Raw genomic sequence first — 57,671 nt, 5'->3', positions numbered from 1 at the left:
CTGTGATAAGCGCGCGGTGTAGAAAAACCAGAGTGTGCTACTAAGAAGGCTAATAATGAGAATGGCAGCGATGGTTGCGAAGAGGCGCGTGGTGTGTATCTGCTTACGTTTGGTTGATTGTGTCTGAATGGGCAATACAGACGTTGTACTTGGTGTTAGGGTGGTTGATGGTGAAGGCTGAAATGAGCCAGTCTGGCGAAATTCGTTAGGAGATATGGTCCTGATATATCCATTATTTGGGGAAGAGTTGGCTTGCTTTTCGGTTGTGTTGGGTAAAGTGGCTTGGTTCTTCATATAGAGTGAGAGGCGATCTCCAACACGCTGATAGGACTCAATATATTGATGGCTCAGATGCTCAAGGTCGCGCACAAGGCGGGCCTCTGGTATCAGGGGTGAACTGGTCTCCAAGTGGGCGATTTGATCTAATTCTTCTTCTATATTGTTTGGTTCAAATTGCTTATTGCTATGCATCATGTCCCCTCCCTACGTGCTGCTGATTGGATTGAGAGTAGATATTACGCAAGAGATTGAGTGTGCGCGAGAGGAGAGTGCGGATTGCGCCTTCACTTTTACGCATACGTTGGGCAATTTCAGTACAACGCATGCCTGCTCCAAAACGGAGCAAGATCAGCTCTTGCTGATGTTCGGGTAAAGTGGCGATATGAGCACGAAGTTGCGCTAACTCTTCGCTACGCAAGGCGAAATTCTCAGGTTGCTGCCTCTCATCCTCATATAACGTGACATGGCCCTGTTCCAGCGACGTAATCTGGCTGCGAGCGGAGCGGTGGTAAAAATCCATGCATTTATTGTGCGCGACACGACGGAGCCAGGCCACCTGGCGTGGCTCTTCAAGATCCATAAGCGCTGGTGTTTCTAGCGCGACAACAAAGACGCTGAGTAGAATATCCTCAGCGTCTTCTTTGTTGTCGATGCGCTGATGAATAGCCGCCAGAATAAGCAGGCCGTAGCGCTGGTATAGTTGCGCTACACGTGCCTGGTCAGCTGTTGGCGGGTGCTGTGGCAATTGCATCATAGAGTGGCACCTTTGCGAAATTGTTTTTGAGTATTCGCACAATAGTCGCTTTCCGTTTTTAAACGTTACAGAGAGAATGATAATGTAGCGTTTAGTCCGGAGAAAAGTGGTTGATATGGGGCATTTGCCCCATGCGCGTGGCGCGGAATGCCGGTATAGTTGTCAGTGTAACAAATATGTGATTGCGAGCGAATATACTGGTGTCGGCGAGGGAGGTTAACGATGAAAGTTTGGCGAACAAGCGTCTTGAAACAGGTGTGGCAGGATAGCGAGCTTGTGTCTGCTATGGGTGCGGCTTCTCTGGCATTTGGAGCACTGATTGTGCTGGTCACGCTAATAGCGGATATCTTGCGCCCGGCGATGTATTCCGGTTTGGGTCTTGCGCGGCTTGGGGTTCTCTGCCTGGGTGGCGGCTTGATTGCGGGAGGAATTGTCTTGATGCGGAGAGCAAGGCGAGCACTGATCGAGATCGAAGCATAGAGTAAAAGATAGAAATAGGGCCCGGAACGAAAGCCGTTCCGGGCCGTTTTTTATGATTAATCCCAGTTGAGATTGGATGCTGCTTGATACTCGGTGACGCGGGTCTCGAAGAAATTCTTCTCCTTGCTCAAATCCATTGTCTCGCTCATCCAGGGAAAAGGGTGTGAGGAGTGATAGAGGGGGGCAATTCCAATGCGCTCAAGGCGGCGGTCCGCAATGTGCTGCACGTAGTTGCGGAAAGCCTCAGCATTCAAGCCCAGAATGCCATTGGGTAGGCAGTCGTGAGCATAGGCAATCTCCAACTCTACGGCCTGCTTGATCAGATCAATAATATGGGCCTGGAATTCTGGTGTCCAGAGCTGAGGATTCTCAGCCTTGATGCCGTTGATCAGATCGATACCGAAGTTGAGGTGGATGGTCTCGTCACGGAGAATATACTGGAACTGCTCACCAACGCCAGTCATCAGATTGCGGCGGTGGAATGAGAGCATCATCACGAAACCGCTATAGAAGAAGATGCCCTCCATGATGATATAGTAGCCGATCAGATTCTTCAAGAACTGCTGCATGCCTTCAAAGCTCTCGGTCGAGAAGTCAGGATCGAGGACCGCAGAGGTCAACTGCATCTCAAAATCGTCCTTCTTCTGAATGGAAGGGATTTCGTGATACATGTTGAAGACTTCACGCTCATTGAGGCCCAGACTTTCGACGATGTAGAGGAAGGTATGGGTGTGAATGGCCTCTTCAAATGCCTGGCGTAGCAGATACTGGCGGCATTCGGCATTAGTGATGTGCTTGAAGATAGCGAGCACAAGATTATTGCCGACAAGGCTCTCGGCGGTCGCGAAGAAGCCGAGGTTACGCATGATGACCAGACGCTCGTCGGCGGTCAGTTTGTTGGAGCGCCATGTCTCGATGTCTTTGGTCATAGGAACCTCGGTAGGCATCCAGTGGTTGGCACAGCCATTGAGATAATGTTCCCAGGCCCAGCGATACTTGAGCGGCATCAACTGGTTGACATCGACATGCCAGCCATTAATCAGGCGCTTCTTCTGTGCCTGCTGCGCGCTGGTAGTGTTAGAGTCAGTAGTAGCGGTATCTTCAAAGGATAAGCTCATAAATAGCGAGACTCCTTGGCAGTAATGAGATGATAATGTTTTTGCAAAATTTAACGTTGCATTGACACATTTGGGGTTTTGTGGAAGGTGTAAGTCAGAACATAATGAGGGCAGGAGGCGCTATACCCCTGCCGCGTATGTTTTACTGGCAAGCCTCACAATCCTCGCCGAGATTGCAGACCGCGCCATCGCCGCTGATCTCTAGCGGAGTGATGCTAATAGTCTGTTCCTGTTTCTCGCGCTCAACCTGGATCGCGCTTGATGGGCTGCTATTCTTCATCCAGCGTGGCTGAATGCCGAAGCGGTTGATATCAACAGTCGACTTCTCAACCTGGGTCGCAGCGAGCGTACGCAGATAGTAGGTCGTCTTCAAACCCTGCCGCCACGCGAGCGAGTACATGTCGCTAAGCTTCTTACCGCTGGGGTTGAAGAGGTAGAGGTTGAGCGACTGGCCCATATCCAGCCATTTCTGGCGACGGCTAGCGCACTCAATAAGCCAGTGTGGCTCGATGTCGAAGGCCGTCACGTAGCGCTGGCGAATCTCCTCGGGCAGGAAGGTCATCTCTTGTAAAGAACCATCATAGTATTTGAGCGCCTCAAGTGTGTTGCGGTCCCAGATCTCCAGGCGCTTGAGGTCGTCAACCAGGAAGGAGTTGATGGTTGTGAACTCGCCTGAGAGATTGCTCTTGACATATAGATTCTTGTAGCTAGGCTCGATGGACTGACTGACGCCCACTATGGATGAGATGGTCGCTGTAGGCGCGATAGCCATGACGTTGCTATTGCGCATTCCATGCTGCTTGATCGAGGCGCGAACCACATCCCAGTTCATGCTTGCGCTACGGTCCATCTCGACGGGCTCGCCGCGCTCGGCCTCTAGAAGATCGATACTATCAATGGGCAGGATGCCGCGGTCCCACTTGGAGCCCTGGTAGCTGCCATAGGCACCACGCTCGGCGGCAAGTTCGGACGAAGCGCTGATGGCGTAGTATGAGATGGCTTCCATGCTGTGGTCGGCGAACTCTACCGCCTCCTGGCTGGCATAGCTGATGCCCATCTTGTAGAGGGCATCCTGGAAGGCCATCAGACCCAGGCCGACGGGGCGATGGCGCAGATTGGCATTGCGTGCCTCGGTGGTTGGATAGTAGTTAATGTCGATGACATTATCCAGCATGCGCACGGCGGTACGAATGGTCTTCTGCAAACGCTCATGATCTAGATTGCCGTCAATGATATGAGCCGCGAGATTGATGGAGCCCAGGTTACAGACAGCAGTCTCATCGTTCGAAGTATTGAGCAGGATTTCAGTACAGAGATTGCTGCTATGTACCACGCCTGCATGGTCCTGTGGTGAGCGCACGTTCGAGGGGTCCTTGAAGGTAATCCAGGGATGTCCAGTCTCGAAGAGACGTGTTAAGGTCTTACGCCACAGATCCAGCGCGGAGACACGGCGGAAGAGGGTGATTTCGCCCGCATCGGCCATGCGCTCATATTCCAGGTAGCGCTTCTCGAAGGCTTTGCCATAGAGGTCATGCAGGTCGGGTACGATATCGGGGCTGAAGAGTGTCCACTGCTCATTGCGTGCTACACGCTGCATGAAGAGATCTGAGATCCAGCAGGCGGTATGCATATCGTGAGTGCGACGGCGATCATCGCCCGTATTCTTACGGAGATCAAGGAATTCCTCGATATCCAGATGCCAGTTCTCGATGTAGGCGCAGACAGCGCCCTTGCGCTTGCCACCCTGGTTAACTGCCACAGCCGTATCATTGACGACCTTGAGGAAGGGGATGATACCCTGGCTGGTGCCATTGGTGCCCTTGATATGGGCTCCGAGTGCGCGCACGCGTGACCAATCATTACCCAGTCCACCAGCCCATTTGGAGAGCAGGGCATTGTCCTGGATGCACTTGAAGATATGGAACAGATCGTCATCGACTGTTGTCAGGTAGCAAGATGACAACTGTGGGTGAGTGGTTCCGGCGTTGAAGAGCGTTGGGGTCGCGGACGTGAAGTAGAACTGTGAGAGCAGTTCGTAGAACTCAATAGCCCGCGCCTCTTTCTGATCTTCATTATAGGCCAAGCCCATTGCTACGCGCATCCATAGCAACTGTGGAAGCTCAAAGCGGCGTCCAGAATCTTGCAAGAAATAGCGATCATAGAGGATCTGTAAGCCGGGGTAGGAGAAGAGCAGGTCACGTTCGGGATGGATAGCATTGGCAAGCAGATCAAGATCATATTCCTGGAAGCGGGTATCCAGGTGACCCTTGCTAACACCCATATGTATATAGTTTGCGAGGTAGTCTTTATAGATAGTGGCTGCATCATTGAGTCCAACACGTGTCTCTTGGGTCGTTGAGAGAGCTTCATTGTAAAGTGTTATCAGCAGAATGCGAGCTGCGACATAGGTGTAGGCTGGCTCAAACTCGATGCTGGTACGCGTAGCCATGATCAGTGCCTGCCACAGCTCGGCATCTGAAATTCCAGCGTAGATAGTCGCATTGACTGATTGGAACAGCTGCGCCACGTCGACTTCTGGTCCAAAGCCCTGACAGACTTCTTCAAGGATCTGCCTGAGAGTCTGTGAATCGGAGGAGCTGCTCTGGGCAAGGCTGGACGCAGTTTTTACTTCAAATGTGTCTGAAACTTGAGACATGGCCTATTACCTCTTGTAAAAATACAATCAAAAAAGCCTGTCCAAAGCCGGATCAGGCTTGAGTAAAGGGTACAACAAATTGCTTCTTATGCGAAAAACCTGAGCATGTGCGTGTTCAGCAGCGCCAGGGCTCTGTACCCTCACATGAGAGTAGATTTTCGTCTAAGACCTCTATCAGCCAGGAGTGATGATCTATCTGCTTATGAGGGCCAGAAGCTATACTGTACACTCTTACCCATCAGGTAAACAATAAAGCTTTTATAAAGCATTGGGTTGCGTTTTAGGTCGCAAGATTATATCAAGCTGACCTGATATAAGTCATCAGCTTGATAGCATAAACCACAGGTTGTATATGTTTATTTGATTGGATAGTCTGGTAAAAATCAGGCTATTCTGTTCTGGTTGCGGTCGTCTTGCGGGTCACATTTGTGAGTGCCTTGTGTCCCCCGCGCGGTATTACACTAACATATGCTTTGAGAGAAGTCAAGGGCGTATGGGACCGATTTCTCAATATGTTGTGTCATCGGTTGTGCTGAAGAACAACATATAGTAGCAGTTTATGCATTAAGCCCAAGCATGTTGATAAAACATTGTTGTTCCTGGTTTGTTCTGAAAGGATTATTTGCCATCTGTGACGTTGTTGTTTGACTCTATGAGACCAGGAGGCGTGCCAAAGCGTCTGATGACTAAGGGGGAGTATTTGGGGACCAGGTACAACCTTTGGGCGAGACTACGGGCGTATCAGCGCGTTGGTTGGGTGATGGTGGCATAGGGTTCTCCCTTAAATAGCGATACTTTGTGCGCCACATGGATAGCCACCGTTTTGCTCCTGGGTATGATAAAAGTAGAAGCTATGTGGGCTGTTGCAAGAGGTAGGCTGATGATTGAAGAGCAGGACCTTCGAGGTTTGGATAGGAATAATTTTGAGAATGAGTCGCCAGTATCGCTAGCAGATGGATTGGAGCAACTCTATCGCTTATTGCTGGTGGGAGAGCGAAGAGTTGAGCGTGATGAATTATATGCACTCGCGCTTGAGCAGATGTGCGCTTTAGTAGAAGCCGAGCAAGCATGGCTCTATCGCTATCAGCCCGACGAGGGGCGCTTTGTGCTGGCAGCTACGCGAGGAGTTGCCGAGGGAACCGCAAGTATGCTGACATATTTACCTGAGGCGCGAATGCTTGAGGAACTGGCAGAGCGAGAGCCCGGAGAAACGTTAACCGCAATCCATGTAGAGGATGGTATACTCTGGCTACTGCCTCTGAGCTATGAACCTGGGCTTGCGGGTGTTGCCGCCTTCCTATTTCAACAACAAGAACGCCAGCGTCCTTTTCGGGCGGACATTCGCTTCTTGTTGAGCTATCTGGCGCGAGGAGCACTGCTACTGCTGCGCGAGAGTGAGACCCGAGAGACCTTGCAGGAAGAGAGCATTTTACGTGAGCGCGAGCGCTTAGAGCGTGATATCCATGATGGCCCGGCCCAAAAATTAACATTAGCATTGCTCAAGCTTGAATTCGCACAACGTCGGATGCAGAAAGCAGCCCAGAGTATCGAATCTCCTTTGCGAGATAAACTCGTCGAAGACCTGGAACAAGTACGCATGCTCTTACGCACTTGCATTGAGGACCTGCGTCATACTATTTCCTCGGAGCAACCTGTGCAGCTTGAACAAGAGAGTTTTACTAGCGCCATTAAGATGCTAGTTGACGAGTTCCGAGCACACAATCCAGAGATACACATTGAAATTTCGCACCTGCCCACGTATCTTGTTCAGCTTCCTCAAGAGGCAGAGACCACTGTCTTTCGTTTTGTGCAGGAGGCGCTGAGTAATGTACTCAAGCATGCCCGTGCCACTCAGGTCGTGGTTGAATCTCGTGTACAAGGCGAGTTCTTGCAGGTGAGCGTGCGTGACAATGGCGTAGGTTTTGAGACTGAAAGCGAGGAGAGCCTGGCTAAAGATTCGGGTGACAAGCACCTGGGTCTTAAGGCTATGCGTGAGCGTATTGTCAGTGTTGATGGCACCCTGGAGATACATAGTGGGTTAGAGTCAGGAACAATCGTTGTGGCTCACCTGCCCCTTACCATAGCTGCTCTGGGCCTGACAGAACGTGAGCGCGAGGTTGTACGGCTTATGAGTGAGGGGTTGACAAACCGTGCTATCGCCGAACGACTTCTTATCAGCATTGAGACCGTGAAGACCCATGTTCAGCATATCATGCGTAAGCTTCAAGCGAAGGACCGAATTCAAGTTGTCGCGCTGGCGCTACGATATGGCCTGAGCTGACTTTACTCTTTCTTAAGGGGGCGTGGCGTCATCTCTTCATCGGAGAGGAGTCCGTGGCGTAGGGCAAAGATAGCTACCTGCGTGCGGTCGCGTAAGTGAAGCTTCTGGAAGATGATCGAGAGGTAGTTTTTCACTGTCTTTTCGGAGTAGGAGAGACGTTCGGCGATTTCTCTATTGCTAAAGCCAGCGGCCACATAGCGTATGATCTCCAGTTCTTTCTCTGTGAGCAGGTCAATTGCCTGATTGCTACTGACCGTATCGGCGAGGCGGCGAAACTCCCCGACGATAGCACGAGTCATTTCGGGTTTGATGGCGAGCCCTTCGGTGTAGACGGTGCGAATAGTCTCGGCGACCTCATGGGCCGAGGCTGTCTTTGGGATGTAGCCCCGAGCCCCATTCTTCATAGCCTGAAGCATCTGCTGATTCTGGCGGTACATTGTGAGCATGATGACTGCAATATCGGGAAACTCCTGCACAACCTGTCTTGTTAGCGTTATACCATCCACAATCGGCATCATGATGTCCATAAGCACGACATTGGGATGGAGCTTGCGGATCTTCTGAAGCGCGTCAAGTCCATCAACTGCTTCGCCGACAACCTGAAGGTCATCTTCAAGCGAGAGAAGATGCCTTAGTCCCTCGCGTACCAGAGTATGGTCGTCTACTAACAGGACTGTTATCAGACCTGTCGTTTTGTGATCATGGGTCCCGTGCTGCCTTTGTGTATCAGGACCGTTCTCATGATCATCTGGAATTGGTGGGGGAAGCGACGAGGGATGCTCAGTCATGGCTATGTTATACTTCCTAGCGTCTAAGAAACATAGTACATGCTATGTCTCGCCTCTGAATGTGATGAAACTAGACTACACCTTATACGAAAACCTGAGTGCGCCGTGCCCTCACATGGGGGCGAGGGCCTAACTATGTCAGTGGCGTAGATTTTTGGCTCACTCATTGTTCATGCACGCTTTTGCATTGTTCTCTCTTGTAGTATAGCAAGCAAACGAAATGGCCCATCCTTCCACCGGAGAGGTTGGTGGTGGGATAAATCATATATTTTATGTTAACTCCTTGTGCGAAAAAAATGAGCACGAAGCGCTAGCGCGCCAATGGCATAGGCATTTGTAGAGGATCTGAGTGAAAGGCTGACTACTCCAATGACAATGGCTTTTGAAGAGCAGAGGACTATAGAAGCAATCTATAATGATGTCAAGGAGCGCTTTGCGCCTCTTAGGGACCTTGCTCATGGTTGGGATCACGTCGAGCGCGTCTATAAACTGGCGAATATGATTGGGCGTCGTGAGCAGGGAGACCTATTTATCATTGGTATGGCGGCCTTGATGCACGATTTAGGGCGTACAGCTCCCAGTGAAGCGGGGCGGCATCATGCGGATCTTTCGGTCACTCTCGCGCGTGAATTGATGTCACGTCATAACATCCCTTCCGAGCGGCAAGAGGCAATTGTGCATGCGATTGTAGCCCATAGTTTTAGTAAGGGGATTGAGCCGAGTACCCTGGAAGCGGGGGTTGTGCGCGACGCTGATAGGCTGGATGGTCTGGGAGCCATAGGCGTTATGCGTTGGGCGATCACGGGTGCGGTGCGCCAGGGACGGGGAAGTGAAACCACCGCTTATCATCCCGATGATCCCTTCGCGCGCCAGCACCCGCTCGATGATGAGCGCTATATGCTTGACCACTTTCCCAAGAAGCTCTTGAGGCTGGTGGAATCGATGCAAACCGAGACCGGGCGATCACTTGCCTGGCGTCGAACACGTTTTATGGAAGAGTATCTCGACGAGTTTCGTAAAGAGTTAGAGTTATCATAATTGTCTGTCCCCAGCTCGGCGTTCGCTCTACTCGTCTCGCGACCAGCGCTCCTCTGCCATACGCTCGAAAATGGTCATGGCCTCAGTCGCCGTTGGGATTTTGAGGATGTTCTCATCTGCGAATGCCTGGGCCTGGGGATACCCACTCGCGCGCACCTCTAAGGCTGCTGTCTCACCATCATAGGGAGTATATTGGAATTTATAGCCCTGGGAGTCTAATAGTAGCCAGTACGCGCCAGGTTGCTCAGCATAAGGCATTCCAACGCTTCCCGCATTAAGAATGCGTAGATTGCCAAGCTTTAGTTCGAACTGAATGTGTGTATGTCCACAAACGATAGTATCATGCCTTGCCTCGGAGAAAATGGTCTCCAGTCGGGCCTGAGGAGTGAGAGGCGTAAAGATCTCCTCGTCATTGCGTATGGTGGCATGGCAAAAATTAACTTCTCCCAATCCTTCAACCTGCATCTCAATTTGCTCTGGTAATGCTGCCAGGAAATCTCGCTGAGTGGATGTGAGTTGTCTGGCAACCCAGTGTGTTATTGCGCGTCCCTCATCTGACATCGCAGGGGCAAAGGGCTGACCATCAAAGGCCGCGACAACCTCGCGGTCTCCATTCCCGCGAATAAAGTGAGCACGTTCTCCAAGCTGTAAGAGGCGCTCCAGGGTTGCCCCGGCATTGGCCCGGAGACGATATCGCCACCAATAACAATCAGGTCTGGCTGTACCTCTTCGATCTCTGCCAGGAGCGCGTTTAGCGCTGGCAAATTTCCATGGATATCGTATAGCGCCGCAATTTTCATCGTTCACACCTCTGCCTTTCAGATATATGAGTGAGGTCAACCACTATGGAGTGGCGTGACTATTACTCTTCCTACCATAGCAGAGGGTGGCGGATGAAAGAAGAGGATATCTATGCTTGTAGCATAGATAAAGTAATTTTGTAAGCAAATAGCAATCAAAATGTCTGTCTGACTGCTTAGAGCTTGTAGAGTTTGAGATCGTTAAAGAGCCCATCGCCATTTTGTTGGGGCGCGAGGGTTCCTGCGGTCAGAGCTATCTGTCCGCTACTATAAAAGCTGTCGCTTGTTTCGCCAACGAAGATTCCATTGATATAGAGCTTAAAGTCCGCATTACGAGCGATGGCGAGCAGGGTATTGCGCTGCCCCAATTTGATGGCGGTGCTTATTGTTGGACGTATTAGATCAACATAGTTGACACCACTGCCGACGTCATGGCGACGGAAGAAGAACTGCCCTTGATCGTTGATTTCAAAGTCATAGAATTGCTCGCCATTGAGGCGTAACAGCATACCAGCGTTGTTGCCGTTCAGTAGTGTAACGTCCACCTGGAGCGCGCCATCGTTGAGAACCTGGTTTCGGAGCGGACATGGCTGCAAATAGTCACTCTGCTTTACCAACACATGATAGCCGTCATTCTGGAAGGAGCAGTGATTGGCAACCTCATTCAAGATTCCATCCTGGTTTGAGGTAAGCGGATTAGTCAGCATCGGTTCCTGGCTAGTAAGTGTCGCGACGGGTCCGGCTGTGGCTGTTGCCGCTATGTTAGAGTTTGATGTGTTCCGGGCGGTTGCGGTTATTGTTGGCATATCGTTTGTATGCTGGGCATTGCTATGAGTTACGAAAATATAGTAGATAAAAGCCATTGGTAACCCTACAATGAGGAGTAAGCCAATTAAAATAATGCTCAAGATCCTGATCTGGCGTTTGCGTAGCTGGCTCCGTTTGCGAGCGGCAAGCGCCGCACGTGAGGGTGGAATACTTCTTGCTCCCGATGAGTGTTCCGTATATACAGGCTGTGAACCATGATATGGGGTTATTTTCCCACTTCTGGGTGACGCTGTAGGTGGAGACAGAGTATTGGTTGGTAGTACCAGCCGTTCCCGACTCGTATGCTTTGGAGTTGGTCTGGAGGGATGGCTTGGGGCTTCTGGTTCCTCCCTATAGCTAGTTTCTTCCTCGCCTGGTTCTTCTTCGGGTTCAAAAGAAGTCCCCTCATAGAGTTCTTCTTCGTTATCCATTGTCAGTATCTCAGGAGAGATCAGCGCGATCTGAAAATCATCTGCCATCTCACCAACTGATTGATAGCGATGTGTAGGATGCTTCGCGAGGGCACGCATGACGACATAGTCGATAGCAGGCGAGAGATTAGGCTTCCAATGTGAAGGAGGGCGTGGGCGCTCACGAATTTGTTTCCAATAAACGGCGATTGGCGTCTCGGCGGTGAAGGGAAGACGCCCTGTGAGCATCTGGTAGAGCACAACACCCAACGCGTAAATGTCGCTACTGGTAGTTGCAGGCCCCTCTGCGAGATCCGGTGCCATGTACTCTGGCGTGCCAAGCAGAGTCCCGCTTTGAGTAAGCGTCATTTCCTGGGTTGCTTCCAGGGACTTCGCGAGACCGAAATCGGCGAGATAGGCATAATGGGGGTCGCGCATAAGTATGTTCGATGGCTTGATATCGCGGTGAATGATTCCCTGGTCGTGTGCCGTTTGTAATGCATCAGCCAGTTGATACAAGATCTCACCGGCATGGGCAGGTGAAAGCGCACTCTTTTTAATCAGGTGCCGAAGAGTACCCCCCTTAATGTGAGGCATGACGAGATAGTGCCAGTGGTCTTGTGTGTCATAGTCGTATGCAGGCAGAATATGTTCATGAGAGAGACTATCAATAGCTCCTATCTCGCGCCTGAAGCGCTCGATAAAATCTGTATTGTCTTCATGAACAACTTTGATGGCGACTTCTTGGTCCCGCTCATTATCGCGAGCCAGGTATACGCGTGCCATGCCGCCTTTGCCGAGCAGACGAATGATTGTATAAGGACCGAGTTGTGTTCCCTCTAATTCAGACATGCTTGTTGTATGCTTCCTCATCTACCGGGTCGTGGAGGGAGCCGGTGGGGTAGGGTGTTTAGCCTGAAGAGACTCTTTTATCGTTGGGCCTGGTCCACACGGGCATACCGCCAGGGAGGTCCAGGGGTAGGATCGTCAGCGGGTTCAAACGCTAAAGCGCGCATTATGCCAGTATAGAGCCTGAATGGACTTGTGTCAACTTTTCAATCTGCTGTCCATAACTCAAGCGCTTCGCGGGCCATAAGTAGTAAGGTTATGGCTTAGGCTTGCCCTTATCATGTGATGGGCCACCTTTCTTTTTGGGATTATCGCCTTTCTCCTCCTGATCTTTTCCTTTATGGATGGCTGGGGAGGCTGGCCCAGGCGGGGCGCTCTCCTCGCTTTTCTGAAAGTTGCTTCCGGCTGCACTCTGATGATTGTTAGATGTATCTTTTGAGGATGCATGAATTGATGCTCCAGGTATGGCTGTAGGTTGCACAATCGTCGCGTTTAGCGATTGCGCCGGCGTCATATTGGTACCTAGAAGCATATAAATGGAAAGACCCAGAAGCAGTGGAACCATCATCGTGATTGCTAGTGTGGATCGGCTGTGTTCTCGAAGTTTGGTTCCAGCAGATGTCAGGAATATGGGCACTTCTGTCTGGGGCATAGTTACTGTGGTAAGTGTCTGTTCGGTAGTGGCCTGACGTTCATTGAAGTTGGTAAGCGCCTGCCGATAGGCACTGGAGAACTCAATGGCCGACTGATAGCGTGAGTGTGGCTCTTTGGCCATGGCGCGCATGACCACACGCTCTATTTCTTTTGGGATAGCATGATTGCGTCGAGATGGGAGTTGGGCTCTCTCTGAAAGGTGCTTCATAAAGGTTCCAACTGGGCTGGTCCCTTTAAAAGGGACGTCACCTGTGAGCATCTGGTAGAGTAGGATGCCCAGTGAATAGAGGTCGCTGGCCGGGGTGGCCTCCTCTTCCGCCAGTTCTGGAGCCATGTATTCGGCTGTGCCGATTAAATAGCCACTCTCGGTGAGGCTTTCAGAGGTGTCTGTAAGATTCTTGACCAGACCGAAATCGGCGAGATAGGTATGTTGCCCATTGCGCATAAAGATGTTTGAAGCCTTGATATCGCGATGAATGATGCCGTTGTCATGTGCGTATTGAAGCGCTGAAGCAATCTGTTCAAGGTAGATGCCAGCCTTTTCCAATGAGAGCGGTTGGTGATGGATATAGTCCCGTAGCGTTCCATGGGCAACATAAGGCGTTACCAGGTAGCACCAGGGGCCAAATTCACCATAGTCTAGCGCGGGCAAGATATGTGGATGGTGTAACGAGGCTATGGCTTGTGCTTCTCTCTGAAAGCGCTGGCAGTATTCCTGATTACTACTATGTACGAGCTTAATCGCAACTTCTTGTTCTGTATGTAGGTCATGGGCGAGATAGATCTCCGACATCCCTCCCTTGGTGAGATACTGGCGGATGGCATAGTGAGCGATAATCGTGTTTTTTATATCATACATAATATTTCCCGCACTTCCTAGTTTGTGAGTAAAATTTACAGCGAAATGCTTGCTTGCCCCTCTTAAGAGCTAGTGAGAGCTAGTGAAAATATTTTATAAACACCTACCTACACGCATGAACACCAGATTTCGTGTCACTATTTTATGGTATACCGGAGGATGAAAACGTGGGTGTATAGGCTGGGTGAGGGCAATTACGCGTATAAAAGCGAAGTCGAAAATCTATATATGGTCATATAGCTGTGGGGGAGGATGAGGAGGTAATGTTGAAGAAAAAGAAATCGGGCATAGAGATAGACATGCCCGATTTCTGCTGATTAGATTGAGTATTAGGAAGCTGGCAAAGCGCGACTCAAGAAGCGCTTCCAGTTTCCGCCCATAATATTGAAGATATCATCCTCTTTATAGCCTGATGTTTTCAGTATGTCGGCAATCTTCACAAAGTCAAGCGCGGTATCGAGCTCTTCAGGAGTTTCATCACGACCGAAACCTCCATCAATGTCGCTGCCAAGGCCAACATGAAGCGCGTCGCCACTGATCTGACAGACGTGATCTATGTGACGTACAACCTGCTCCAGGTGAACGGGGAAGCGATGATTCCGTTTCCACTCACCATTGAGGAAAAAGTTTCCGGGAACCATACCAATAACCGCGTCTCGCTCGATGAGCGCACGAATCATATCATCAGTTAAATGGCGGTCAGTTGGCGTGTATACGCGACAGTTGCTATGACTTGCCATAACAGGGCCAGAGTAGAGATCAAGCGCCTGCCAGAAGCTCTCCTCGGCACTATGAGACATGTCGAGGATGAGGCCAACCCGCTCCATAACCTTAAGTAAGTCTCGTCCAGCACTCGTAAGTGGCCCTGGCTGGCTGGTGCCCCCTGAGTAGCGTGTTCCATGCCATGCCAGTCCGACGATACGGAGACCCTGTTCGTACCATGCTTCGGCCTCCTCTGGCGTGCGAATAGGGTCCGCACCTTCCATAAGTGGAACAATGCCGAAGGGGCGTTGGGGGTCGTCGGGCGAACTGACCTGCCAGCTCGTCAGGTGTGAATGCAGGTCTTGCTGATTGAGCACAAGCGAGACACCGGGTTCGTTGGCAAGTTCCTGATAGTAGGCGAATTGCGCCTGTCCAATCCGGTAAGCTTCCTCGGCAGTGGTATATGCCTGCGTGAGTGGTTGGGTGCAGGCTGGTATATGTACCTCTGAGAGAGGCTCGCAAAAAATAGTGGCGAAGACCAGGCTGAAGCCTCCACGGCGTAACTCTGGCAAGCCTGACATCGCGATTCCGCCTGCTCCCAGCGTAGGATGGGCCGCTGGGTGTCCCGTGTAACCCTCTTCCCGCTTGCGGGTCTCGTAGACTGAGCGGCGGATATCACGATCCCATTCAAGCGCGTTATAAGCAATATCTTGATGTGCGTCAATGATAAGCAAGATACATGATCCTTTCCACAAAAAAATAGGTGTATTGCCCAACATCTATATGATAACTGATCTGACCAGGGCCTGAAACATGTATTCAGGCTGAGAGACCTCTATGATAAGATAAGAGCGGCGCCAAACACGAAAGGAAGGTCTCATGTATGCCAGATCGAATCGTCTACACGACCGATAGTGGTCGTGTCTCCACCTGCCCTCGCTGTGGGCAACCCTACAAGAAGTGCCGCTGTAACGAGGCTCCGAGTTCCGCGCCAGCAAAGAAGAGCGATGGCTTTATACGTATTATGCGCGACCGGAAGCAACGTGGCGGAAAGACCGTCACAGTCATTAGTGGATTGCCTGGTGAGAGTCTGGGTGAACTTGCCCAGCAGTTTAAGAAACTTTGTGGCTCGGGAGGCACCATCAAAGAGGGAAATATTGAGGTTCAGGGTGACCATTTAGAGAAGGTTGAGGGGAAGCTGATCGCGCTTGGCTATAAAGTAAAGCGTGTTGGTGGTTGAACGCTATATAAAAGCGCGATGTACTTGATTTGAGTCGGTGCGAAGTTGGACTTCGCACCGACTCTTGCATAGAGGGCAACATTGCATTTCCGCCTTTCCGCTTCTGGGATGTATAGGAAGAATAGCAAAATGAGAGGTGAATATCATTCTATATCTGTACTATCGGGTAAGCGGGAGAAATGTGTGATGAACATTCATGAGCAGTTTGAGGAATTTCTAGCAAAACTAGGAGTCGAGATGGAACGACCAGAAGATGGACAGAGAGAGCGCGTTGAGCCCACGTATGACGCAGATGACGCTCGCCCTGAAGTCTCTATCTTTCAGGCATCTCGCGACCATTATGGCGTTTTTTATCGCCTGGATGTAGTGGAGCAGCGACCTGAATTGCGTGTGATTGTGCCTGCTGAGCGCGGCAAGACAAAAATGCACATTTACCTTGTGCGATTAAGTGAACATATGCCACTTAGCGCTACTTTTGTCGATATGGCGGTATACGAGGGAAGTGAGACTTTTGAACGTGGTCGTGAAGCTGCCTGGCAGCATTTACTCTATGCGACTGCTGAGATTATGAAGCAGCTCTTCTGGGCTGGAGACCTGGAATATATGACCTTTCCTGAAGAGATCGAGGTCTATCCTCTGTTGCGTTAGCAACAAACAAACCTCCTGCTTCCATAGCCATAGTAGGGCATGTCTCAGTATGTCCTACTATACATGCTCATAGTTGTGAATACCTATATCTACTCAGTTTGTGGTGTGCGCCTTCTTGCTATGGTACACTATCAGTATCACAGAAAGGATGCAAGGGCATGCCCGACAATCTTGATCGTATAGGACAACAGGCTATAGAGCATCTCTCACTCAAACATGCAGCACGTGAGGAAGCGCTTCCCAAATCACGCCGAGTCATTCGCTGTTGTGCCAATAGTATTCGCGCTACGCATCGTCATGAACGCGCGAGTGCCACGGAACTGATAGCTCAGGCCCATCAGCTACTCCGTGAAATCGAGTCAAGTCTACAGAATCACCAGGATATTTATTATGCTGGCTTTGTGCATGATGCGCAAAAAGAATACGCGGAGGCGGTGTGTTTTGCTGCCTTGACGCAATATCAGGCCCTTCCCGACGCGGGAGAACTGGGTATTGGCTGGGCCGCGTACCTTAATGGGTTAGCTGAAGCGGCAGGCGAACTACGACGCTATCTCCTCGACCAGTTACGACGGGGCAACCTCAACGATTGCGAGAATTATCTTCAGTACATGGATGATATCTATGCTTTGCTCATCTCTGTTGATTTCCCCGATGCCATTACATCAGGTCTGCGCCGTACAACAGATGTCACACGCGGCATTCTTGAGAAGACTCGTGGAGATCTAACAACTGCTATGAGGCAGGCCCAACTTCAGCAATCGATTCATGAACTCTATCAGACCTTACAACAGACCAGTTCCGCTAAGCAATCTTCTGAGCAGTAGGAGGCGAAGCACACGTTTAGGGCCATCCTTTAAGCTCACATAAATGAACGTATTGATGGTTCTGCGCGCCTCCCATTTATGCCTATCTTTGCTACATAATAGCATGTATATACTTGCAAAGAATGCTTTCCTGGTTCTGTATACTAAGAACAGTATTAAGAATTCTAGGCTTATAGGACGTGCTTGGTCTCTTCATAAGATCGCCAGAGAAAGGTTCTACAGAAACGAACCCGTTTGGGTATGCCAGGCATGATAGTGGCTAGTGCTAACGCACTCGAGTCTCAGATAAGGCGCGAGTAGTAGGGAGCAGTGCCTCTATTCCCTATGGAGGCCCGCACGTCTCATTTTTTTTGTCAAATGTTGTATTGTAGGTATCCACAACGTCCTTCTTAATTGAGAACGAAATCATTTATTCTATTCATTGATCTATGCCGAGAGGGAAGCGTATGGAAAAAGAAGAGCAGAAGAAACAGAACATGGGAGCCACAAGTAATGAGAGCAAGAGCTCTAAGTCTGGCGCGGCTGCTCCCATTGTTGATGCGGTAGACGAAAAGGCTGAGCGCCTACCGACAGTCCCCCTGGAATCTTTAAAAGCTATAGGCGAGCTTGAGCCGCCTGCTATTTCTGTGCATTCGATCGAGTCGACACGCGATTTTAGCGTGCCAACTCCCCTTGTTGTGCAGCCCGCAGAATATCACCGTACATTGGGTGAATGGCTACGCATTTTTTTGGATGGAGTACGTCCTACGTATCTGGCAATGTCGCTCTTTCCCTTCCTCTTCGGCTCGGTGCTGGCGTGGAGTGAGCGTGCTGGTAAGGAGACGTTGCTAGGTTTGTTCAAACCTGCTTTTGTGTTAGGTCTGGTGGCTGTTCTACTTATCCACCTGGGGGCAAACCTCATTAACGATTACTATGACTACATTCGTGGTGTAGATACCAGCAATCCGTTAGGACCTGGCGGACTTATTCAGCAAGGTTTGCTCAAGCCAACACGTATCCTGGCTATAGGTCTCCTTTTTCTAGTTCTGGGGGCGATAGCTGGGGCTAGCATGGCTATTGTGTGTGGCGCCTGGCTTCTGGCCTTGTTTGGTCTGGTTGGTCTGGCATGTGCTTATTTCTATAGCGCGAGCAGCAAATCAATTTCGTCTCTCTGTCTGGGGCCGGTAGCTGCATTGGTTATCTTTGGGCCTCTGGTGACGATGAGCGCATATATCGCGGAAGGTGGCAGTGACCTTCGCAAAGTGTTTATCTATAGCCTTCCCTTTGGATTGCTGGCTGCTGCATCCCTGCTAGCAAACGATATGCGCGACCTGGAAGGGGATGAGCAAGCACACAAATATACACTCGCTAATCGTCTTGGCCTGAAATGGAGCCGCTGGCTTTTCCTGGCACTGCTCATGATACCTTATGTAATTGTAGCGGCACTGAGTATGCCGTCGCATACGCCTCATTGGTTTTTAACTGTCTTCTGGACTTTGCCATTGCTCGTCAATATTGTGAGTGGGGTATTGCGTGCGGATAATCCCAATAGCCTGAATCTGGTCTTCCGCGCTATGTTACGCCAGAATAGCTGGTTTGGCCTGTTCATGGTTCTGGGGTTGATTGTCTCGACCCTGATATCAGTGCTGTCTTTTATGCCTCATCTAACGCGCTAATGCGCAGGTTGCTATTTGCGCTAGCTTGACAGAATAAAGTGCTTTGAATCCAGCATATCTTGCCAAATATGAAATGAGAGGTGGAGGCAAGGAGCTGGATTCTCTTTACCAGGAGGTTGTCTTTCCGTTTCCCATTTCATTTAAGGGTGCTGCGACACTTGCGGCTTCATACCTTTGATGGCGCTGTGAAGCGGAAAGACTAAATGCTCTTGTACGCTTCCTCTGCCCTGTCGCTACAGGTAGCGTGTGTTAAATATATGGGTAACCGCGCTTCAAAACACCTGATCTAATAAGATACTATGAGTTGCCACCAAATTCCTACTGAATAGATGCTGAGCGGTAGCCATTCGGGCCATTTACAAGGCAAAAGCACTGTGCTACACTTCGCTTAGTTGCAGTAACCTCTTTCAGTCCACAGTAGAGAGCACTGAAACGCCTGACTTTATTTGTTGTTCGCCATTTCGCGACTCCTCTACCGTGGCATGTGTTTGATCTGTATGCATTATTGTGTGCATGACTCCTGGCGGTTCGGCTCAGATCACTGTTTGCGATTGTTTCACAAGGAGGTGCTCTATGGCTGGCTGGGAAGACGAATTGGCTGCGTTGTTACGCGAGCTTGGTGTCAAACAAGAGAAAGCAGAGACACCATTACAGCAGCGGGGCAGGTCCATTCCCCAACCCGACGACACACAACAACGAGATTCTATTGCAGATGTGCTTCCCTGGAGTACGGAGCAAGCAGCAGACTTTGCTGAAGACGATAGCACCTGGGTTGATGATCTAACTTCGATGCGTCGCGAAGTAGATGCAATTGTGGATCAAGTAATTCTTCTTATGCAACGTGGTGGTCTCGAAAGCTCTCTCAAGGAAGACATTATGGTGGTCTTGCGTGCCTTGCGACGTCGTGTGCTTTCATCGCAAGCATTAGCCTCTCAAGACGAAGCAAGTTACCTGGAATCTGCTACTGCAATGCTGCATTTTTGCCGCTTAGTTTTGCAGTTGAGCGAAACGGCGACCGAACAAGACTGATTTCTTTGTGGTGCGACCCCCCTCACTGCTGACGACATAATGTAAGTCTTCGGGCCGAATGACAGAATTACCACAAATCTCATATATGTCCCCGCGCATTCCCATATTTTCATGACTCTATCCTTCTCGGCCTCACATGTTACCTTTATTGGTACCTATAAATACTTGTGTCTTCATGTTCCTCACCGCGCGAATGAAATTATTGAAGACTCCTTATGATCTGTGAATTGCCTGTGTGCCGCTTGACTTTCGGAGAGGTGCATTCAAATACTATACTGAATCGTGTAGAACATAGTATGTGTTTTAAGTTGAGCGAGGAGTATGTGCGCATGCCAAAATTAACACAACAAGAAATCCGAGAACCCGCAAATTCGAAACCCTCTTTGAGTGAGTCGCTGCTTGAACTGGCAAACACTCCCTATACACAAAATATTGTTCAGCGTGGCGAAGAACTGGCTGACGAGTTAAGGGCGCGTGGGCGCAAACTTTCCTCTACTGTGAGCCATAGAGGAAACCAGTTGCGCGAGGAGCTCTGGACACAGGGCGAGAATTTGCGTCAAGAACTGGGCGGATATGGTGAACAGGCCGCTCATGAACTGGCCCGGCGACGTGAGAGGGCGATGCGTGATCTCTCTCGCTTTAGTGAAAGGGCCGCGCGCAAGGTCTCAAAGCGAAGCAAGAAGGCTGCAAGAGCAGTTTCAAAGAAGAGTAAGAAGATCGACCGGAGCCTGGATGCATATCGCCAACGCCTGGCACAGGGCATTAGTGAGCAAGATGGTAGGTTCTGGGCAGCTATTGGTTTTGGAATTGGCCTAGTCGCGACCGCGCTTGCCGTGATCCTGGTTGTGCGCAAGCGTATGCAGCGTACTCATGTAAATGAAGATGAGCACGTTGTATTGGGGCTCGATGGTCACGTGCAAAAAGAAACCGTTGAGACGGCCCATGGTACCATCCATGCAGTTCGTTTTCAGGGAGAGCGACCATCAGAAGGCGAGCTTGCTGCTCAACTGCCTGTTGTGACTGAAGAAGATGCCAGCGTAAATCCGCAGGCGAAGCTGGTTGGGGTTATCAGTCAGAAGCGCTACTATCCTGTTGGAACAGCTAGGCAGTTGACTTCTGATACGATCACGCCTCTAGATATCATCTACTTTGAATCTGAGGTTGAGGCGCGTTCACAGGGATATGAGCCTGCTGAGTAGGGGTATGTCTCAAGAAAAATGTATAGGAAAGAGGCAAGGGAATAATCCCCTGCTTCTTTTCTATACCTGCCTTATTTATCAGAGTGACGTCCTCGACGGTATTGTTTGGGAAGCGTATCGTCAGAGAAACCCTCGTTAATAAGCCCATGTTGGTAGAGGTAGCGGAGATACGCTAGTTGTTGCTCAAAGGTTGAGGCGGGCTTCTTGGGGAGAGCGTTTGAAGAGACATCGGTGTTTGACTTGATAGGGGACTTGAGTTGTGCTGGAGGTGGATCTGAAGGGGGCGATTGTTGTTCAATAGCTACTGAGGTCATGCCCGTTTGAGGCAATGGTCCTTCGGATGGAAAGGTTTTCATCGTATCGGAAGTTGAGGAGGCATTGCGCAGAGTTGTTAACTGTGAATGGTTGGTAGTATCTGTGTGTCTCCAGGGCCACCATGCGAACATCTTACGCACCCATCGTTGAAGCGTTTGTGTGATCATGATGTTACCTCATTCTTCGCAGCGGGTAATCAGCAGTGGTTACCCTTAAATGACCTAGATGCGGCTGAGGGGTTAGGGTTCTTGATGCAGAAATCGAGACTGTTTCTCAAAATAAATTGAATGCCAATGAATGACATAGAAACATATTAACACATCACCTAAGGGGCGTCAATCACGCCTAGGGTGAAAATCCCGGGCATCTCATGCTGATGAGCATCTTGCTTGCATTTTTGTGCCATGCGTGCCATAATCTATAAGTCAGATTACCTCCCAAAAAAGCTTGTCTTTTGACTATTATTTTGCGTGCAAGCGCGACCATATGGGCGCCGTATATGCCAGGATTTGCACCGGGAATAGTCATGGCTCGTAGAGAGTTTCTATGTTGTAGATAGGGAGGTTCTGAGGGGTGATTTGACTCACTGGGAGTTCGAGTGTCTTGATGCTGTTTAGAAATTAACTGGACGCTGTCACATTTATCGTTCTGTTTAAAGGCTTTTAAAGAGCATTAAATGACCATCGCTAAAGTGCTGCAGAAAGTCAGGTGTCGGTTTATGCAGGAAGATGTTCTTGGAACCCGACGGACTGCTGTTCCGGGCGATTATGTGTTGTGTGCTAAGTGTGATAAACCAACACTTATCCGGGACTCCCATGCCGTCGAAAGCGATGTGCTGGACGAAACCCTCTCCGAATTCGAGTATATCTGCCTTGATTGTTGGCAGGAGCTCGAAATGGGCGAGAAGGATTTACCTATTACATAGGCTTCATCGTCTTGTAGGATAGATGTAGGCAAAAGGCGAAGAGCGCTACAAGGCGTAGTGGTCTTTGTACTTTTGCCTTTTTGCTCACTGGGATTGTTCTAGGTTGCTTTCATTTTATGTTAGCAGCCATACCTATAAAAAGGAAAAATACTATGCGCATGCGCTATAGGCAGGTCACCTACCGCTCAGTGGGAGCGGGCGCGCAGCAGCAGATGGAGCAGCATTATCGTCGCCTCCTTAATGAAGCTTTGCGTCAGGGTCAGCAATCTATATCGCATCACTCGTCAACGTGGCGTCCGCTGGCGGATATTCTTGAGTCACCTGAGATGATGGTCGTCAAGGTGGAACTCGCAGGTATGACAGAAGAAGAGATCGAGGTTACGCTCTACGAGGACGCTTTAATTATTAGCGGCACGCGCCAGGATATACACGGTCACCTGTCAAATCTCTATTATCATGAGGCGCAGGTACGCTACGGGCCTTTTCGCCTTGAGGTATTCATTCCCTATCCTATTCAAGGGGACGCTGTAACCGCGCGCTATGAAAAAGGTTTCTTATGGGTGGAGCTTCCAAAATTGCTCCAAACCGAACCCGAGCACGCTCCTATTCAGAGTCCCGAGACAAACGTGTAGTGGAGAAACATTATTCACCCATTCATGTTCTTTACTACTATCTAGAGGATGCACGTATGCCCTGAGAGGCCAGTTTGCACGGAAGCATGCTCGTATGTATTCGTTTATAATTGACCTTGCGATGATGTAGTAGAGAAAGTTTTGGAGTTTATGATATGCATAATAGTGAGCCAGAGTCCACCAAACAGGAGATACAGGAAGAAGCAACTCAGTCCGCTGATACCTCAAAACAGGAAGAGCAAGAGCGCGAGGATGCGCCTGTAAGTGAAGATGAGGGCGGAACGAGAGAAGATAATGCAGCGGTAGATACTGAGCAGTCGGATGTGGAAGAACTCCAACAACCAACGCTTCCTATTGATATTGTGGAAGCGAAAGAGGATGAAGTCGATGGTGAGGAACCATTTACTATTCCCGATGTATTGCCAGTCTTGCCTCTCAAAGATGTCGTGGTCTATCCTTACTCAGTGCAGCCACTGGGAGTAGGACAGGAGCGCTCGATTCGCCTGATTGATGATGTCATGCGAGGAGATCGTCTGGTGGTCCTTGTCGCGCAAAAATCCGCCGATATCGAGCAAGCGAGTCCCGATGAGATTTTCCGTACGGGAACCGTCGCGCGGGTGGGACGTATGTTCCGCATGCCCGATGGGACGCTTCAGATCGCGGTCCAGGGGCTAGAACGCGTTGATATAGGAGAGTTCACCCAGGAAAAGCCATACCTGATGGCGCATGTGACCTCGCGTCCCGATGTCCAGGAAGATGATAACGAGACCGAGGCGTTGAAGCGCAATGTTATCGGGTATTTCCAGCGCCTGGTAGCTTTGGTGCAGAACATGCCCGAAGGGATCGCCGCCGCGACTCTGAATCTTGAAGAGCCGCGTCAGGTTGTCTATGTCATCGCGACCTTTGTGCAGATGGAGTTGGAACTTCGCCAGAAGTTGCTTGAGATCGACTCTGTCCGTGAGAAGCTGGTACAATTGAGCACCTTCCTTGCTCATGAGTTAGAGATTCTCGAACTGGGCAAGAAGATTCAGACCAGCGCCCAGGAAGAGATGGGCAAGATGCAGCGCGAATATCTCTTGCGCGAGCAACTCAAGGCCATTCAGCGTGAACTGGGTGAAGAGAGCGAAGAGCAGGCGACTGTCAATGAATTGCGGCAGAAGATCGATGAGGCTAATATGCCGGAGGAAGCTCTCAAAGAGGCTAACCGCGAGCTATCACGGTTAGAAAAGCTTCCTTCCGCCTCGCCTGAATATAGCATTATTCGTACCTACCTGGAATTGTTGGTCAGCCTGCCCTGGTCGCGCAGTACTGGAGAGAAGATCGATGTCTCGCACGCACGTGAGGTCCTGGATGAGGATCACTACGATCTTCAGAAAATCAAGGAACGTATTCTTGAATACCTCGCGGTACGCCATCTGAAAGAAGAGCGTCAGGAAGAGGAGGCACAGCGCCAGCAGGAGCAGGCCGAGAGCGAAGCTGACGAGTCCGCTGAGAAGGAGAAGCGACGTTCTCAGCCGCTTGTTGCTCAGGAACATACACGTGTAATCAATCGCGAGCCAATTCTGTGTTTCGTGGGGCCTCCTGGAGTAGGTAAGACCTCATTGGGACATTCTATCGCACGCTCATTGGGCCGCAAGTTCGCGCGCATCTCTCTGGGCGGTATTCGCGACGAGGCGGAGGTTCGCGGACACCGTCGCACATATATTGGTGCGATGCCTGGGCGTATTATTCAGACCTTGCGCCGGGTCGATGCCAATGATCCAGTGATTATGCTGGACGAGGTCGACAAGGTAGGCGCGGATTGGAGGGGAGACCCCTCGTCAGCGCTCTTGGAAGTGCTTGATCCCGAGCAGAACTATAACTTCCGCGATAATTACCTCGATTTGCCCTTTGACCTATCGAAGGTAATGTTTATCGCGACGGCGAATGCGCTGGAGCCGATTCCTGCTCCCCTGCGTGACCGTATGGAGATTCTGGAACTCTCTGGCTATACGGAGGAGCAGAAGGTGCACATCGCACGCAATTACCTTCTGACGAAACAGATGGAGTCCAATGGCCTGAAAAGTGATGAATTGACGCTGGATGATGATGTGTTGCGCCTGGTTGTGCGCAACTATACCCGTGAGGCGGGTGTGCGTAACCTTGAGCGCGAGGTTGGAACCCTGTGCCGCAAGGTTGCCAAACAGATCTCCGAAGGTAAAGAGGGGCCAGTTCATATCACCGCTGATCAGTTGAGCGATTACCTGGGTCGCAGGCGCTTCTTTGATGAGGCTGCCGAACGTCTGGATCGCCCTGGCATCGCGACGGGCCTGGTCTGGACGGCAGTGGGTGGCGAGATCATCTTTATTGAGGCCGCGACCATGCCGGGCAAGGAAGAGCGTCTGATTCTGACAGGCCAGCTTGGAGACGTGATGAAGGAGTCGGTGACCGCAGCGCTCAGCTATGTGCGCTCAAATGCGGAGGCTCTTGGTCTACCAAACCACGTTTTTGAGAACCAGAACGTGCATGTGCATGTGCCTGCCGGTGCCATCCCCAAGGATGGTCCCTCGGCTGGTATTACTATGACCACTGTGCTTGTCTCGTTGGCGAGTGGACGTAAGGTACGCTCGGATGTTGCCATGACGGGTGAAATTACCCTGCGTGGCAAGGTCTTGCCGATTGGTGGCGTCAAGGAGAAGGTGTTGGCGGCGTACCGTTCAGGTATTCGCGTCGTGATTCTGCCCAAGAAGAACGAAGGAGACCTGATGGAAGACCTGCCCAAAGAGCTACGTGAGCAGATGGAATTCCATTTTGTGTCTGATATCAGCGAGGTGCTCGACATCGCTCTGGAGCCTGAAGGGGCAAATGCCAAGGCCACGCGTAAGCAGGAGGGCGATGGAACAGGTCGCACACGCAGACGCAAGAATGAGAAGGTCGTTGCCCAGGCACACGAATAGATCTTGAAGTTGATCTCTCACGAACAGAGGGTGGATGTCTCATGGTGCTTACCACTGAGACATCCACCCTCTGCTTTCTTTACCATCTAAGTTGTTCTTTGAGGCTGGTGTAGCGTGGGTTGCCGATGACAATGTGGTCGAGCAGTTCGATGTCGAGCAGGTGCCCAGCCTTGACGAGCTGGCGCGTAACATCTATATCCTCGGGTGATGGGGTTGGATCCCCACTAGGATGATTGTGACAGATGATGACGTGGGGGCAATTGCGCACAATCGCTGGGCGAAAGATCTCCGATGAGCGTAAGACAGAGCTATTGACTGTGCCTTTGTAGCGTTTGGTATGCTCAACCACGCGATTCTTTGTGTCAAGCACAAGTATGTGCATCTCCTCATGATCCAAGTACATCATGTCCATACGTACTAGATTCGCTGCGTCATCCGCGCTCCTGATCTGGTATTTCTGGTCAAGCTGAAGCATACTGAGCCGCTTCCCCAGTTCTAGAGCGGCCTTGAGTTGGGCTGCTTTCGCCAATCCAAGTCCATATTCGTTGCTTAATTGGTGAAAGCTGGCGGTCATCAGCCCTCCCAGGCCACCATATTTTGCCAGGAGCTTGCCCGCCATTTCCATGACATTGTCTCGGACAGTTCCAGTGCGTAGAATGATGGCGAGCAGGTCCGCGTTGGAGAGCGTGTCCGCTCCTTGCTTCTGCAAGCGCTCCCTTGGGCGTTCGTCATTGGGTAAATCGTGGACCGTCGCGTGATATTCCAGTTGTGCTGGATATTGCTCATCATCCTCGTAAGTTCGTTGGCGCATCTTACCCGTCTCCTTATCGCTCATGATAGATTAATTTCTATTTACAGCTTAGATGGAGTGTGTGTGATATGGCAATAGGCAAAAAAGGAAGTATCCAGGCGTAAAAAGCGGGAAACATAAGAAGCCTATAAATGGTACGCAGGAAAAGCATGCCTGTATGCATCATATGTAACAGAAAGCGAAGAAATATGAGGGCGAGGAGAACTATTGATGTATCAGGTCTTTGGCGGCAGTCCTCCTGAAAACTCGGAGGATAAGGTCTCTCTTGACCAGTTAGTGGCGCAAGCTCGCCGGGGAGATGCTACTGCATTCGCCACCCTTTTTGAAATTTTTAGTCTGCCTATTTGTACTTATCTAACTCGTCTGGTCGGAAATGATGAATTGGGGCGCGATCTGGCCCAGGATACCTTTCTCAAGGCATGGAAGGGCTTGTCGGGCTTACAGGAAGAGCTACAATTTCGTGCCTGGCTCTATCGCATCGCAACCAACATAGCCTACGCGCATCTGCGTCATGAGCGACATATGCGTTGGTTGCCTTGGATGCTAATAAGCGAGCATGAAAGCCTAAGCATTGATGGACCGGAGGAGTGGATAAGTGAGGTAGATATGATTCAGCACGCTCTGCGCCAACTCTCGCCACAGTATAGAGCCTGTTTATTGCTACAGGTAATTGAGGGTTTTTCGCAACGTGAGATAGCACACATGCTGCATATCAGCGAGAAGAGTGTTGGCTCAAATGTTTCGCGAGCGCGTGAACGGTTTCGTAAATTCTATCAGCCTACGAAAGGAGCAATGGAATGAGAAAAAAGCAGAGGCAGCTTGTTTCCATGCCCTGCGTACAGTGGCAAGCGCAACTGGCTAGCCTGTATAAGAATGATCTTCTGCCACGTGAGCGGAAGGCGCTAAGGATTCACCTTCTGGAGTGCTCAGCCTGCGCTCAAGCTTGGGATGACTACCAGATCATGGATATCGCTCTCCGCCGTTTACCGCCAGCCACTCTCCTGCCTCAACTTCCTAGAGAGTTGGCGGAAGCCGTACATAAACAACAGAGAGGAAATAGGATGCTCAAGGATGATGCTTCAATCAAAGATGTAACAGGTGATCTTGAAGTGCTTGATCTGGATGAGCAGCTTGCAAAGCATATACGCAAAGGAAGCGTCAGACCAGAGTCCTTGTCCAGACCAGAGCGCCATGTTAGCCGCCCCATTCGTATTCTCAGCACGCTTGTAGCGGTACTGATTGTGGCGGTTCTGGCGGGAGGAGCCTTACTTCTCTTCTCAAGTCATTCCGGCCCTGAAAGTAGTGTGGTTGGTGGGCAAGTACCCGCAAGCGCTGATGTGCTTTATACCATCCCAGAACTCCCTGGCCAGATGTCTAATGCAGTCATCTATGCCGTGAACCCAAAGAATGGCTCAATCTACTGGAAAAATACGTTTAAGACAAAACTAGAGCAGAGTGAGCTGATTGCTTACCAGGGAATGCTGTTTGTTTCGAGCTATGACGGTAACCTGTATGAGCTGAATGCGAAAACTGGCAAGGTTCTCTGGAAATACGCTGTCAACGGTCATGTAGCCGGTTCTCCTATTGCCAACGGGAGCGCGGTCTACTTTAGTACAAACAGCGGCTTGTACGCCGTGGATATCGATAAGGGGACATTGCTTTGGCATGTCGCGATACCCTGTAAGCCGCAGTCTAAGAACGGTGTGGTGGACCCTGCCTGTACTTATACATTGAGTACGGTTGCCAATGGAAAAGTGTACGGCTTCTTCGATGGTCTTTATGCCTTTGACGCCAGCAGTGGCAAGCAGTTGTGGCATAATTCACAGATACTGAGCAAAGGCTCTCCAAATGCCGTGATCTCTGAGAAGTATCTATATACGATTGCTGGCTTGCATCTCGATGTGCTGGATGCCGCTAATGGTAAATCCGTGGATGTCTCTGGATTGACGATCCCAGGTGAGGCAGATGGGTTATTTGAGGCAAATGGAGTAGCATATTATTCTACCTCAAAACAGCTTACTGCACTTCGGGGCATAGAGGTTCTCTGGAGCCAGAGCTATAGTAATGTCTTTCCTATGGCATTAAGCCAGAAGACGCTTTTCATCGAGGCATATAATTCTCTGGAATCTCCTCATAGCGCTCCTGGCTCCTACTTCTATGCTCTAGATGCTGCTACTGGGAAGATCAAGTGGCACTATGGAGATGTACAAGGGTCCTGGGGGATTAGTTCTTCCGCCTCATGGGATGGTAAGCTCTACTACTGCTTCAAGGGCCAGGTAAAGGGGAAATGGGTTGATGGGGTCTACATCCTGCATGATGGTAAACGAGACTTCCATCCCTTCCATAATTAGCTTAGGTAAAGAAGAGAGTAGGATCTGCTTGCCGCAGGTAGCTACCCTCTTCTTTGTCTGCTTATGGGACAATTAACGTATATGCAACTGGTCGCGCGTGTGTAATCGTGCCTTTGGTGCTTCGTGCTTGCGTTGCTGCAATTCTAGGACGAGTCAAGTAACTGTCGCAGTCGTGGTCAACTCAGCTCGTTGATGCTTTACTTCCGATGATTCGCTTGTCGAGGAAGAGAGGTAGTTCATAGCGGTCTCGTGGACCTGTGAAAACGCGACTGGCTTTTGTACCTCTCGCGATATTATTGCTCCTGGTGTTTATATGGCCTGTTCCATCAGAAGTCTCCAAGCGTGAAAAGCGGAAATTGGTGTGGTACATTCAAGGCCTGGAGAGACAGCAACTTCTGTCTTTCCAGGCCTTGAATGCTTGCGAAAGCAGTTTACTCTGCTTAGCGCATAGGAAGTGTTTTCTTGATGCGACGCTGCGTGGATGGCAGTCCGGGTTCACGCTCCTGTAGCTCTAATACGAGTTGGGTTACGGTCGCAGAGGTGGTGATTGGTTTCGTTCGGCGAGGCGTTGCGCTTAGTTCATGCTGTGCTCGGCGCGAGTGTTTTCCCGTTGTCGCTGGTGTTTGCATTGCCTGTTCCATCAACAGCGTGCCACAAACACCACACATCCCATGACTTGCCTCATACAGTTTTGGCAGCGGCAACAGGGAGACACGCTCACCTCCGCTATCAATTAGGCGCAAGCACCATGCACACTGTCGTATCATAGGTTTAACTACTGCTTTCTAAAACGTGGTAAAGGGCTTGTTTACCACAACTTTCATTTGTTGCGCATCCTATGCCTCGAGGAAATGTAAGCGCATATCGCGCTATACGCTCTTTTGTTATGATACTTCGAGATAAAAGCTTCTTAGTGCTCTCGTCTGAGAATTTGTACATGTAGATATTCAACCTTGAAGGTGTTGCGTTAACGCCTTACATCCGTTGGCGAACAGAAAGCCTGGGGCATCAGTGCCTGAGCGATTGCTATAATTGTAGACCTCTTTCATCCAACCTCTGCCCTTCACAGGCGCTTCGAACGATATATATATTAACGGTTGCCAGCGCTTCAATAACATGGATGGCATATTTAACCCTTACAATGTAAAGAACGTATGGCAAGCGAAAAAGTTGCAATTAATTTACTGTAATATTAATTCATGCGCTTTACACATGAATTAACGAACTGTAATTGAAACGGTATGGTAGCCAGAGGAGCCATCTGGTGCTGGGGATGCCGGGTTGGGATCCTGGACGTTACCTTCAAGGTCGACTGCTCGGGCAATAACCGTGTAGTCACCCTCCTTAGGTGTCCAAGGGAGCTCCCAGAGAACCCAGGTCAAAGCCGTTATCGGCTTTTTGAGCGTGGTACGTTGCCAGGTGGCTCCATTATCCAGGCTGACATCTACCTCGCTGATACCTTTGTTGCCGGAGAAGGCGACACCCGCGATATAGGTTTTTTGTCCTGCTTTGAGGCTGGTATCCGTTCTTGGTGTATCAATGCGCGAGGTCATGCGAATTGGGGCGGCATCATTCCAGCCTTGCCCTTGCCAGTAACCTCGGAAGTCATAATTGACCACTTCAATACTGGTAATCCATTTCACATGTTTCATGCCATAAATACCAGGCACCAGCAGGCGTGCTGGAAAACCATGCAATTGTGGGAGAGTCTCGCCGTTCATGCGTATGGCGACAAGCGTGGTTGGCTCAAGGGCTTTGCTAAGATGAATGCTATCGCTATAATCGTCCGCCGCACGCAAGACCACCTTGGTCGCTCCGGTCTTGACTCCGCCTGCACGCTCGAATAGAGCCGAGAGCGGAAATCCATCCCAGAGGGCATTGCCCATGTAGGGACCGCCCACCTCATTGCTGATGCACATTAGTGATTCATATTGTTGCTTCGTTGGTATCTTGAGAAGCTCATCATATGTTAGCGTGAAGGGGTGAGCCACCTCTCCTTTGACTTCCAGGTGCCAGCTAGAAGCATTGACCGTAGGATCGGAGACAAGATTCTTCGAGACGGTGTAGAAGCGATCATTGCTAGTAATTTCTGATGAGAGTCCGGGAGCTGGCTGGAGCGTGCCATAGTTGGGAGTGGGGGCTGGAATGATCTTGCGCTTAAAATTCTTTGTCAATTGCGCGAGATTGTTTGCTCCATTGATTCCGTTAGAGATGAAGCGCCAGGCCAGAATTCCCATCACTCCAACGCCTACAATGATGCCTCCATTGCGGAGGATGTCGCGCCGGGTGCGTTTCGCGCGCGCACGCCGCTCTTGAGCGCCGGGTTGATTTTCTTCAATCTGTTCGCGTATGCGAAACCAGTTACGCAGAAGAACATAGAGAACTCCATAGATCAGACCCACCAGCCCCAGGCTCCACATCGTACCGCCTGTGCCGCTGGAGAGTTGCGCTCCGAAGATACCAGCGCCTACCAGGGGGAGTAGAAGCAGGCCGCTTGCCAGCCAGAGAATGAGCGCCAGGAAGATACCCGCGCCAAGGCGCATCGCGCCGTTCTTTTTCTCATTAACGAGAACGGGGTGAGTGGTTGCTAAATTAACGAGCCCACCAATAAGACCGAAGACCGCGCATTGCCCAGCGACAACAATGGCGACAAAAATACGCTTGGCATCGGCCCCAATCAGACGATGCAATGCGTCGAAGATTGAGGCGGGCATGAGGCGCGTAATCGCCCCCCCAACCTCTTCAGGCAGTGAGACTCCGTTCAAAAGAATGTTTAGCAGGAGCATGACGCCAGTGGCGAGGATACCCGCCGCGAGCCCAGCAATAAAGCCGCTCGCAAAGCGCTCTTGACGTGTATCTGTATGTGTTTGCACGTTGGGGCCTCTTTATTCAAGCTATTATGCGAAAACCAATCCTCATACGAGAGCACGGCATCGCAAAGCGCGACTAGTGCCAACGCACTGAGGTTTTCGAATGGAAGTAAGTGCGCTAATAACTGCTTAGAGAGTTACGCCTTTTCAGGTATACACGTTTCGAGATGCCTGCTTTTACGGAGAAAGATGGCGCATATTGATTGTAGCACTTTGAGTGCCAGGAGGTCAGGATCATAAGGCCCATTTATGAGCAGTACCATGTTAAGGGCCTATGAGGGGCTCCATGTTGTAGCTGGTAAGGTGTAGAGCGTGAGGGTGCACACCTCCTGAAAACCGAGGCGCCGGTATATTCGGTAACCCATCTCGGACGATTGGAGCGTTGCGAGGCGATAGCCATGATCTCGCGCGTCTCGGAGTGCGGCGATGGTGGCAGTCCGTCCAATGCCCTGGCGGCGGGCGTTTTCCAGCGTGCAGACACAATAGATGCCCGCTATGCCCCCACCTGGAACAAGCAGGGATGAAGCTACAGGCTCCCCATCGCGGAGTGCAAGATATGGCCTACTGGCGCTAGAGGCATTGTAGCCATGCTCGCGTAGCAGGTTTAGCAGGATGGTCGCGATGAAATCAGGAAAGCCGGAGCCTGTAGCCACTACATGTATCCAATTTTCCATCTCGTGTTGGTTCTCGACTAGCTTGACAGTGATGCCGGATGGCAGGGGCTCATCCATTGGTAGGGTCTGTAGATCCAGCATCATAGCCGGGAGGCGCTGGTCCAGGTGGAGGCCGTGTTTGATCAGGCGTGACTCCAGGTCGTTGGGACGCGAGGTTGGCCCGAGAAGCCAGGTCACAGGGAGCCCATCATCGCGGAATGGTTTAAGAAGGTGCTCAATCTGTTCGTCGATGTGATCAGATTCTAATTGGGCACATATGACACCGTTGAACATCGAGAGCGAAACGCCAGAGTGAAACCAGTCTGCTTCCTGCGAGGTGTGGAGTTTCGCCCCCAGCAGGCGGCCCCAAAGGGCCGCCGCTTCCCGCATATTCGCCTCTGCGGCGAGTGCAAGGTTACTGAGAGAGCTACTCGAAAAGCTCTGGGACATGGTATGTTCCTTACGCTATTTTACCCTGTTATATCTATGCCTTATCTGCTACGATGGAGGGACGCACCGCGACAAAACCTTCGCCTGGCCTGTAATCAGGTGATTGGTGGCGGAAGTATGTGTTGTAGAGATGGGCATAGTGTCCTCCCTGTAACATCAGGTGTTCATGGTTGCCCTCCTCAACGATTCGCCCCCCGTCAAGAACGATGATGCGATCCGCCTGCTTGATTGTTGAGAGGCGGTGCGCGATGAGGATGGCCGTGCGGTCATGGAGAAGAAGGTCTAGTCCCTCCTGGATCTGAGCCTCCGTGAGAGGATCAACGCTGGCTGTCGCCTCGTCCAGAATCAGGATCGTCGGGTCCTGAAGCAGAACGCGTCCCAGGGCCACAAGCTGACGTTGCCCCATCGAGAGAGCCTTGCCTTCCTCACCCACTTCGGTATTCAGCCCTTCCGGTAGGGCTTCAAGCCAATCGCCGTTGCCAATTTGCTGTGCGATAGCCTCAACCTCGGCATCACTAGCCTCTGGTCGCGCATAGCGGATGTTGTCCCTGACAGTCCCTGAGAAGAGGAAGGGGACCTGGGGCACGATACCCAAACGCCGCCGGTATTCAGCCAGATCGAAGGTGCGGATATCGCGCTTATCGATGAGTAGTTCGCCCCCCTGGTATTCATAGAAGCGGGCGACCAGCTTGGCGATACTCGACTTGCCCGCGCCTGTGTGTCCTACGAAGGCGACCGTCTCGCCTGCGTGTATCTTCAAGCTCAGATCTGGTAGCACTGTCTGACGGTCATCATAGCTAAAGTGCATATGCTGGAACTCAATCTCACCTTTGAGCGATGAAACTGGCTCGCTGGCGCTCTGGTGAACTCTAGGCTCGGCATCCAGCAGGGCAAAGACGCGCTCGCTGGCTGCCAGACCAAGCTGGAATTGGCTCCAGAAGGATGCGATACTCGTAATTGGGAACCAGAGCGAGGCCACTCCCTGTACAAAGAGGAACCAGTCGCCAGCCGAGATGCTATGATTTAGCACATTGTTGCCACCGAAATAGATGATCATGGTTGATCCCAGATTGGCGACCGCGACCAGAATAGGGAAGACACCATTATAGAGGACGCCAGTGCGTACCTCGACATGGTAGGCTTGTACGTTGATGCCCTTGAACTCATTGTACATATTCTGTTCCTGACGGAAGTTCTTGGCGACAGTGATGCCGCTGATGACCTCCTGTACGTTTGAGTTCACGCGTGCTAGTGAGCGTTGTGAGCGCTGGGTCGCTGTGCGCGCCAGGTAGCGGAAGCCAAGCGCTATTGCCATAATCACCGGGAGGATCGCGATGGCAATCAATGAGAGTTGCCAGTTGCGGAAAAAGAGAATGACGATGATGAGCACAAAGAGCAAAAACTGGCTGAGCAAGTTAACTGTAAGCGTAACCACTGTGGCGAATTTGTCTGTATCGGACGTAATACGGCTCACGATCTTGCCCGACGAGAACTCGTCAAAGAAGGACATATCGCGTTCCATGATGGCGTTAAACGCGTCTTTGCGCAATTGGAGTACGACATCGCCAACCGCGATGGCTGTGAACCACTGACGGAGCATGTTGAAGCCCCATGAGAGGACGCCTGATACTAACAACAGGAGTGTAATCCAGATAGCAGTCTGGAGGCCTTTATCTGAGACAAGCGTATCCAGGCCGTTTGAGACCAGGACAGGGAAGGCGGTATCCATGATTGACTTAAGTACAACCAGAATGCTCACTGTTACCACTAGCCCCATCTTCGGCTTAAAATAACCTGCGATGCGTTTGATGAGTTGCCCATCGGAATAAGTTCTATCGTAATCCTCGGCATCCAGACCATCCATAATGAAACCCATTGTGCGTTAAGCTCCTTTTTTGCTTTACTCCTCTTTGAAAACCAGAGCGCGTTAGCGCTAGTCGCGACAGCGGCGCCGTGCCCTCGAATGAGAGTTGGTTTTCGCATGAACCCTTAATCTGCACTATTCACAACTGCACTGGGGGCAACAGAAGTGGCTGGTGCGCTATCGTAGTGCGAGAAGATGCGCTGATAGGTGTAGCAGCGGTCCATGAGTTCCTCATGTGTGCCCTGGTCGATGATTTCTCCATTGCGCACAACTAAGACTTTATCCGCCCATCGGATCTGCGAAATACGATGTGTGATAAGCAGTGTTGTGCGGTTCTGAAGGACGCGCTTAATAGCTTTCTGGATTTCATCTTCGGTCGCGCTATCAATAGCGCTGGTCGAGTCATCAAGGATCAGAATGCGTGGATCGGTCAGTAGCGCGCGTGCGATGGCGAGGCGCTGGCGTTGTCCTCCCGAAAGCATCACGCCGCGCTCGCCGATGACTGTCTCATAGCCCTCTTTGAAGCCCATAATGAAGTCGTGAGCTTGAGCGTCGTGCGCGGCAGCCTCGATAGCGGCCTGGTTGGCCTTCTGCCCCAGACCATAGGCAATGTTCTCGGCGATAGAGCGTGAGAAAAGGAAGACGTCTTGCTCAATGGTCGAGATCTGCGAACGGAGCGCGTCCAGGCTCCAATCGCGTGTGTCCTGACCATCAATCAACACGCGCCCTTCGGACGCATCGTAGATGCGGTTGACGAGCTTGGTCATAGTGCTCTTGCCTGAGCCGGTCTGTCCAACAATAGCGATGGTTTGCCCCGGTAGGGCGCGGAATGAAACATTCTTCAGGATGGGAGCCTCGCCGTAGCTAAAGCTAATGTTCTCGAAGACAATCTCGCCCTTGATTTCGGCGTTATAGCCGTGCTCATTCTCATCAAGCTCGGTATCCTGTTTAATCATGCCAATGATGCGCCGCCCGCCTGCCACACCTAGCTGCACCAGGTTGAAGCTCCAGGTCGACATGTCCGTGACAAAGCGCATGTTGGATGCCAGGCCAATGAAGGCTACGAGCTGCCCGACGCTGATCTGGTGTTGTAGCAGTAAGAAGAGCCCATGCAGGAAGCAGAAAGCCAGGGCAATGCCCAACAATAATGTGGGCAGGTATTGCCCCTGGATGACGCCGTTCTTGACAAAGAGATCACGGTACATCGTCGCGTTGTGTGCGAACTTGGTGTTCTCCTGCTCTTCCTGCGAGGTTGACTTGATGACTTCAATGCCAGTTACCGCCTCATTGAGGATGGCATTGGTGGTACCAAACTGCTCACGCATCTGCCGTGAGACTGGATTCAGGCGGCGTGAGTAGTGCCAGAGTGAGAACCCAAAGACCACAAGATAGAGCAAAGGGACGAGGAGCAGGCGCACATCCAGCAGACCAATGAAGAACAGGATCGCGAACATGCTTGAGAACGAATCATAGATGATGTCGAAGCCGGGTGAGACCATGTCGCCTACCTGCGACATATCATTGGTAGCACGCGCCATGATATCACCTACGCGCTGGCGATTATGGAAGGATTGGCTCTTGCCAAGCAAACTGGTATAGAGCTCCTCGCGTGCATCACGCGAGAAACGCCGCGCGATCACCTCAATAGAGAAGCGAGCCGTGATGTCTACGAGGCCGCAGAAGATGACCAGGCCTAGCATCTCAAGCGCGATAATGCCAATCTGGGCCCCATCTCCTCTGAGCACTGCGTCAAAGGCATTTCCGACAAGCACTCGCGTCTCTGAGAAGGCTAGATTTACCGTGATGGCTACAATCATATAAAATAGAACGATAAACTTATAGCGGTAGAGATGAGAGATAATCCAGCGTGTAGGACTGGAGTGGTTATACGTATATTCATTCGAGACGGTAAACTCGCGTTTGGACAAGAGAAACCTCCGACGAGCTAGGGTACAAACGAACTACAAATACAAGGACGGTGGATAAAAGGCGTCTCGAAAACCTGAAACTGCTAGCGCCAGGCACACGATGATACTATGCCCTCGCATGAGGGTTGGTTTTCGTCTAAGATGACAATGACGCAACATGTAGATGCGAGTGGAGCATAGGCATATGTCTGTCTACGAATACTAGTAGCGCTTTCCCTGCCACACAACCTGAGACGCTCGATATTTCCCCATATCGATAACGCAGCTATTCAAAGATGAGTATATCATGAATTACTGCCCCACTGCCTATGCCCAAATGGACAGGTTCTCATGTGCTTCCTGCTTGCACAGTATACGTCATGAATCATGACACCTTCTGTCTGGAATTGCCCATGCCTTTCTGTCGCACGCCTTTTTTGAGCAGCAGAAGGCCCTCTATTCTCTTCTTTTTGACTATTTCCAATCCGGCAATAGAGATGCTGGCATTATACACAGTGCTCAGAAGCAATATGAGCTCAAGGTGAAGATGGGTTTATCCAAGATAAACCCATCTTCACCTTGAGCTCACAGGTCGCGGCAAATGGCGAGGAACATCTTACAATTTTTAGACGTGTGTGAGTTTCTCTGGGTTGGCGATAATGCGAATTGTTTGAATCTTTCCTTCCACTACGTCGATGTTCAGGACGGAGAATGTCTGACCATCAATGCCAGTGCGAATGATTGCGGCGGTCTGTCCGTTGATTTCCATCATCTCAATATATGAGTTTTCAGGCCAGAAGCGCTTCGTTCCCAGGCTCATACGCATAACAGCATCGCGCCCATGAATTGGGCGTAGCGCGGCTGTCCGCGTTTTGCCACCTCCATCCGTCCACAAGGTCACATTTTCGGCGAGCAGATTCATCAAGGGCGCAATTTCGCCCATTTGCACCGCCTGAATGTATCCACTGAGTAACTGCTGATGGGTCTGGGGAGAGGCGGCAAAGCGTGGGCGATGAGCCCGCAGATGAATTTTAGCCCGGCTAAAAGAACGTCGGCAGGCACTCTCAGTTTTTCCCAGCATAGAAGCAATCTCAGCAAACTCGTATGCGAAGACTTCACGTAGCAGGAAGACCGCACGCTCGAACGGCTGAAGTTGCTCTAGGAGGACCATGAAGGCTATCGAGATCGTCTCCTCTGCCTCGACACGTTTCTCTGGATCGATTGTTTCTGATGTCTCTGCCGTGAGGATCGGTTCTGGCAGCCAAGGGCCCACATACAGCTCTCGCTTACGGCGCGCCAGATCGAGTTGGTCCATACAAAGGCGCGTTAGAATAGTGGTGAGATATGCTTTGAGTGAGTGGATGGTTCCTGGTTGCGCACCCTGATAACGTATATAGGTTTCCTGCACCATATCTTCAGCGTCCATTGCGCTTCCGAGCATACGGTAAGCGATAGCAAAGAGGTAGGTGCGGTAGCTTTCAAATGACTCTTCCATGCTCTTCCCCTGGGTTTATAAAGTTTGCACCTGATTGGCTGCTCTAGCTACGGCTGGTTTGAGGGCCAGATAGCGCGCTGTAATGGCTCCAATAAATGGGATTGCGCCAAAGCTCACCATCAGGTGAATTGCCTGGATCAGCCAATGGAGGTCACCAGCAAGATCATCTGTTGTGTGTAGCCAAAGATTGGGAGTATAAGCGCGTAGATAATCCCTATTGCTCCCATTCGCCTCAATCCACTGGTCACTACCGCTATTATGGCGACAGTGAGTAGAGCGAGCGTAACAAGAAGCCCAAACAGCATATGAATATTGATCAGGGTTGGATGCGTATATGTGCCAATTCCAAGTGCTACCGCTACTATCGCGGCGAGAGTGGCGATGATTTGCAGAGGACGTGCTATATTCATAAAAACGATCCTTCAACTGGTTTGCATTCTATCATATGAGAAGGCGCTTTATCTGGTGTATCCCATGCTTTGTAGTATGAACATCGGGTGGCCGATTGCCGCCTGCTCAAACTCTTCAAGTGAAGAATCTCTGGTGACTCCAAAGGAGCTAGCAAAGGGATTGCCCTCCCGAACATCGTCTCGCATTACGAGGGCTGCTTCCCTGGGAGGTAGCTCTCTGGCATTAACTTTTTCTGTGCGACGCCCACGCGTGAGAGTGGCCTCTCCTGCTGCCCGCAAATTACGAACCCAGTCTACAATGCCATAAGGAGAGGCCATGTAGCGCTCTCCGTTTCGTTCCCAAAGCACTATTGGAACAGTACGTGGCTGCCCGCTTTTTCGACCACGTATCGTGAGCAGGTACATTGGATATTTTCCATAACCTACAAGTTTGAATCCCATATGGGTTAAGGTTACAGTCATCACATTCGCTGCCCGCACAAATAGCGGAGCTTTATTCTTCTTTGCCATATTCTTATCCTCATTTTCTGGGTAGAGACTTTCTCGTCATAACCATCACATATGGTTGTCATATATATAGAGAGGGATGACTTTCTCAATTTGGGACAACTTGCCTGCCTGATTTTGTGGATAGGTGAAAGAGGTTGGCAGACAAGGACTCTATACCCGCAAAGTCAGAGTAATTTGACGGCTGAAAGGTAGAAGGTTTATAATTTGCCGGATAACGTTCAATCTTTTCCCCACTGTTTTCGAGGTTAAACAATGCCAAAACTCTATGGATGGGTGCGTGAAGTAGTGCCCGAAAGCCCGGCGGATCGGGCCGGGTTGCAGTCAGGCGATCTTGTAAAAACAATCAATGGTCATCTTATTCGTGATCTGGTGGATTATCGCTTTTATGTAGCTGACGAAGAGTTGCTTATCGGCTATGAGCGCCAGGAGGACGCGCGCGAGGTTACAATCAATAAGCGCGCGGACGAGAATCTAGGCGTGCTTTTTGGCGAAGAGCCCGCGCCCTTTATCCGCCAGTGTGCCAATAAGTGCGTGTTTTGTTTTATCAAGGGACTTCCTGAGCGTTTTGCGCCTCAGCCCGGCCTCGAACATGGGATGCGCTCTTCACTCTACATTAAAGATGACGATTATCGCTACTCGTTCCTCTTCGGAAATTTTGTCACACTGACAAATCTCAAGGAGCTTGATTGGCAACGCCTCGATGAGCAGAAGCTAACCCCTCTCTATGTTTCAGTTCACTGTACCAATCCCGATTTGCGACGTAAGATGGTGGATGGTCCGCGTGCAGGCGAGATTATTGAGCATATCAAGCGCCTGGGGGATATGGGGATTACCTGTCATACGCAATTGGTGATCTGCCCTCCCATTAACAATGGCCCGGAGTTGGAGCGCAGCATTCGTGAGCTCACAGAATTACGCCCAATTGTCGAGTCCATCTCGGTTGTGCCTGTGGGCCTGACCAAATATAACAATATGATCAAGACTGGCGACCTCCCTCCATTACGTGCCTGTACTCGCGAGGAAGCGGATGAGATCATTGAGATGGTAGAGGCATATCAACGCCGCTTCTCCGCCGAGGATCCTGATGGTAATCCCTTCGTCTATCTCTCTGATGAGTGGTATTACATTACCGGGCGCGATTTCCCGCCAAGCGAGCACTATGGCCTGTATTCTCAGATTGAGAACGGTGTGGGTATGACTCGCTTCTTAATTGAGCAGTGGAATCGAACTAAGCGTCGTCTCCCTGTGGTGATGCCCGAGCCGCGCCCCAGACGCATTACTCTGGTGACAAGTACGATGGCACAGCCAGTAATCGAGGGGTTCGCGAGCGATATCCGTGAGGCTATCGACGGCGTTGAGGTGCAGGTCGTGCCCGTGATCAATAAATTCTTTGGCGCTCAAGTTACGGTTGCTGGCCTGCTTTGTGCTCAGGATGTACTGGAAACGCTCAAGGATTTAGACGCAATGGGGGATCTGGTATTGCTGCCACGCGTCATGCTGGACAATGAGGGACAGCGTTTCCTCGATGACATAACAGTGGATGAGTTCAAGGCTCAGTTGCCAACACGCGTCGAATTTGTGCGCAATGCTCAGGAGACTATCGAGGCTATTCGCACGTTGGCAGGACTGCCCGCCGCCACCCGTGGCCGCCAACTGGTTCGCCTGCAATCTCGCGTCTAAGTGCGAGTTCTTCCCTATATAGCAAACACAAAGAGAAGGCTTAGGAAATAATCTACCAAGCCTTCTCTTTGTGTTTATAACGGCTCACGCGATTAGTTCCGCGCCATCGTATTGTGGATTGTTCACTCGCCGCGAAACCTCGCGCGTTTGCATGGCGTTGGTATCATACGGCTTGAGCAATGGGAGCAGCAGGTTGGGATCGCGTAGTGAGGAATCTAACCACATCTCGCGTGCCTCTGCTGGTAGGATCACTGGCATGCGATTATGGATTGGCGTGACGATATCATTGGCCTCCGTGGTGATAATCGTGCAGGTGCGCAGCTCTTCTCCATCAGGTGTGCGCCAGCTATCCCATAGACCCGCGAACGTAAAAGGCTCATGATCTTTCAATGTAATATACATGGGCGTTTTGCCACCATTTACCTTCTGCCATTCATAGAAGCCGTCGCTGGGGATCAAGCAGCGCCGGGAGAAGAGAAGACGCTTGAAGCTTGGCTTCTCACCTAACGTCTCGGCACGTGCGTTAATCATTCGCGAACCAATACTGGGATCCTTTGCCCAGGAGGGGATCAAGCCCCAGCGTAGCAGGTCAAGGTGCCGCTCCTCTTTTCCTTGCATAATAGTCATCACATCCTGAGTTGGTGCGACATTGTAGCGCGGCCCCGTCTGTAACGACTTGGGGACGGAGACCTGAAATGCCCGCGCTACAGTATCACTATTAATAGTCAGGGTAAAACGACCGCACATATGGCCTTCCTCCTTGATAAGTTTCTTCGACTACATACAACATAGTGTACACGCCTTTTGCTCCGCGCTTCGACGCTGTCCGAACAACATGCTTAAAATACAATCATCTCCGGTGCGCTGATCAAGAATGACAACAAATAGAGATCATAGGGTGCCATATTCTGATTCTTTCTGGGAGAGGGTGAAGTGGTTAGCGTTTGAAATGAGGAAGATGCTAGCGTGAGACTAAGCGGCAATGAGTGAGGTCGTATGTTTGCTTTTGCTATCTGTGTACCAGAGATTCATAGGGAATACAGCGTTTTTTTTCTCAGAGCCAGCCCTTTTGTGTGCTGTCCGTATATTGAAATTGTTTTTGAAACCGTTTTTTTTCTTTGTCCGCGAGTCGCTTGCTGAATGAGGTTGGCGAAATTGCTTTTTTTTATTCGCCGCAGCTATTGCAGGGGTATCTCTCGTGACTGGACCATGCCGGCGTTGTAAGGGTGCTCTGATGCCATTACGCAGCGGTCTGGTATGTTGGGGTGCACGATATATGACTTTTTTTCTTTGGGGCGAACCCACGTAAGCTTTTTTTTCTCTTCGATAGCTTGCTGGTGCCATATTGGGCGATGCATCGGTTTCTTCGAGAATGTAGCCCCATTCGCTCAACATACGGGGTAGCTGTCGTGCCTCATATGGAGAGAGGTGGAGTGGGCGCGCATAGGGCGGCATCTCATCCTCTAACCGCTGGCAATAGTTTTCCCAATAGTGTTCCAGGTCAAAATCCTGTGGATAGATAAAGGTCTTCTCGGTCATCTCTACACATTGCATCGTGGCGACCGCGATCACGCTTATCTCGCAATGCGCACCAATGAGGAACCATGTACCTGCTTTGGAAACAAGTCCATAGGGGGCTATAAGCCGCTTCACTAGTGCTCCATCATCCATATGATACTGAATATGCAGTATGTGATCTTCATAGAGCGCTTGTTGAATCAGTGGTAGATGATGTTCGCTATGACTCGCGCTCGCGAACCAGGATCGGTGGTCAACATGAACGCGTTGGCGTGTATGTTGAGCGAGCTCACAATCTGGTACAGGCAGTGCCGTCATTAGCTTCAACCGGGCATCATGGAGCGCTTGTGCCATACCCAGGTCCACTAGTGAGCTACTATCTAATGCCGTAAAGAGGGCCTGGATCTCGGTAGAGTTCAGTCCGTTCAGGGTGGTTTTGTAGTCCCCCAACAATTGGCACCCTCCGCCGGGACCTCGCTCGGCATAGACAGGTATACCTGCCATACTCAGGGCTTCCATGTCACGGTAGATGGTGCGTTCGGAGACTTCCAGGCGCTCGGCAAGCTCTCTCGCGGTCATCCTGCCCCTGGTCTGGAGTAACATGAGGATCGTTAGCAGTCGATCCGCGCGCATAAAGGTTGACCTCCATATATAGCAATAGACGGTCGAACAGCAAAGCAAGTATACCATGAAAGATCGGTAATTTCCAATGACACCGGGTTGCCTCAAAGAAGTGCGTGTTTTTTGCGGCGCGTGCTACAAAGAAATGTGAGTTTCTGGAAAAGAAAACGCAAAAATTTGTGGCGCGCCACAATCGACCATAGTCGATGGTTTTGTAGCGCGCTACAAAAACTGATACCTTTTTCTGCACTACTCAGGCATACTCTGACTCACGCACTAAAGAACTCGAAGACTGAGCGTGTAAGGACCTCGACTGCGATGGGTAGTGCGTCCTCATCGATATTGAAGCGGGGATGGTGATGAGGATAGGTCGTCTCTTTCTGCGAGTTACCTGAGCCAACGATGAAATAGCAACCAGGAACAGCGTCAAGGAAGTAGGCCATGTCATCGCTGCCAGAGACGCGAACGGCATCGCTCTCATTGACGTTTTCCACTCCAACTGTATCTATAGCTGCCTGACGTACGACTCCTGTCATCCCCGCATCATTGGTGCAGGGGGGGCAGCCATCGATAACCTGGACCTCGCAGGAACCGCGCATTGAACTGGCGATCCCTTGCGCTACTTCAGTAATGCGTTGCAGCAGATAGGCACGAGTATCCTTGTCATAGGAGCGCATGGTTCCATCCATTACAACCTGCTCAGGAATGATATTGAATGCTGTGCCTGCCTGAAGTCTAGCTATTGTGATGACCGCTGCCTGGAATGGTGAGATCTCTCGACTGATGAGCGTCTGAAGGGCGGTGATAATCTGTGCTGAGATGACCACGGGATCGATAGCAGTCTCCGGCATAGCCGCGTGTCCACCCTTCCCTTTGATGGTAAACTGCAAGCTATCCGCGCTGGCGAAGACGGTTCCGCTGCGCACACCAACCTGCCCTATGGGCACTCCGCTGATGAGATGGAGACCGATAATAGCGTCGATTCCCTGCAATGCGCCCTCTTCAACCATTGGTTTCGCGCCACCAATGCGCTCCTCTGCTGGCTGGAAGATAAACTTGACGTTGCCCTTGAGCTCAGATTTACGTTTGCTGAGAATATCGGCGACGGTCAATGCGATAGAAGTATGCCCATCATGTCCGCAGGCATGCATTTTGTCATCGGTCTGGGAGCGATAGTCAAGCTCGTTGAGTTCATAAATAGGGAGGGCATCCATATCCGCACGTATCGCAATCGTACGTGCATTCTCAGGAGCCGCGCCGCCACGTAGCAAGCCTGTGACGCCTGTTTTGGCAATACCTGTCTGCACTTCGAGCCCCAACGCCTTCAGGCGTTGGGCTACAATGCTTGCGGTTCGCACTTCTTCAAAAGCTAGCTCAGGATGTTCGTGCAGGTCGCGGCGGGTCGCTATGAGGTCGGGAATTCGCTCATCAATTTCAGCTTTTAAATCCTCGATGGGGGATATAGACATGGAACCTCCTTACATGTACTCGGCTGGCAAGCTGTCAAATACTTGTTAGCATCGTATCACATTGAGGAGGCCCATGTGCATCAATTGGGGCGTATGCTGGTTTTTCTCAACGAGAGAATCGCGCCTGGTTATTTTCCTTTGTTAAAGCGGAAGTGCGCTATATCGCCGTCTTTAATTTCGTAGTCGCGGCCCTCCAGGCGTTGAACGCCCTTCTTGGTCGCTGCCGCAAAGGAACCACACTCTATGAAATCATTAAAGTGTGTTACCTCAGCGCGGATGAAGCCCTTCTCAATATCAGTGTGGATCTTGCCAGCAGCCTCAGGAGCCTTCGCGCCCCTGGTAACCGTCCAGGCACGGACCTCATCTTCGCCTGCTGTAAGAAAGGTAATCAGGTTCAAGAGACGGTAGCCAACCTGGATCACACGCTCAGCGCCGAGCTGGGGTAGACCCAGGGCTTCCAGGTATTCGTTTGCCTCCTCTTCGGGGAGTTCGGTAAGTTCTGCTTCTAGCTTGGCAGAGACTGCCGCAACCTGCGCACCCTCTGCCCTGGCTCGTAGCGCGACCTGCGCGATTCCTTTGAGCTCACCTTTCAAGCTCTCTGGCACGACCTGCTCACCCTTCTCGATTTTCGCCAGGACCTCATTTGCCTCCCCCAGCATATCTTCGCTAGTGTTGAGCACATACATACGTGGTTTCAAGGTTAGCAGGAAGAGCTCATCTGTAACCACCCGATCCTGGGCGCTAATTTCAACGTCGCTTGCCAGACCAAGCTCATTGAGGGTTTCCTGTAAGCGTTGGAGGAACTCCATTTCCTGGACATACTTTTTATCACCGGACTTGGCGGCTTTTTTTGTACGCTCTATGCGCTTCTCAACGGTCGCGAGATCTGTCATCGCCAGTTCCGCATTCAGGCTGTCCAGGTCGCGGTTGGGGTCGATAGTGTTGTAGACATGAGTCACATTGTCATTCGCGAAGGTACGTAAGACGATGGCTAACGCGTCCGCATTACGAATATGACCAAGAAATTCAGGGCTCAGTCCTTCTCGTTTCTCTTTCGCGGCCTGTGATGCCTGTCCCATCCCAGCCACGTCTACGAATTCAACCGTTGTATATGTCTTCTTCTGAGGCTGAAAGATGTCCGCGAGCGCATCTACGCGAGTATCGGGAACCTGCACTACTGCGAGATTGGCCTGTACTGTGCTTGTCGCGTACCCTCCGATGGGAGCACCTGCTTTTGTTAATGAGTTAAATAGCGTCGTTTTGCCGCTCTGGGGTAAGCCAATAATACCAATTGTAAGAGCCATACGTCATCCTCCCTGGCGAAAAAATCTCTGCAATCTATGTGAAAAATGTGTTTGCTCGATGGCAGCCTCCCAATGCAACAATACTTGACATATTCGGTGCTGTCACCGTTATACTCTTCTTGTCGGTGTCGGCTGGAGACGGTAAGAGATTGCTGAGCGTGCAAATCTTTCCCTCAATCCGTCTGAGGATCCTGCATTGCATTATTGTACTATCTTTGACGCCGGAATGGTACACGCCTCTCCATGCCTCATAAAATACAGGAATGTGCATGGTGGTGCTTGCTAATGTACAAGCACCACCATGCACATTTTCATCTGAAGACCTGACAAGCAGGCTACATGCGTTTCAGTGGTCTACTTTAAGCAGGTATTGGCTCCGCTCTCGTCACCGAAGCATGATCCATTCTTTGTAAGAATGACGACTTTGCGAATGGTGGAGAATTGTTTCAATGTGGCTTCAATCTGAGCACGGACACGTGCATCCATGCCTATTCCTGCTGAGGAGGTGTCACGGCAGAATTGCAGGGTTGCGGTTCCCTGTTCAGCGGTTGTTCCCTTAGTATTGAGATGAATGACGAAGTCTGCCTTACTACCGCCAGGGCAACTTGCTGATCCTTGTAACATGGAACCAAGCTCACTATAGTAGCCCTGTTGCTGCTCGCTAGCTGTTGGGCCTGTGATGAGGTATTGGATAGCGGCTGTGGCGACTGCCTGGCTGTTTGTCGTGCGGTCAAGTGGGTGGACAGAGCTAAAACTGGTCTCTCCCTTCCTGGAGAAGAAGACCTTGATGTGGTAGACTTGTGCTCCTGGTGTACTCGCTGTGCCTGTCCCCTTATTATTCTGATCGGAGGCATTATCACTGCTCGAATCGCTGGATGTAGGGGTAGCGGTCGCGCTGGTACTGCTATTATTGGTGGTCGTCGTCACACTGCCATTATTGGGAGTGTTATTTTGCGAAGTTCCACTATCATTACAGGCTGTTAGCATCATTAACAGTACACAAAGCGATGTTAATGTTAGGAATATTCCTTTACGGAAAGAAGGAAGGTGTTTATCTATAGCATCATTGCGTCTTTGCGATTTATTTATCATCGCTGATCTCCTTGAGTTATAGTAGGCGTGATATAACTTGGAATGTGCTATACATGGAAAAGACATACAACTCTATAGAATATAGTATACGTTTCATAGTATGAATGTTTTTTTAAGTGCACGAATATGTCTCGATCTGTGCCTCCTAACAGATCTTCTCGCTCTATATTTTCTTTCGCTACATGTCAGGCTTACCATGCGGATCAGGATTGCTTATAATATTCCCTTCTATTTCTTTATAACGCAAAATGCTGCGATATGTCTCAAATTTGCAAGCATGATTTATCATACGTTTTGCGCTGCAATTACTTTGCGAATTCCAGAAGGAAATGGCTAGGATGGGGAGGGGATTAGAAGGTTCAGACTGTCAAATAGCTGCGACTTGACGATAGGTATATCAGGCACTACAATATCTTTGGATTAATGTGTCTTCCCATACTGTGTGGAGGTATTTTCTACATGCCGTTGTATGAATATTACTGCCCCGACTGCAAAGCCAAGTTTGAACTGCTCGTTAGCCACAAGCATGCGGATGACGTGGTATGCATGAAGTGCCATAGTGAGAAGGTGCGCCGCCTCCTCTCTGTGTTTGCAGCCCAGCGGAGCGGTGCTGAAGATGGAGACTTTGACGATTACTCTCCATCTATGGGGGATTGTGGTTGTGGTGGTGGTAGTTGCGGGTGCCACTAAGGTCTTATTCGAAAACTAACGCCGCTCTTGTGGCTAACGCCGAAGTGCTTGGGTTTTCGAATAAGGTGTAAAACACCTGTTTCATGAATGTTCGTTCGTCTTGTTATATCTCACGTTCTGTGCCAGAGTGCCTGGTTATGATGCTATCATCCAGGCAGGCTCCTCTGGTTGTAAAAAGCTTCCGCGAACAGGTTAAGCATCTATGTTGTTTAATAAAGTAAGCTATCGGCGTGGCCTGATTGAAGGGATTATCATTTTCGCCATTGGTCGTCTCTGCTCTCTTATCAGCCCGTTTGTCTTTCCCGATTGGACATATGTTGCGGCTCCCATGTTATTTATGGCACTGCAATATGTCATCGCTCCCGTGTGGGCTGCCAAGCGTATTGTTTCAACGAAGCGTGAGCGCCTGAGCAAGCGTTTTGTCGTGTTTGGCCCCTTGCTGGCAGGTTTTTGCCTGGCTCTGGATCTGATTGTGTCGCTGGCTTTGGGTTTAGCGGTCAATCCCTTTGGTGGAGTACAACAGGGTCCCGTCCTCTTGCGGATGCTGAATCCTGGTTCCAATCATCTGAACGTAGGGGATTTCGCGCTGACTGAGGTCAAGACCGCGATTACCCTGCTCGCCTTCTATACGCTGGCTGTCATCTGCACTCGCCTGGCTGCTGGTGGCTTTCTACGTTTTACCATGCCTGCCGGTGGGAATCGTGTCACCCTCTAGAAGTAAGCATCATTGGTTGTGCCAAGTTGGGCTTGCGTTTTCTATCTCCAACGTGCATGTTTTTGCTTGAAGATAGTTGAGGTATGCTACGCCCTCTGTATCTGCTTTGATATCTTCTATTGCCTGTCTGTATTGCGCCCTTGAAAGTACAGAAGGTAGATTTCTTGCGTCTGGCAGACTCATTTGTTACAATGTTCTTGGACTATTTGCTTAGCTTGTCTCCTTGGCAGGGCCAGACGAAAGGTACGGTTGTGATCCGTGTCAAAAGTGTACGCAATTACGAACCAAAAAGGGGGCGTGGGCAAGACCACGACTGCGATTAATCTTGCCACGTATCTAGCAGCCGCGGGTCGCAAGGTGCTACTGATTGATATGGACCCTCAGGCCAATACAACCAGTGGCATTGGTGTGACTGAGCGCCGACGTAAACATACAATTTATGACCTCCTGGTGCAAGAGCAAGATACTATAAACATATTCGATGTAATTGTGCCATCCAGCCGGCGTGAGCTTGTTGTTGCGCCCTGTACGGTAGATCTTGCTGCCGCTGAAGTAGAATTGGTGGGTGCATTGGCGCGTGAGCATCGTTTGCGCGACGCCATACAACCTATTCGCGACCGCTGCGATTATGTTATTATCGATTGCCCCCCATCGCTCGGTTTGCTGACCATTAATGCGTTAGTAGCCTCGGATGGTATCTTGATTCCTATTCAATGCGAATATTTAGCCCTTGAAGGTTTAACTCAGTTACTCAACACTGTGAACATTGTCAAGAATAAGCTTAACCCCTCGCTTTATATTGCGGGTGTGGTCATGACGATGTTCGATTCGCGTACGCGTCTGGCAGGCGAGATTGTGCGTGAGGTGCGTAATCACTTCCCCAAAGAGGCGTTCCAAACTATCATCAATCGTAATGTTCGTTTAAGTGAAGCACCTAGTTTTGGTCAGCCTATTCTGGATTATGACGCGACGTCTCCAGGCGCGCTGGCTTATCGAGCGCTCGCCGAGGAGGTAATGGCCCGTGGCTAAGCAGAAATTTGGTCTGGGACGTGGTCTCGACGCCTTGATTTCAGGTGCCTCAGAGGTGATGGCTCCACAATCACAACCTCTCCCACCTGACAGTGATACTGGCTCTCTGCCCCTGGTTCCTATCGAAAGTATTATCCCCAATCCCCGGCAACCGCGAAAGGTGTTTCGCGACGATGACCCCAAACTCCTTGAGCTAAGCTCCTCAATTAAAGAGCATGGTCTCTTGCAACCCATCGTGGTGACGCGCCTCGATCTGCCAGAGAAGCATGATGGTACAGGTGATGCCTGGTTCGATGACACGAACGAAGCGAAAGCAGGCGGCGAGAAAGGCGTTGTGAAGTTCCAGATTATCGCTGGTGAACGTCGCTGGCGTGCCTCAAAGAAAGCAGGTCTGACTCAGGTTCCTGTCCTGATAAAAGAGGTTACGCCTCAGCAAATGCTCGAACTGGCCTTGATTGAAAATATTCAGCGCTCTGATCTCAATCCCATTGAAGAGGCCCTGGCATATCAGGCATTGATTCAGGACTATAATCTGACCCAGGAACAGGTTGCGCGTCAGGTTGGGAAGGACCGCTCGACTGTGACCAATTCGTTGCGTTTGCTGCAACTGGCCCCCAAGCTGCGCGATGCTCTGATCAATCAGCCTGAGAACTTTACTGAAGGGCATGCCCGTGCCCTTGGTGGCATTACCCGCGAAGAGGATCAGGTTACCGCGATGAATCAGGTGATCGCGCTCCATCTGAATGTACGCCAGACCGAAGAGCTCGCTACACGCATCAAAGCGTCGCGGGATATAGAGTCGGCTATTCAGAGGGCTACCCCTCCGTCGAAGCGCTCGCCTGAGCAGGAAACGTTGGAGTCGCAATTCCGCGATGCGCTGATGGTCAAAGTTGATCTGAAATATAATGCGAAAGGCAAAGGGACTATCGTTCTCCACTTTAACGATCAGGATGAACTGGAGAGTCTCTATGCTCGCCTCGTGAAAAAAACAGATGAATAAAACAAGAACGTGACCTGGACAACCCCCTAAGCTGTCCAGGTCATGTTTATAATGGTTCAATTGTATCTGCCACACCCTTCATCTCACGAAGCATGTGTGCGCTGCAAATTCCCTGATCTGGTATACTCAATAAAATAATTGCTTGCAAGAATATTGTGGAGGTTTGATGGTGGTAGAAGAAGAACAGCAACACCCCTTTGAGACTGTACGAGGCAGGCTGGTGTCCGCGCGGGTGACCTTCCTGGGACAACTGGCGAAGTTTAATAAAGACGAATTGGCGGCTCTCTTTGGCAAAGGAACCCTATCCCCTTTACAAATTGCTTATCATCTCTATATGATCGAGGGCTTGACGCTGGTGCAATTGCGTCTTGTTCAGGCGGAAGAAAATCCCCTTCTGGAAATTAGTGAAATCGAGGAGCAACCAACCCAGGCTAGCGCTACTCCCGATTCTTCCACAACACTTGATGCGGTCATGGCTGGCATGGCGGCTCAGCGCGAAGAGCTTTTCTCCTGGCTCTCCACTCTACCTTCTGAAGCCTGGACACGCCCCTTTCGTCATCCTCGCTGGGGTCAGCTTAAGTTCCACCAACTTGTTCAATCTTTGATTGAACACGACCAGCACCACGCACAACAACTTGCCTGTCTCAAAAAGTAGCGAGAAAACGCTTAAAATCTCTAGCAGAAGTAAAATTTCTACAGATTTTGGTAGATTTATTCTTGTCAGCGTTGGAAAACCACGTTATGATATGGAAGTAACTTGGACGTAACTGCGCGAGGGCGTAGGGAACCGTACACCCTAATGAGGTTTGATTCGAAAACCAATGTTGCTGTTGTGACTGGGCTGATACGCTCAGGCTTTCGGATAAGTGGAGCCGACCCATCAGCCTGTTGAATAAGGAAGAACATACGTAATGCAGCAAGATATATCGTCTTTGACGACCCTTCCTCCCCATAGTGGGCTGGCTCGTTTCCTCGACGCCTGCCATCATAGACAGCCCGATGCTACTCCGGTCTGGTTTATGCGCCAGGCAGGGCGCTGTCTCCCTGAATATCGCGCTCTGCGTCAGCAATATGACATGTTGACGATGGTGAAGACGCCAGAGCTAAGCACAGAAGTAACCTTGATGCCAGTCAAGACGTTTGGTGTCGATGCCGCTATAATCTACTCCGATATCCTCATTCCTCTGGAGGCGATGGGACTCTCGTTTGAGATTCGCCATGAAGTGGGCCCGATCATTCATCAACCTATTCGTAGCCAGCAAGATATCGAAGCCTTGCGCGTCCCTTCGGGGGCCGAGATCGCACCTTATATGATGCAGGCGATTCAGATGGTGAGGCGTGAGGTAAAGAATAAGCAGGCTGTGATCGGCTTCGCCGGCGCTCCCTTTACCCTGGCCTGCTACATGATTGAAGGTCGCCCCTCGCGCGATTATCGCAATGCCAAGGCGCTCATGTATGGTCAGCCAGAGCTCTGGAACGCGCTGATGGAGAAGGTGACGAGCGTGACCATTAACTATTTGTTAGAGCAGGTGCAGACCGGTGTTGATGCGATTCAGCTCTTCGATAGCTGGGTCGGCTCGCTCAGTCCCAGTGTTTACCAGCGTTTTGTGCAGCCATATGTCCAGCGCATCTTTACCGCCGTTAAAGAGACAGGCACGCCCGCAATCCACTTTGGCACAGGCACAAGTGCCCTGCTGGAAGCATTGACAGAGGCGGGAGGCGATATTATTGGCCTGGATTGGCAGGTTGAGCTTGATGAGGGCTGGAAGCGAGTTGGCTTTGAGCATGGCGTGCAGGGCAATCTTGATCCAACACTCTTACTGACCGAATGGCCTGTTATACAGAAAGCTATGCGCGACGTTCTGAAGCGTGCTGACAACCGCCCCGGACATATTTTTAATCTTGGACATGGAGTTCCTGCTCCTACCAATCCAGACCTCCTGCGTCAGCTTGCTGAGGCCGTTCACGCTGAGACTCAGCGCTAGAAAGAGGAGCCACAAAGCTTATGCAAGATGTAACAGAGAAATTTATCTATCCAGAGCATACAGGCGTAGCACGCTTTATGGCTGCCTGTGAGCGCCGGGAAACGGACGCGACTCCGGTCTGGTTTATGCGCCAGGGAGGGAGCAGTTTCCCAGCCTATCGCGAGATCCTGGCGAAATATGATGTCATGACAATCGCCAAGACGCCAGAACTCAGTTCTAGTGTGGCTCTCATTCCCGTCAATGAGCTAGGGGTGGATGCTGCAGTTCTCTATGCGGACATTATGCTCCCTGTTGAAGAGATGGGAATTGAATTGCATCTAGAGCCAAATATTGGCCCTATTATCCATAATCCTATTCGCAGCTTGCGCGACGTCGAGTCTTTGCGCCTTCCTGGTACCGATGAGGTAACTCCTTTTGTGATGGGTGGCATTCGTCTGTTGCGTCAGGAATTGGAAGGCAAGCGAGCTGTGATTGGTATCGCGGGCGCTCCCTTTACCCTGGCCTGCTATATGATTGAAGGTCGTCCCTCGCGCGATTATCATACCGCTAAGGCGTTGATGTATAGTCAGCCAGAAATCTGGCATCAGCTTATGGATAAGATTTCAACGGTGATTGCTGGCTATCTAGTGGCGCAGGTTCGCGCGGGCGTCAACGCGGTACAGGTCTTTGATAGCTGGATTGGCTCGATTAGCCCAAGCACATACCGGGAGTATGTGCTGCCCTATACTCAGCGTGTCTTCTCGGCGGTGAAACTGGCTGGTGCGCCTGCAATTCACTTTGGAACGGGCACCAGTTCCCTGCTGGGCGTCATGGCCGAGGCTGGCGGCGACGTGATGAGTGTCGATTGGCGCGTTGATCTGGATATAGCCTGGAAACAGATTGGCTATGAGCGCGGCTTGCAAGGTAATCTTGATCCCACTCTGATGCTAACTGAGTGGCCTGTCATTGAAGAGGCCGCGCGTGATGTGTTACGTCGTGCCAACAACCGACCCGGCCACATCTTCAACTTTGGACATGCTATGCCAATTGGGTCTGATCCAGACCTCCTGCGCCGTCTTGTGGACACTGTTCACGAACTTACTCAGAGATAGATAAGCCCTATCAAGCTTAAAGTAGCGTTACTAAGTGGCTGTGAGCGTTCTTGCTAGATACCAGGGAAGTTAGAGTTGGGTAAGGGATGAGCTATACACTGCAAGTAAACGCGAGTTGCCAATAGTGTATTATAAAGAAACATTGAAGGAATACAACAATGGTAGAAAGAAAAGTCGGCGCCATGCTGATGACCTATGGGTCACCGTCCTCTCTGGACGAGGTGCCCGAATATATGCGCAATGTGCGAGGTGGACGTGAGCCGGAGCCTGATCTGGTAGTCGAGTTTCGCCGTCGCTATGACCTTATTGGTGGCTCGCCTCTAGTGCGTATCACGCGCGAGCAGGCTGCCGCTGTGCAAGAAGAGCTTAATGGCGGCAATGATGGAACGAGTTATCGCGTGACGGCTGGAATGCGCTTCTCACACCCATTTATTTCGGAAGTTATGCCAGAAACTGCTTCTGATGTCGATACTGTTGTAGGTATCGTGATGTCGCCGCAGTTTTCACCTATCATCATGGGCGGCTATGTGCGCACTGTCGAAGAGGCTGCTTCGAAGCTAAATCGATCTGACCTGAAAGTTCGGGTCGCGGGAGATTGGCATTTGCAGCCCTTCTTCATTGAGGCCCTTGCCGAGCGTGTGAGTCAGGCGCTAGATGAGAAATTTGTCCCCGAAGATCGTGACCAGGTTCCGGTTCTTCTGACAGCACACAGTATGCCTAAGCGCGTGATTGAGAACGAGCCTGACTATATTAATACCTTGAAAGAGACGGCGGCGGCGGTAGCGCGGAAGGCCGGGCTCGCGGATGACCGCTGGATGTTCTGTTACCAGAGTGCTGGGCATACGCCCGAAGAGTGGTTGAAGCCCGATTTTGCCGACATCATGCCGGAGTTAGAGGCTGCCGGGCGCAAGCATGTATTGATCGCGCCTGTGCAGTTCCTGGCGGACCACCTGGAAATTCTCTATGATATCGAGGTTGGCGCGCGTGAGCAGGCTGAAGAGCACAACATCCACTTTGCACGCACCGAGTCGCTCAATACTTCGCCTCTCTTTATTAAAGCATTGGCGCAAGTCGTTCGGGATACTGTTGCGGATGCAGATCGATAAAGCAAACGCCCTTCTCACGTCTAAAAGGGAGGGAGAGGTTCACATTATATGAATCTCTCCCTCCCTTTGTGTATTTTGTATCTAAACGTGGCTAGCGCATGCGAAGTTCCTGAAGCGTTGCCAGGCGTTCGCGGGCTACGGAACTACCTGGGTTGATCTTCGCCAGGTTGCGATAGACGCGACTTGCCTGTTCATACTCACCAACCGTCTGATAGGTCTGACCAAGCATATCATAGGCTTCATAATTGTTGCGGTCAATCGTGATGAGCTGTTGAAGCGCGGCGACCGCTTCCTTGACCTGCTGGGTCTCGAAGTAGTGACGCGCGATTAACTCCTGGTATTTCGCTGCCTCATGGGGACGTCCCACGCGGAAGCAGAAGCCAACAACCTCGCGGAGCAGATCCATTGCATGAGGATTCAGCTCCGCTGCTCGGCATAGGGATGCCAGGGCCTCGTCACTATTCCCCATCTCATCATAGATATTACCAATGCGTTGCAGCGTTGCCGCAGCCTCTTCAGTATTGTTCCGTCTGAGGTAAACATCGACGAGCAGGCGTAACTCAGCAATACCTTCATCGAGTAAGCCACGATTGATATAGATATCAGCCAGTTCCTCATGTGCTCGGGGTTCCTGAGGAACAGCGCGGACCATTTCATTCAGTACCTTGAGCGCGTTGTCGATCTGGCGACTCTGGCGATAGTGGCGTACAAGGTCCATATATTCTTGGACTGCCATTGAGGGATCGGGGCGGCGCATGGAAATCTCTTCCAACGTCGAAGCGACCTCGTCTTGACCTGCTCGTGACTGCTTCACCTGGCGCATGATGGCATCCATTTGGTCGACGCGACCTGTGCGCCCATAGGTCTTAGCGAGCAAGAGTGAGAGCTCGACTTCGGGAGCCTTATGTTCTTCACCCTCTTCGCGAGGCCTTGCGGCCCAGGTTGCGGGGTCCATCGCAGTTGAAGAACGTTTCACAGCCTGGAGGGCTTGATCCAACTGCTGGATTGCCGCTTCAGGCTTACCCTGCCGGAGGTAGCAGTGCGCGGAACCAACGCGTGCCAGCACCTCTACCGCGCTATCGCGACTAGCAAGTGTATAGGAGTCAAGCGCCTGATCAAACAGTCCACACTGTTGGTAAAGCTGACCGAGCGCGTAGTGAACGTCGGCATTATTAGGATAGATATCGGCTGCCTGTGTGTACTCGCGTATCACGGCGTCGGCCTGCTTTTGACCCTCGCCACGTAGCTGCCAGCGAATACGGTTCAGGACCTCAAGAGTGTTAGAGCGCGCAGCCCCGATATGAGTGATCTGTGCGACGTGCCAGCGTACCAGGGCTGTGATGTTGCGTGGATCGACCTGGAGTACCCGCTGGTACTCGGCTACGGCCTGCTGTGAGCGCCCAAGTTTTTGCAAGGCTAGAGCGTAGTTCAGGCGTGTCGAGACACTGGTGGGGCTCTCCTGGAGTGCCTGCTCTAATTCCGTCAAGGCACGATCCATATAGCCCAGGCGTAGATAGGATTCTGCCGCGAGAGTGCGCTCGCGCAGTAGATCCTCTTTGTTGCCCTGGGATGAGAGCATGTTAATCAGGCGCATGCGATATGTCAGGTTATTTGGGTCCAGCTGTAGGATGCGCCGATAGGTCGCGATGGCATCCTCAATACGTCCATTGACGACGTAGGTATCAACCAGAATACCGTACTTGGTGATTGCCTGCTCTACCATGCCCTGGCGCACATAGATCTCGCAAAGGACCTGATGAACATCCAGGTATTGGGGAGCCATGTCGATGACCCTGAGACATGCCTCGGTCGCCGGGGTGAGCAAGCCATGATTGATGTAGTTCTGGATATCCTGCATCGCGCGCACGACCTGGGGGCGAACGCTCTCTGGAAGTGTCGCTGTGCTGGCAATGACAGCATCGGCAGCCTGCATATTCTGGTTGCCTGCCATCTGGCTCAAAAGCTCTTCTGTGCTTTGCTTACGCTCAGGAGCGACGGCTTGATGCTCGGCGGAAGAGTTGCTTCCTGGTAGCATCAGGCTCATCTGGTCAGGTGGCACAGGCGCGCTTATTGATGGGGGAGGTGTCCCCAACGCCTGTAGCATCTGTTGCGCGCTTGGCAAGGCTGGCGCGGCAGCCTGGGGGGCAGGAGCCGGAACAGCCTGCTGCATCGCGGCTAGCTGATCGGCAGCGGTGGGCATTGGAGCCTGTGGCTGCATCGGCTGCGGTATTTGAGTGGGAGCCTCGGGCATGACTGGAGGCATCGTGGGTTGCTGCTGTTGCGGCAATGGCTGCGATGGCGCCTGTTGCGGTTGCTGCTGTTGCGGCAATGGCTGCGATGGCGCCTGTTGCGGTTGTTGAAGCTGCGCTAATCTCTCCGCACTCGACATTGTTTCAGGTGGCAACACGCGCGTCTCATTGGGCTTAGCCCCGTCTGTTAGCCAGGATGAAGAGGATTGCTGCGGTGGCATTTGCTGTTGCTGCTGCATTTGCTGCGGTGGCATTTGCTGTTGCTGCTGCATTTGCTGTTGAGGAGCCTGTGGTGGCGGTGGCAACGGCTGCGATGGAACCTGTGGCGCATCATTCTCACTGATAATGCCTGTTAGCCAGTCTGGAAGCTCGCCTCCCATACTTTGTTGCATAGGGGCATTAGGCATAGGAGGCTGCTGTGCCGGTTGCTGCATCGGCTGCTGCTGTGCCGGTGGTGTATTCATGCCAGGCGTGATGTTCGAGGTATTGAACATCATTGTAGACGCTTCCGAGATTGTTTGTGGTGTTGGCCCTGCCTGCTGCTGTGGTGGCATTTGTGGCTGTTGCTGAGGAGCTGCTGGCGGTGGTGTTAACGGGCGACTCTGTGGTGGTGCGCTCTGTGCTTGCTGAAGCATGAACTCGACCTGCGCGACTTTGTCGTTCCAACCACGGCTGCGAAGGAAACCAAGTAGCGCATTATAGACTGTGAGGGCTTGCTCCTGCTCGCCAAGGAGGCGATGGGCCTCAGCGGCCTCCTGACAAAGCTGAACCAGTTGATCGGACTCTTCAACTGTTAGCGCGTCCAGGTTGACACGGTCTACAGCCTCATCGAAATGGACGGTGGCTGTCCGTAAATCTCCGCGTGCGCGATAGCATTGCCCAAGCGCATAGTAGCAGGAGAGCGCGTAATCAGCGTCGTTCAA

At 51.1% G+C, this 57,671-nt stretch carries 48 protein-coding genes (2 of these 48 only partly in view); 23 read left to right on the top strand and 25 right to left on the bottom strand.

Annotated features, from left to right (window positions below):
- Together K3T82_RS10585 and K3T82_RS10580 are read right to left on the bottom strand one after the other, a co-directional pair.
- Positions 1–474, bottom strand: partial view of a hypothetical protein gene (locus K3T82_RS10585; protein WP_220193441.1) — the beginning only. Its footprint begins 876 nt before the window's first position; 474 of the gene's 1,350 nt are visible here — the first part of the coding sequence; the start codon lies at positions 472–474; its stop codon lies beyond the left edge, outside the window.
- Complete coding sequence (locus K3T82_RS10580; RefSeq protein ID WP_220193440.1) at positions 464–1,033, bottom strand: RNA polymerase sigma factor; 570 nt, start codon at positions 1,031–1,033, stop codon at positions 464–466. Before K3T82_RS10580 ends, K3T82_RS10585 begins: the two co-directional genes overlap by 11 nt.
- A 222-nt stretch (positions 1,034–1,255) precedes the next feature.
- Here K3T82_RS10580 and K3T82_RS10575 point away from each other — a divergent pair, with 222 nt between their 5' ends.
- On the top strand, positions 1,256–1,513 hold the full coding sequence (locus tag K3T82_RS10575; RefSeq protein WP_220193439.1) for a hypothetical protein: 258 nt from the start codon (positions 1,256–1,258) through the stop codon (positions 1,511–1,513).
- A gap of 56 nt (positions 1,514–1,569) precedes the next feature.
- Here the strand turns inward: K3T82_RS10575 and K3T82_RS10570 are convergent, their stop codons facing one another.
- Positions 1,570–2,631: a ribonucleotide-diphosphate reductase subunit beta gene (locus K3T82_RS10570; RefSeq protein ID WP_220193438.1), complete on the bottom strand. Its 1,062-nt coding sequence runs from the start codon at positions 2,629–2,631 to the stop codon at positions 1,570–1,572.
- Positions 2,632–2,773: 142 nt separating this feature from the next.
- Complete coding sequence (locus K3T82_RS10565) at positions 2,774–5,287, bottom strand: ribonucleoside-diphosphate reductase subunit alpha (protein WP_220193437.1); 2,514 nt, start codon at positions 5,285–5,287, stop codon at positions 2,774–2,776.
- Between the two features lie 880 nt (positions 5,288–6,167).
- On the opposite strand from K3T82_RS10565, the gene K3T82_RS10560 reads away from it, so the two are divergent.
- Entirely contained in the window at positions 6,168–7,568 is a 1,401-nt protein-coding gene (locus tag K3T82_RS10560; RefSeq protein WP_220193436.1) for a helix-turn-helix transcriptional regulator, read from the top strand.
- A 2-nt stretch (positions 7,569–7,570) separates the two neighbouring features.
- On the opposite strand, the gene K3T82_RS10555 is transcribed toward K3T82_RS10560, so the two are convergent.
- Positions 7,571–8,356 carry a response regulator transcription factor gene (locus tag K3T82_RS10555; protein WP_220193435.1) on the bottom strand — a complete coding sequence of 262 codons (786 nt, stop codon included), beginning with the start codon at positions 8,354–8,356 and terminating at the stop codon, positions 7,571–7,573.
- A 369-nt stretch (positions 8,357–8,725) separates the two neighbouring features.
- On the opposite strand from K3T82_RS10555, the gene K3T82_RS10550 reads away from it, so the two are divergent.
- Positions 8,726–9,394, top strand: a complete 669-nt coding sequence (locus K3T82_RS10550) for an HD domain-containing protein (protein WP_220193434.1) — start codon at positions 8,726–8,728, stop codon at positions 9,392–9,394.
- A gap of 27 nt (positions 9,395–9,421) precedes the next feature.
- Here K3T82_RS10550 and K3T82_RS10545 read toward each other — a convergent pair whose 3' ends face one another.
- From K3T82_RS10545 to K3T82_RS10525, 4 genes are all read right to left on the bottom strand, one after another.
- Complete coding sequence (locus K3T82_RS10545) at positions 9,422–10,201, bottom strand: metallophosphoesterase family protein (RefSeq protein WP_236031093.1); 780 nt, start codon at positions 10,199–10,201, stop codon at positions 9,422–9,424.
- 169 nt (positions 10,202–10,370) lie between these two features.
- The gene (locus tag K3T82_RS10535; RefSeq protein WP_220193431.1) at positions 10,371–12,263 is read right to left on the bottom strand and encodes a serine/threonine protein kinase; all 1,893 of its coding nucleotides are present in this window, start codon (positions 12,261–12,263) and stop codon (positions 10,371–10,373) included.
- 253 nt (positions 12,264–12,516) lie between these two features.
- The gene (locus tag K3T82_RS10530; RefSeq protein ID WP_220193430.1) at positions 12,517–13,773 is read right to left on the bottom strand and encodes a serine/threonine protein kinase; all 1,257 of its coding nucleotides are present in this window, start codon (positions 13,771–13,773) and stop codon (positions 12,517–12,519) included.
- Between the two features lie 329 nt (positions 13,774–14,102).
- Complete coding sequence (locus tag K3T82_RS10525) at positions 14,103–15,209, bottom strand: dipeptidase (protein ID WP_220193429.1); 1,107 nt, start codon at positions 15,207–15,209, stop codon at positions 14,103–14,105.
- A 149-nt stretch (positions 15,210–15,358) separates the two neighbouring features.
- Here K3T82_RS10525 and K3T82_RS10520 point away from each other — a divergent pair, with 149 nt between their 5' ends.
- From K3T82_RS10520 to K3T82_RS10495, 6 genes are all read left to right on the top strand, one after another.
- Positions 15,359–15,715 carry an SUI1 family translation initiation factor gene (locus K3T82_RS10520; protein ID WP_220193428.1) on the top strand — a complete coding sequence of 119 codons (357 nt, stop codon included), beginning with the start codon at positions 15,359–15,361 and terminating at the stop codon, positions 15,713–15,715.
- A 183-nt stretch (positions 15,716–15,898) separates the two neighbouring features.
- A complete protein-coding gene (locus tag K3T82_RS10515; protein WP_220193427.1) occupies positions 15,899–16,363 on the top strand; it encodes a hypothetical protein in 465 nt (154 codons plus the stop codon).
- 158 nt (positions 16,364–16,521) lie between these two features.
- Positions 16,522–17,187: a translin family protein gene (locus K3T82_RS10510; RefSeq protein WP_220193426.1), complete on the top strand. Its 666-nt coding sequence runs from the start codon at positions 16,522–16,524 to the stop codon at positions 17,185–17,187.
- Positions 17,188–17,633: 446 nt separating this feature from the next.
- On the top strand, positions 17,634–18,842 hold the full coding sequence (gene menA / locus K3T82_RS10505; RefSeq protein WP_220193425.1) for a 1,4-dihydroxy-2-naphthoate octaprenyltransferase: 1,209 nt from the start codon (positions 17,634–17,636) through the stop codon (positions 18,840–18,842).
- A gap of 573 nt (positions 18,843–19,415) precedes the next feature.
- Complete coding sequence (locus tag K3T82_RS10500; RefSeq protein ID WP_220193424.1) at positions 19,416–19,871, top strand: hypothetical protein; 456 nt, start codon at positions 19,416–19,418, stop codon at positions 19,869–19,871.
- 329 nt (positions 19,872–20,200) lie between these two features.
- A complete protein-coding gene (locus tag K3T82_RS10495; RefSeq protein ID WP_220193423.1) occupies positions 20,201–21,070 on the top strand; it encodes a hypothetical protein in 870 nt (289 codons plus the stop codon).
- Positions 21,071–21,141: 71 nt separating this feature from the next.
- On the opposite strand, the gene K3T82_RS10490 is transcribed toward K3T82_RS10495, so the two are convergent.
- Positions 21,142–21,552: a hypothetical protein gene (locus K3T82_RS10490; RefSeq protein ID WP_220193422.1), complete on the bottom strand. Its 411-nt coding sequence runs from the start codon at positions 21,550–21,552 to the stop codon at positions 21,142–21,144.
- Between the two features lie 509 nt (positions 21,553–22,061).
- Here K3T82_RS10490 and K3T82_RS10485 point away from each other — a divergent pair.
- The 3 genes from K3T82_RS10485 to lon all read left to right on the top strand — a co-directional run bounded on the left by K3T82_RS10485 (position 22,062) and on the right by lon (position 25,878).
- A complete protein-coding gene (locus K3T82_RS10485) occupies positions 22,062–22,310 on the top strand; it encodes a hypothetical protein (protein WP_220193421.1) in 249 nt (82 codons plus the stop codon).
- 152 nt (positions 22,311–22,462) lie between these two features.
- Positions 22,463–22,942 carry an Hsp20/alpha crystallin family protein gene (locus tag K3T82_RS10480; RefSeq protein ID WP_220193420.1) on the top strand — a complete coding sequence of 160 codons (480 nt, stop codon included), beginning with the start codon at positions 22,463–22,465 and terminating at the stop codon, positions 22,940–22,942.
- A gap of 155 nt (positions 22,943–23,097) precedes the next feature.
- Positions 23,098–25,878, top strand: a complete 2,781-nt coding sequence (lon, locus tag K3T82_RS10475; protein ID WP_236031091.1) for an endopeptidase La — start codon at positions 23,098–23,100, stop codon at positions 25,876–25,878.
- 79 nt (positions 25,879–25,957) lie between these two features.
- On the opposite strand, the gene radC is transcribed toward lon, so the two are convergent.
- Positions 25,958–26,689: a RadC family protein gene (gene radC, locus K3T82_RS10470; RefSeq protein ID WP_220193419.1), complete on the bottom strand. Its 732-nt coding sequence runs from the start codon at positions 26,687–26,689 to the stop codon at positions 25,958–25,960.
- A gap of 210 nt (positions 26,690–26,899) precedes the next feature.
- Here radC and K3T82_RS10465 point away from each other — a divergent pair, with 210 nt between their 5' ends.
- The gene (locus K3T82_RS10465; RefSeq protein WP_220193418.1) at positions 26,900–27,490 is read left to right on the top strand and encodes an RNA polymerase sigma factor; all 591 of its coding nucleotides are present in this window, start codon (positions 26,900–26,902) and stop codon (positions 27,488–27,490) included.
- Positions 27,487–29,040, top strand: coding sequence for an outer membrane protein assembly factor BamB (locus K3T82_RS10460; protein WP_236031089.1), 1,554 nt, complete (start codon positions 27,487–27,489; stop codon positions 29,038–29,040). Before K3T82_RS10465 ends, K3T82_RS10460 begins: the two co-directional genes overlap by 4 nt.
- A gap of 440 nt (positions 29,041–29,480) precedes the next feature.
- On the opposite strand, the gene K3T82_RS10455 is transcribed toward K3T82_RS10460, so the two are convergent.
- The 8 genes from K3T82_RS10455 to K3T82_RS10420 all read right to left on the bottom strand — a co-directional run bounded on the left by K3T82_RS10455 (position 29,481) and on the right by K3T82_RS10420 (position 39,199).
- A complete protein-coding gene (locus tag K3T82_RS10455; RefSeq protein WP_220193417.1) occupies positions 29,481–29,807 on the bottom strand; it encodes a hypothetical protein in 327 nt (108 codons plus the stop codon).
- A 450-nt stretch (positions 29,808–30,257) separates the two neighbouring features.
- On the bottom strand, positions 30,258–31,913 hold the full coding sequence (locus K3T82_RS10450; RefSeq protein WP_220193416.1) for a molybdopterin-dependent oxidoreductase: 1,656 nt from the start codon (positions 31,911–31,913) through the stop codon (positions 30,258–30,260).
- Positions 31,914–32,182: 269 nt separating this feature from the next.
- Positions 32,183–33,013: a GNAT family N-acetyltransferase gene (locus K3T82_RS10445; protein ID WP_220193415.1), complete on the bottom strand. Its 831-nt coding sequence runs from the start codon at positions 33,011–33,013 to the stop codon at positions 32,183–32,185.
- A 34-nt stretch (positions 33,014–33,047) separates the two neighbouring features.
- Positions 33,048–34,889, bottom strand: a complete 1,842-nt coding sequence (locus K3T82_RS10440) for an ABC transporter ATP-binding protein (protein ID WP_220193414.1) — start codon at positions 34,887–34,889, stop codon at positions 33,048–33,050.
- A 113-nt stretch (positions 34,890–35,002) separates the two neighbouring features.
- Entirely contained in the window at positions 35,003–36,805 is a 1,803-nt protein-coding gene (locus tag K3T82_RS10435; RefSeq protein WP_220193413.1) for an ABC transporter ATP-binding protein, read from the bottom strand.
- Positions 36,806–37,409: 604 nt separating this feature from the next.
- Positions 37,410–38,279 carry an RNA polymerase sigma-70 factor gene (locus tag K3T82_RS10430; protein ID WP_220193412.1) on the bottom strand — a complete coding sequence of 290 codons (870 nt, stop codon included), beginning with the start codon at positions 38,277–38,279 and terminating at the stop codon, positions 37,410–37,412.
- Positions 38,280–38,416: 137 nt separating this feature from the next.
- A complete protein-coding gene (locus K3T82_RS10425) occupies positions 38,417–38,689 on the bottom strand; it encodes a hypothetical protein (protein WP_220193411.1) in 273 nt (90 codons plus the stop codon).
- 48 nt (positions 38,690–38,737) lie between these two features.
- On the bottom strand, positions 38,738–39,199 hold the full coding sequence (locus K3T82_RS10420) for a nitroreductase family deazaflavin-dependent oxidoreductase (RefSeq protein WP_220193410.1): 462 nt from the start codon (positions 39,197–39,199) through the stop codon (positions 38,738–38,740).
- A 252-nt stretch (positions 39,200–39,451) separates the two neighbouring features.
- On the opposite strand from K3T82_RS10420, the gene K3T82_RS10415 reads away from it, so the two are divergent.
- Positions 39,452–40,879: a DUF512 domain-containing protein gene (locus tag K3T82_RS10415; protein ID WP_220193409.1), complete on the top strand. Its 1,428-nt coding sequence runs from the start codon at positions 39,452–39,454 to the stop codon at positions 40,877–40,879.
- 84 nt (positions 40,880–40,963) lie between these two features.
- Here K3T82_RS10415 and K3T82_RS10410 read toward each other — a convergent pair whose 3' ends face one another.
- The 5 genes from K3T82_RS10410 to K3T82_RS10390 all read right to left on the bottom strand — a co-directional run bounded on the left by K3T82_RS10410 (position 40,964) and on the right by K3T82_RS10390 (position 46,883).
- Complete coding sequence (locus K3T82_RS10410; protein ID WP_220193408.1) at positions 40,964–41,626, bottom strand: SOS response-associated peptidase; 663 nt, start codon at positions 41,624–41,626, stop codon at positions 40,964–40,966.
- Positions 41,627–41,851: 225 nt separating this feature from the next.
- Complete coding sequence (locus K3T82_RS10405) at positions 41,852–43,030, bottom strand: helix-turn-helix transcriptional regulator (RefSeq protein ID WP_220193407.1); 1,179 nt, start codon at positions 43,028–43,030, stop codon at positions 41,852–41,854.
- Positions 43,031–43,287: 257 nt separating this feature from the next.
- Positions 43,288–44,487: a M20 metallopeptidase family protein gene (locus tag K3T82_RS10400; RefSeq protein WP_220193406.1), complete on the bottom strand. Its 1,200-nt coding sequence runs from the start codon at positions 44,485–44,487 to the stop codon at positions 43,288–43,290.
- A 128-nt stretch (positions 44,488–44,615) separates the two neighbouring features.
- The gene (gene ychF / locus K3T82_RS10395) at positions 44,616–45,791 is read right to left on the bottom strand and encodes a redox-regulated ATPase YchF (RefSeq protein WP_220193405.1); all 1,176 of its coding nucleotides are present in this window, start codon (positions 45,789–45,791) and stop codon (positions 44,616–44,618) included.
- A gap of 354 nt (positions 45,792–46,145) precedes the next feature.
- Positions 46,146–46,883, bottom strand: a complete 738-nt coding sequence (locus K3T82_RS10390) for a GerMN domain-containing protein (RefSeq protein ID WP_220193404.1) — start codon at positions 46,881–46,883, stop codon at positions 46,146–46,148.
- A gap of 459 nt (positions 46,884–47,342) precedes the next feature.
- On the opposite strand from K3T82_RS10390, the gene K3T82_RS10385 reads away from it, so the two are divergent.
- From K3T82_RS10385 to hemH, 8 genes are all read left to right on the top strand, one after another.
- Positions 47,343–47,573: an FmdB family zinc ribbon protein gene (locus K3T82_RS10385; protein WP_220193403.1), complete on the top strand. Its 231-nt coding sequence runs from the start codon at positions 47,343–47,345 to the stop codon at positions 47,571–47,573.
- A 202-nt stretch (positions 47,574–47,775) separates the two neighbouring features.
- The gene (locus K3T82_RS10380; protein WP_220193402.1) at positions 47,776–48,288 is read left to right on the top strand and encodes a hypothetical protein; all 513 of its coding nucleotides are present in this window, start codon (positions 47,776–47,778) and stop codon (positions 48,286–48,288) included.
- A gap of 258 nt (positions 48,289–48,546) precedes the next feature.
- Positions 48,547–49,317, top strand: a complete 771-nt coding sequence (locus K3T82_RS10375) for a ParA family protein (protein ID WP_220193401.1) — start codon at positions 48,547–48,549, stop codon at positions 49,315–49,317.
- Complete coding sequence (locus K3T82_RS10370) at positions 49,310–50,317, top strand: ParB/RepB/Spo0J family partition protein (RefSeq protein WP_220193400.1); 1,008 nt, start codon at positions 49,310–49,312, stop codon at positions 50,315–50,317. Before K3T82_RS10375 ends, K3T82_RS10370 begins: the two co-directional genes overlap by 8 nt.
- A gap of 166 nt (positions 50,318–50,483) precedes the next feature.
- A complete protein-coding gene (locus tag K3T82_RS10365; RefSeq protein WP_220193399.1) occupies positions 50,484–50,972 on the top strand; it encodes a DinB family protein in 489 nt (162 codons plus the stop codon).
- A 256-nt stretch (positions 50,973–51,228) separates the two neighbouring features.
- On the top strand, positions 51,229–52,302 hold the full coding sequence (hemE, locus tag K3T82_RS10360; protein ID WP_220193398.1) for a uroporphyrinogen decarboxylase: 1,074 nt from the start codon (positions 51,229–51,231) through the stop codon (positions 52,300–52,302).
- Positions 52,303–52,322: 20 nt separating this feature from the next.
- Positions 52,323–53,393 carry a uroporphyrinogen decarboxylase gene (gene hemE / locus K3T82_RS10355; protein ID WP_220193397.1) on the top strand — a complete coding sequence of 357 codons (1,071 nt, stop codon included), beginning with the start codon at positions 52,323–52,325 and terminating at the stop codon, positions 53,391–53,393.
- A gap of 158 nt (positions 53,394–53,551) precedes the next feature.
- Complete coding sequence (gene hemH, locus K3T82_RS10350; RefSeq protein WP_220193396.1) at positions 53,552–54,499, top strand: ferrochelatase; 948 nt, start codon at positions 53,552–53,554, stop codon at positions 54,497–54,499.
- A gap of 91 nt (positions 54,500–54,590) precedes the next feature.
- On the opposite strand, the gene K3T82_RS10345 is transcribed toward hemH, so the two are convergent.
- Positions 54,591–57,671, bottom strand: the 3' portion of a protein-coding gene (locus tag K3T82_RS10345) for a tetratricopeptide repeat protein (protein WP_220193395.1). 1,050 nt of this gene lie beyond the right edge of the window; 3,081 of the gene's 4,131 nt are visible here — the last part of the coding sequence; its start codon lies beyond the right edge, outside the window; the stop codon is at positions 54,591–54,593.

The organism is Ktedonospora formicarum (assembly GCF_016587355.1).
Lineage (GTDB): Bacteria > Chloroflexota > Ktedonobacteria > Ktedonobacterales > Ktedonobacteraceae > Ktedonobacter > Ktedonobacter formicarum.
This window is presented reverse-complemented; position numbering and strand designations above follow the sequence as displayed.

Excerpts from the sequence above, each read along its gene's own strand:
- K3T82_RS10580 (WP_220193440.1), bottom strand. The coding sequence starts at position 1,033 with ATGATGCAATTGCCACAGCACCCGCCAACAGCTGACCAGGCACGTGTA.
- K3T82_RS10575 (WP_220193439.1), top strand. The coding sequence starts at position 1,256 with ATGAAAGTTTGGCGAACAAGCGTCTTGAAACAGGTGTGGCAGGATAGC.
- K3T82_RS10570 (WP_220193438.1), bottom strand. The coding sequence starts at position 2,631 with ATGAGCTTATCCTTTGAAGATACCGCTACTACTGACTCTAACACTACC.
- K3T82_RS10565 (WP_220193437.1), bottom strand. The coding sequence starts at position 5,287 with ATGTCTCAAGTTTCAGACACATTTGAAGTAAAAACTGCGTCCAGCCTT.
- K3T82_RS10560 (WP_220193436.1), top strand. The coding sequence starts at position 6,168 with ATGATTGAAGAGCAGGACCTTCGAGGTTTGGATAGGAATAATTTTGAG.
- K3T82_RS10555 (WP_220193435.1), bottom strand. The coding sequence starts at position 8,356 with ATGACTGAGCATCCCTCGTCGCTTCCCCCACCAATTCCAGATGATCAT.
- K3T82_RS10550 (WP_220193434.1), top strand. The coding sequence starts at position 8,726 with ATGACAATGGCTTTTGAAGAGCAGAGGACTATAGAAGCAATCTATAAT.
- K3T82_RS10535 (WP_220193431.1), bottom strand. The coding sequence starts at position 12,263 with ATGTCTGAATTAGAGGGAACACAACTCGGTCCTTATACAATCATTCGT.
- K3T82_RS10530 (WP_220193430.1), bottom strand. The coding sequence starts at position 13,773 with ATGTATGATATAAAAAACACGATTATCGCTCACTATGCCATCCGCCAG.
- K3T82_RS10520 (WP_220193428.1), top strand. The coding sequence starts at position 15,359 with ATGCCAGATCGAATCGTCTACACGACCGATAGTGGTCGTGTCTCCACC.
- K3T82_RS10510 (WP_220193426.1), top strand. The coding sequence starts at position 16,522 with ATGCCCGACAATCTTGATCGTATAGGACAACAGGCTATAGAGCATCTC.
- menA (WP_220193425.1), top strand. The coding sequence starts at position 17,634 with ATGGAAAAAGAAGAGCAGAAGAAACAGAACATGGGAGCCACAAGTAAT.
- K3T82_RS10500 (WP_220193424.1), top strand. The coding sequence starts at position 19,416 with ATGGCTGGCTGGGAAGACGAATTGGCTGCGTTGTTACGCGAGCTTGGT.
- K3T82_RS10495 (WP_220193423.1), top strand. The coding sequence starts at position 20,201 with ATGCCAAAATTAACACAACAAGAAATCCGAGAACCCGCAAATTCGAAA.
- K3T82_RS10490 (WP_220193422.1), bottom strand. The coding sequence starts at position 21,552 with ATGATCACACAAACGCTTCAACGATGGGTGCGTAAGATGTTCGCATGG.
- K3T82_RS10485 (WP_220193421.1), top strand. The coding sequence starts at position 22,062 with ATGACCATCGCTAAAGTGCTGCAGAAAGTCAGGTGTCGGTTTATGCAG.
- K3T82_RS10480 (WP_220193420.1), top strand. The coding sequence starts at position 22,463 with ATGCGCATGCGCTATAGGCAGGTCACCTACCGCTCAGTGGGAGCGGGC.
- lon (WP_236031091.1), top strand. The coding sequence starts at position 23,098 with ATGCATAATAGTGAGCCAGAGTCCACCAAACAGGAGATACAGGAAGAA.
- radC (WP_220193419.1), bottom strand. The coding sequence starts at position 26,689 with ATGCGCCAACGAACTTACGAGGATGATGAGCAATATCCAGCACAACTG.
- K3T82_RS10465 (WP_220193418.1), top strand. The coding sequence starts at position 26,900 with ATGTATCAGGTCTTTGGCGGCAGTCCTCCTGAAAACTCGGAGGATAAG.
- K3T82_RS10460 (WP_236031089.1), top strand. The coding sequence starts at position 27,487 with ATGAGAAAAAAGCAGAGGCAGCTTGTTTCCATGCCCTGCGTACAGTGG.
- K3T82_RS10455 (WP_220193417.1), bottom strand. The coding sequence starts at position 29,807 with ATGATACGACAGTGTGCATGGTGCTTGCGCCTAATTGATAGCGGAGGT.
- K3T82_RS10445 (WP_220193415.1), bottom strand. The coding sequence starts at position 33,013 with ATGTCCCAGAGCTTTTCGAGTAGCTCTCTCAGTAACCTTGCACTCGCC.
- K3T82_RS10440 (WP_220193414.1), bottom strand. The coding sequence starts at position 34,889 with ATGGGTTTCATTATGGATGGTCTGGATGCCGAGGATTACGATAGAACT.
- K3T82_RS10430 (WP_220193412.1), bottom strand. The coding sequence starts at position 38,279 with ATGGAAGAGTCATTTGAAAGCTACCGCACCTACCTCTTTGCTATCGCT.
- K3T82_RS10425 (WP_220193411.1), bottom strand. The coding sequence starts at position 38,689 with ATGAATATAGCACGTCCTCTGCAAATCATCGCCACTCTCGCCGCGATA.
- K3T82_RS10420 (WP_220193410.1), bottom strand. The coding sequence starts at position 39,199 with ATGGCAAAGAAGAATAAAGCTCCGCTATTTGTGCGGGCAGCGAATGTG.
- K3T82_RS10415 (WP_220193409.1), top strand. The coding sequence starts at position 39,452 with ATGCCAAAACTCTATGGATGGGTGCGTGAAGTAGTGCCCGAAAGCCCG.
- K3T82_RS10410 (WP_220193408.1), bottom strand. The coding sequence starts at position 41,626 with ATGTGCGGTCGTTTTACCCTGACTATTAATAGTGATACTGTAGCGCGG.
- K3T82_RS10405 (WP_220193407.1), bottom strand. The coding sequence starts at position 43,030 with ATGCGCGCGGATCGACTGCTAACGATCCTCATGTTACTCCAGACCAGG.
- K3T82_RS10400 (WP_220193406.1), bottom strand. The coding sequence starts at position 44,487 with ATGTCTATATCCCCCATCGAGGATTTAAAAGCTGAAATTGATGAGCGA.
- ychF (WP_220193405.1), bottom strand. The coding sequence starts at position 45,791 with ATGGCTCTTACAATTGGTATTATTGGCTTACCCCAGAGCGGCAAAACG.
- K3T82_RS10390 (WP_220193404.1), bottom strand. The coding sequence starts at position 46,883 with ATGATAAATAAATCGCAAAGACGCAATGATGCTATAGATAAACACCTT.
- K3T82_RS10385 (WP_220193403.1), top strand. The coding sequence starts at position 47,343 with ATGCCGTTGTATGAATATTACTGCCCCGACTGCAAAGCCAAGTTTGAA.
- K3T82_RS10380 (WP_220193402.1), top strand. The coding sequence starts at position 47,776 with ATGTTGTTTAATAAAGTAAGCTATCGGCGTGGCCTGATTGAAGGGATT.
- K3T82_RS10365 (WP_220193399.1), top strand. The coding sequence starts at position 50,484 with ATGGTGGTAGAAGAAGAACAGCAACACCCCTTTGAGACTGTACGAGGC.
- hemE (WP_220193398.1), top strand. The coding sequence starts at position 51,229 with ATGCAGCAAGATATATCGTCTTTGACGACCCTTCCTCCCCATAGTGGG.
- hemE (WP_220193397.1), top strand. The coding sequence starts at position 52,323 with ATGCAAGATGTAACAGAGAAATTTATCTATCCAGAGCATACAGGCGTA.
- hemH (WP_220193396.1), top strand. The coding sequence starts at position 53,552 with ATGGTAGAAAGAAAAGTCGGCGCCATGCTGATGACCTATGGGTCACCG.